The organism is Endobacter medicaginis (assembly GCF_014192375.1).
Taxonomy (GTDB): domain Bacteria; phylum Pseudomonadota; class Alphaproteobacteria; order Acetobacterales; family Acetobacteraceae; genus Endobacter; species Endobacter medicaginis.
Map to the genome: position 1 here is coordinate 54588 of NZ_JACHXV010000003.1, position 56199 is coordinate 110786.

Sequence of the window (56199 nt, forward strand, 5' to 3'; positions counted from 1 at the left end):
CCAGGGCTATGCGGCGGCGACGATGACCGCGATCGCTGCCGGGGCGGGCGCATCGATCGGCTCGCTGTACCAGTTCTTTCCCGGCAAGGAGGCGGTGGCGCGCGGCGTGCTGGAGCGGTGCTTCGGCCAGCTCTACGCCGAACTCGACGCCCTGGCGGGGCAGCCGGTGGATGCGGCCGGGCTGGCCGATGCGCTTTCGACGCTGATGCTGCGCCACGCGACGGCGCGTGCGGCGGGCATGGCGATGCTCGATGCCGGCTCCGCAGGTCAGTCCGGTGTCCGGGCCGAGATCCGCGCCGGGCTGCGCGAGCGGATCGCCCGTGCGCTCTGCCGGTCGGCGCCGGAGCTCGATCCGCACCGCGCGGCGCAGGTCGCGGTGATGATCCTGCAGATGTCGAAGACGGTGATCCTCGCCCCGGGCGCATCGGGCGAGGTCGAGGGTATCGAGGAGGGTTTTCGCGTCCTGCTGCGGGCGGCGCTGCCGGTCTGGCTGGCGGTCCCGCCCCCCCAGCCCGGGCCGGGCGAGGCCGGTTCGTCGCGCCAGCGATAGGTCGCGCCCTCCGCCACCACCCGGCCGGCCGACGGGCCAGGAAAATGGCTGCTGCAGACCAGCGCGTCGCTGCGTTCGGCCAGGGCGAGCATGGCATGGCGCGACGCCGTCGCCTGAAGGGGGTCGGCGCAGAACATCGACGAGTGGTCCGGGTGGGCGACCTGCACCGGCTGGTGCATGACGTCGCCGGCGAACAGCACGGTCGCGTCGGCGACGTCGAGGCGGACCGAGAAATGATCGACCGAATGGCCCGGGCTCGGCAGATAGGTGAAGCCGGGCGGCAGGGTGCCGCCATCCGGACGGCCGGACGCGTCGACGAACACCGCCTGCCCGGTGGCGACCACCGGCTCGATGCTGTCGGCGAGCAGCCCGGCGTTGCGGTGCGCCTGCCCGATCTCCGAGCGGAAGAACTCATAGCCCGCACGCGGCAGGAAGACGCGGGCACCGGGGAAGCTCGGCACCCACTGTCCGTCGACCCGGCGGGTCAGCCAGCCAACATGGTCGGGGTGCAGATGGGTGATGAGCACGTCCGTGATCGTGGACGGTGTCGCCCCCGCCGCCTCCAGCCGCGCGAGCCAGGGCGTGTCGAGCCGGTCGAAGGCCGGGCTCGGGCGGGTCTTGTGATTGCCGATGCCGGCATCGACCAGCACCTGCCGCGTGCCGGTCTCGTCCGGCCATGTGACCAGCCAGGCATGCACACTCAGGGTGGCGGTGCCGGAGGCGGCCGCATCCGGCGGCAGCGTGGGCAGCAGCGTGGCGAGCGGGACATCGAACCCGGTCTCGACGATGCGCGCGATCCGCGCCGGGCCGACCTGCCAGGTCTCGGGCGGGACAGTCAAGGCGGCGCCGGACAGGGCGGTCAGACCTTCTCGACCTGACCGAACTCGAGATCGACGGGAGTCGAGCGGCCGAAGATCGACACGCTGACCTTGAGGCGACCCTTCTCCTCGTCGACTTCCTCGACGACGCCGTTGAAGCTGGTGAACGGGCCGTCGGCGACGCGGATCTGCTCGCCGATGACGTAGATCACCGCCGGGCGGGCACGTTCGACGCCCTCGGTGCTCTGCTTCATGATGCGCTCGGCCTCGGCCTCGGTGATCGGCGAGGGGCGGGTCTTGCTGCCGAGGAAGCCGGTCACCTTGGGGGTGTCCTTGACCAGATGCCAGGCGTCGTCGGTGAGCTCCATCTTCACCAGCACGTAACCGGGGAAGAACTTGCGCTCGGAATTGACCTTCTGGCCGCGGCGGACCTCGATGACGTCCTCGGACGGCACCAGGACCTCCTCGAAATGGTCGTCGAGGCCTTTCAGAGCGGCCTGCTCCTTGATGGCGGCGGCGATCTTCTTCTCGAAGCCCGAATAGACGTGAACGACATACCAGCGCTTGGCCATGATCCGACCCTCAGCCCCCCAGGCCAAACAAAGAACGTACCGCGATGCCGATCAGCTGATCGACGATGAAGAAGAATGCCGCCGTCAGAGCTGCCATGGCCAGCACCAGCCCGGTGGTGATCAGCGTCTCGCGACGGGTCGGCCAGGTGACGCGCTGTGCTTCGGCACGCACGTCGGCCAGGAATTTCATCGGTGAGACGGCCAAGGTGACGACACCCTCATGACAGCAGACACAGCACAGAGCAGACCGGCGCGCCGGACGGCACGCCGCCCGACATATCGGTATTCAGACCGCTCCGGGCAGGAAAAGGGCAGGTCGGATCCGTGCGGCGCTCGCCGGTCCGGCCGGTGGCAGGGGTGGAGGGTCTCGAACCCCCAGCCTCCGGTTTTGGAGACCGGCGCTCTAGCCAATTGAGCTACACCCCTGCAGGACCGAACCCGGCGCCGCAGCGAGCCGTCCGCAGCCAAGCCTGTCCTGCCTGTCCGCACCCGGCGCGAGCGCCGTAAAAAGAACGCGCGGCCGCCAAAGTCAAGAGCGGTCGGTCGGTGACGCGCGCAACGGGTCTTGCGGGACGGTCCGAGACGCGGTTTAACGCAGGCGTCCGGCGCGGGCGTAGCATAGTGGTAATGCAGTAGCCTTCCAAGCTACCGAGGAGGGTTCGATTCCCTTCGCCCGCTCCAGCCTTCCCCCCCATCGCCCTGAGCTACAGACCCGAAGCTGACCCCAAGGTCAGGATTGGCGGCGACCCCGTGCGCTGCTAGCGTGGCGCCTGGACCGGCAAAGCCGGCCACACGACAAGAAAAAAACACCACGGGAAACGTCATCATGGATCGTCGTCTGTTCCTGGGCTCATGCGTCGGCATGGGCTCCCTGCTGCTGCCGCGTCCACTGCGCGCCGCCCCCGGAGCCGCCGGAGCCGGCCGGCCGAAGATCGGGCTGGTGATGAAATCGCTGGCCAACGAGTTCTTCAAGGACATGCAGGAAGGCGCGGTCGCCTACGCGGGCAAGCGCGGCGATTTCGATCTGCTGGCGGTCGGCATCCAGTCCGAGACCGATATCGACGGCCAGATCGCCGCCGTCGAGACGCTGGTGGCGCGCGGGATCAGCGGCCTGGTGATAGCGCCGGCCGACTCCCGCGCCCTGGTGCCCCCCGTCGCGCGGGCGATGCGGGCCGGCATCAAGGTGATCAATATCGACGTCGCCTTCGATCCGCAGGCGCTGGCGCGCCATCACGTCGACATCGCCTTCGTCGGTCCCGACAACCGCGCCGGCGCGCGCATGTCGGGCGAGGTGCTGGCGCACGCGCTCGGCCAGGGCGGCAAGGTGGCGATCGTGGAGGGCAACCCGGGGGCGGAGAACGGCGCGCAGCGCAAGCTCGGCTTCATGGACGCGATCGGCGCCGGCGGCCTCACCCTGCTCGACAGCCGCACCGCGCACTGGGAGACCGAGGAGGCCAATACGGTGTTCTCGAACATGCTCACCGCGCATCCCGACATCCAGGGCGTGATGGCGGCCAATGACTCGATGGCGCTCGGCGTGGTCAAGGCGATCGAGGCGAGCGGTGCGCGCGGCCGCATCAAGGTGGTGAGCTTCGACAACATCCCTGCCATCCGGCCGTTGCTCAAGGATGGCGAGGTGCTCGCCACCGTCGATCAGTTCGGCTCGCAGCTCGCCGCCGCGGGGCTCGACAACGTGCTCAAGGAGCTCGCCGGTCAGAACCTGACCGGCTGGATCCGCACCCCGCTCAAGCTGGTGACGGGTCGCGACGTCGCCTGAGCCGGCGATGCTCGAGCTGGACGGGCTGACCAAGCGTTTCCCCGGCGTGCTGGCGCTCGACGGCGTGTCGCTGTCGATCGCGGGCGGCGAGATGCATGCGCTCGCCGGCGAGAACGGGGCGGGCAAGTCGAGCCTGATCCGCCTGCTGGCCGGCATCCACCGGCCGGACGCGGGCACGATGCGCCTTGGCGGCGCGCCCTATGCGCCCTCGGTGCCGCTGGATGCGATCCGCGCCGGGCTGCGGGTCGTGCATCAGGAGCTCAACCTGCTGCCTGCGCTCAGCGTGGCCGAGAACCTGCTCTTCGAGCGCCTGCCGCGCCGCGCCGGGCTGCTCGACCGGCGACGGCTGGACGAGCGCGCCCGCGCCCTGCTCGCCTCGGTGGGGCTGGACGGTCTCGATCCGCGGCGCCGGGTCGAGACCCTGGGCATCGCGCAGTGCCAGCTCATCGAGATCGCCCGCGCCGTCGGCGGCGGCGAGACCGAAGGCCGTGTGCTGATCCTCGACGAGCCGACCGCGACGCTGACACCGCGCGAGAGCGCGCGCCTGTTCGAGCTGATCGAACGGCTGCGCGCGCGCGGCATGACGATGATCTATGTCTCGCACCACCTCGCCGAGATCTTCGCGCTGTGCGACCGGGTCAGCGTGCTGCGGAACGGCAGGCTGGTCGAGACACGGCCCACGGCGCAGACCGATGCGTCGGGCCTGATCCGCGCGATGCTCGGGCGCGCGCTTGCCGCGCAGGAGGCGGCGGCCGGGCACCTGCGTCCGCCGCCCGACGCGTCGCGACCGCCCGCGCTCGAATTGCGCGGGGTGAGGCCGCGGGCTGCGCCCTCCGCGCCCAGGCAGGTCGCCGGCGAGCGGCCGGGCGGCATCGACCTCGTGCTGCGTCATGGCGAGATCGTCGGCATCGCCGGGCTGGTGGGGGCGGGGCGGACCGAGCTGCTGCGTGCGATCTTCGGTGCCGACGGACGTGCGCCCGGCACGATGCTGCGCGACGGGCACGAAGTTCGCATCGCCGCGCCGTCGGACGCGACCCGTCAGGGGATCGGACTGCTGACCGAGGACCGCAAGCGGGAGGGGCTGGTGTTGCCGATGTCGGCCGCGATCAACACCTCGCTCGCCGCCCTGCGCCGCATCGCGCGGGCCGGCATCCTGCGCCCGGCCGCCGAGCGTGCGGCCTGCATGGAACAGGCGGGGCGGCTGTCGACACGGCTGAGCGGCCCGGGCCAGAAGGTGGTCGAGCTGTCGGGCGGCAACCAGCAGAAGGTGGTGCTGGCGAAATGGCTATTGGCCGGGACGCGCGTGCTGATGCTCGACGAGCCGACCCGCGGCATCGATGTCGGTGCGAAGGCGGAGATCCACGACCTGCTGGACCGCCTCGCCGCCTCCGGCCACGCGCTGCTGGTGGTCTCGTCGGAGCTGCCCGAGCTGATGCGGCTGTGCGACCGCATCGAGGTGATGTCGCGCGGCCGCATCGCCGGCAGTCTCGAACGCGCCGAGTTCAGCGAGGAGCGCATCCTCGAACTCGCCTATCGCGGCTTTGTCGATCCCCGCACCTCAGGAGCCGGACCTTGACCGATCCCCTCGCACGGCGCCTGCGCGCCGTGGTGCGCGAGGCCGGCATCGGTGTCGCGCTGCTGCTGGTGGTGGCGTTCTTCGCGCTGTTCGCACCGGGCTTCCTGGGCGAGACCAACCTGTCGAACATCCTCACCCAGGTCACCATCAACCTGATCCTGGCGACGGGGATGACGTTCGCGATCCTGATCGGGGGCATCGACCTGTCGGTCGGCGCAGTGATGGCGTTGTGTGCCGTGGTCGGTGGCACGGTGATGCAGGCGCCGTTCCTGCCGCCCTGGGCCGCGGTCTGCGCAGGCATCGCCGCCAGCCTCGCGGTGGGCATGGTGGCGGGGGCGCTCAACGGCGCGATCAGCGCGTTGTGGGGTATCCCCTCCTTCATCGTCACGCTCGGCATGCTCAACGTGGCGCGCGGCTCGGCACTGGAGGTGACCGATGCGCGCTCGATCTATGATTTTCCCGATGCCTTCCTCGCCTTCGGCAGTGCGCATCTGTTCGGTCTGCCGCTGATGTTCCTGCTCGCACTCGGCCTGCTCGCCTTCGGCTGGGTGGTGCTGACGCGTACCGTGTTCGGGCGGATGATCTATGCGATCGGCAACAACGAGGAGGCGGTGCGGCTGTCGGGGCATCGCACGCTGCGGGTCCGTGTCGCCGCCTTCACCATCACCGGGCTGTGCGTCGGCATCGCGGCGATGGTCTATGTCACGCGGCTGTCGATCGCCAATCCGATCCTCGGCGTGGGGTTCGAGCTCAACGCGATCGCTGCGGTGATCATCGGCGGCACCTCGCTGTCCGGCGGCCGAGGCTCGCTGTTCGGCACGCTGCTCGGCGCGATCGTCATCGGCGTGCTCGGCAACGGGCTGGTGCTGATGGGGATGAGCGATTTCAGCCGCCAGATCGTCACCGGCGCGGTGATCATCCTCGCCGTGGTGCTCGATTCCTACCGTGCGCGGCTGTCAGCGGCAGGCTGAGGGCGCAGACGTGCGGCGATCTCGCCGGCAAGTCGTTTGAGTTCGGGCGTGGGTGCGTTCGCGCAGGCAATCGCGGTGACCTGCGCCATCGCGGTAAGGATGTCCTCGGTCGCCTCGGGCAGGGCGGCCTGCCAGAGCCCCACGGCCTCCTGCCACTGGCCGCGCTCGGCGTGCCAGACGGCGAGGTTGTGGCGGCCGCGATAATCGCCGGCCTCCGCCGACCGGCGATACCACTGCAGCGCGATGGCAGGATCGCGCGGGCGGTCCCAGCCCTCGTCATGGAAGCGGGCGACGAGGTTCATCGACTTGGCGTGGCCGTCCCGTGCGGCCGCCTCGAACAGCGCATAGGCCGCGAGGCGGTCGCGCGGCACGCCACGGCCGCGCAGTTGCATGTTGGCGAGGTTGTAGCGCCCCCATGGGTCACCGAGCGCTGCGGCGGCCCGATAGGAGGCCGCCGCGGCAGCAAGGTCGCGGGTGGTTCCCCAGCCCTGTTCGAGGCAGCGGCCGCGCATGTTGAGGCCCGGCGCATGGCCGGCCCCGGCGGCGATGCAGAACCAGCTGAAGCCACGCGCCGGATCGCGTGGCTGTCCGGCCGCGCCGTCGAGCAGGGCCTGCGCATACAGCATCTGGGCCTCGACATGCCCGGCCTCCGCGGCGGCGCGCAGCGCGTCGGGCGGGGCGGGGGCAGGTTTTGCCCGGCGCAGGCGGGAAAGGATTGCCATAGGGAAATGTTTCACTTAAGTCGACGCGACTGAGAAGCGTTATCAACTGGAGACCGACCCGATGGCAAGCTCAACTCCCACGGTCGGACTGGCGCTGGCCGGCGCGTGGCTGTGGCTGCCGGCAGCACAGGCGGCGACACCGCCGGGCGATGCGGCCGCCGACGAGGGCGGCCATCGGCATGGCGGCGAGCATCACCGTCATGACCACGACCATGACCACGACCACGATCACCCGGGGACGGAGCATGCCGGCTATGACGGCAGGGTCGAGGAGGAGAGCTATCTGGTGCACGGGGTGCGCGGCTATCAGGAGAAAAGCGCGCATCTCAGCCGCATCGCCACCCGGCTGGTCGACACCCCGCAGAGCATCACCGTGATCCCGCAGGCGCTGCTCAAGGACCAGGGCACGGTCAACATGCTGCAGGCACTCAAGACCGTGCCCGGCATCTCGATCGCCGCCGGCGAGGGCGGCCAGCAGGGCGACAACCTGTCGATCCGCGGCTTCAACGCGCAGAACGATTTCTACCGCGACGGCATGCTCGATTTCGGCAGCTACTACCGCGACCCGTTCGATCTGGAGTCGATCGACGTGCTCAAGGGGCCGTCGGCGACGCTATTCGGGCGCGGCTCGACGGGTGGCGTGATCAACCAGACCACCAAGGCCGCCGGCGGCGCGCATACCGAGGCCACCGCCGCCTTCGGCACCGACGGCACCACGCGGGCAACGATCGATTACGGCCGCCAGTCGTCGATGCTCGGCGGCTCCGCCTTCCGTCTCAACGCGATGGTGCATGATGCCGGCATGGCGGGCATCGACCTCGCCCGCACGCGACGCTACGGCATCGCGCCCTCGCTGGCCTTCGGTCTGAACACCGACACGGTGTTCCGCATCGACTATTTCCGCCAGCAGTCGTTCGATCGCCAGTATTACGGCATCCCCTGGATCAACGGCAGCCCCGCGCCGGTGTCGCGGTCGAACTATTACGGCTATCGCGACGACTACCTGCGCTCGATCGTCAATGTCGGCACGCTGCGGCTGGACCACACGGTCAATTCGCATCTCCGCCTCCGCGACCAGCTCCGCTACTCGACCTACAATCTCGGCCAGCGCGCCACCGAGCCGCTGATCCTCGGCTATTCGCCTTACCAGAACATCGTCAATGCGAACGTGCCGCTGTCGTCGGTCAACATCTCGCGCAACGTGCTCGCACTGACCGGCCCGTCGACGCTGCTCGACAACCAGGCCGAGTTCGCCGCCGATTTCGCGACCTTCGGCATCCGCCACCAGATGACCGGCGGCGTCGAGGTGCAGCGCCAGAGCGCGGACATCACCCGCTGGACCTATCTGCCGCGCACTACCACGCCGCTGTTCGACCCCAATACCGGTGCTGCGCTGACCGTGCGGCCGACGCTGCGCTCGATCTCCGGGACGGTGTCGAACGATGTGGCGCCCTACATCAACGACACACTCAGCTTCGGCCGCCACTGGCAGGTGCTGCTCGGCTGGCGCTGGGACCAGTACACCACCGAATACAAGCAGATCGTCGCCCCCGCGGTGCATGTCACCCGCACCGACCAGAAGCCGTCCTGGCGCGGGGCGATCGTCTATCATCCGGTCGACAACGCCTCGGTCTATGTCAGCGGCGGCACCAGCTTCGATCCCTCGGGCGAGAACGTCTCGCTGACTGCGTCGACTGCGGCGGTGCCGCCCGAGACCTCGGCCACGGTCGAGCTCGGCGGCAAATGGGATATCGGCCGGCTGTCGCTGACCTCTGCGGTCTATCAGATCCAGATGTACAACGTCCGCGAAACCAACCCGGCCGATGCGACGCAGACCATCCTCGCCGGCAACTACCGCGCGCGCGGCTTCGAGCTCCAGGCGAGCGGCCACATCACGAGGCGCTGGGAGATTTTCGGCGGCTACAGCTACAACGACGTCGTTGTGGTCTCCTCGCCGAACCGGCTCGAGCTCGGCAACTCCCCGCCCAACGCGCCCAAGCATACCGTGGCATTGTGGACCGAATACCACCTGCCCTGGCTGCCGATGGAGCTGGGCGCGGGCGTGAACTACGTCTCCACCCGCACCGCCAGCTCGCTGCCGATCTCCGGCACCACGGTGATCGAGCGTGCGCCGGGCTACGCGACGATGCAGTTGATGGCGAAGTATCAGATCACCCCGCGCTTCTCCGGCCAGGTGAACCTCACCAACGTCACCGACACCACCTATTACGATGCGCTGCATCCCAGCCATATCGTGATGGGCCCCGCGCGGGCGGCGCTGTTCAGCTTCGACTACAAGCTCTGATGCTGGTCGTCCTCGACGACATCATCGAGGCCGACGCGCTCGGCGCGATGCGGGCAAGGCTGCGGCGCGACGCGCACTGGCTGGACGGGCGGATGACCGCCGGCCACCAGTCGGCGCGCGTCAAGCGCAACCGACAGCTCGCCGAGGACGATCCTGTCGCCCTCGAACTCTCGGCCGAGATCGGGGCTGCGCTGCATCGCAGCCCGCGCTTCGTCTCCGCCGCCCTGCCGCAGCGGATCTCGCCGCTGCTGTTCAACAGCTACGGGCCGGGCCAGACGTTCGGCGCCCATGTCGACAATGCCATCCGCATGACCGGGCGCGGCACGTTGCGCACCGATCTGTCGGCGACCCTGATGCTGGACGACGATTTCGAGGGCGGCGCGCTGGTGATCGAGGACGTGTTCGGCCCGCGTGAGATCAGGCTGCGGGCCGGCCAGATGGTGCTGTATCCGTCCTCGTCGCTGCACCGGGTCGAGCCGGTGCAGCGCGGCGAGCGGCTGGTGGCGGTGTTCTGGCTGCAAAGCCTGATCCGCGACGATGCGCAGCGCCGTATCCTGTTCGAGCTCGACCACTCGATCCAGGCGCTGGGGGGCGAGCTCGACCCGCTGCATGCGCAGGTCGTGGCGCTCACCGCGATCTACCACAACCTGGTACGGCGCTGGGCCGAGCCGTGAACGGGCCCCCTTGAAGCCGGAACAATGCCAGACCGCAACAACTCGGGTGTCTCGCGGAAATAAACGGAAAGTCATGACGTGACGTTCATGAGCCGTACACACGGTCATTCCCGGATTTCCTTTTGCAATGAACTGATACCTTCCTAAAATCTACCAGACACAAACGTGCTTCTTTCGCCACAGTCATGCGCCCCGGCGATGGCTGACAGGCGGTTTGCTCTTGCCGACGGGCGGATGGCGCCGGTTTCGTGGCGCAATTATTACGCGTCACAGGAGCAAGCCGCATGTCTGCATCGGTCTTCCGGCCGCGTCTCGCGCCGGGCCGTCGCGCCCTGATCGCCGCCACCGCCCTCGCCGCCGGTCTCATCGCGCCTCAGGTCGCGGGTGTGCCGCAGGCCGGCGCGCAGGACGCTCCCGCCACCAACGCGCCAAAGCCGGCGAAGAAGACTGCGCGTCATCATCCGGCCCATGCCCACCGTGCCCATACCGCCGCGGTCGCAGCGCCGGCGGTGGCTCCGGTGGCCGAGCCGCCAGCGACCACCGCCGTGGCGACATCGCAGTCGCAGACGGGCGGATCGGAAAGCATCGTCGTGCGCGCGCAGCGCCGGCTGGTGCGCGAGCGTAACGCGCCCAGCGCGGTGACCGAACTCGGCCAGGCCGACATCTCGCAGACCGGCATCCAGGGTTCGGTCGCGACCCTGCTGCGCAACGCACCGTCGGTCTATGTCTACCAGCAGGGCATCGGCAACAACGAGCCGGTGCTGTCGATCCGCGGCGTGCGTGGTCTCGAGGTCGCGCAGACACTCGACGGCGTGCCGATGCAGGATCTGCAATATGGCGGTTCGGGTTCCTATCTCAGCAACGCCATCTCCGGTCCGTTCAATCTCGACCAGATCAGCGGGGTTTCGATCCTGCCCGGCGTGGCCTATCCGAACCAGAACACCTTCGGCACCATCGGCGGCACCGTTGCCTACAGCTCGCTGCGCCCCGACGACAAGCGCTCGGCGACGCTGTCGGGCAGCGTGGGCTCGTTCGGCACCTGGCAGGAAGCCGTCGAACTGCAGAGCGGCAAGCTCGACAACATCCTCGGCGGTGCGCTGGGCACCGGCGTCGACGCACCGAGCATGATGGTCAAATACAGCAACATGCAGACCAAGGGGTTCGTCGACTACACCCCCGCGCGCTACAACAATCTCTATTTCGCTTTCGACAAGCCCTATAACCAGGGAACATCGAAGTTCCAGGCAACGGTGATCTACAACACCGGGTCCGGCCTGTTCACCCCCGAGCCGATTCCGGAGCCCTACACCCAGGCCTACGGCACCTATGCGAACTACTCGCCGGACGAGGAGTTCATGCGCCAGAACAACGACTATTTCACTCTGATGCTGAACAATGACAGTTACATCAACGACTGGCTGTCAGCGGGTGTGACGGCGTTCTACCGCTACTCCGACACCACCACGCAGACCTACGCCAACCCCGAGATCTTCGGGCCGAACGGCGAACCGGGCTCGGTGACTGTGGGTGGCGCAAGCCCGTTCAACCAGACGATCGCCGGTTTCGGCGAGCAGGGCCTCTATGGGCCCGGCAACATCTTCTACGATCCACAGGTCTATACCTATGACGGCAGCACCGCTGCCTGCCCCGCCGACGTGACGGCGCGCTGGGCTGCCGCCGGGCAGGTCAGTCCCTGCGGCTACAACGCGCAATATACGACGCAGCATACCGACACCTACGGTATCCGGCCGCGCCTGACGATCACCCCGCCCCGCGTCTGGGGGATCGACAACACCATCCAGATCGGTTCGCTGATCGCCAAGTCGACCTCGCCGGCCATGCGCACCTATGCGGGCAGCACGCCCGATGTCGGGGCAAATCCCGCCAATCTCGTCAGCGGCTATGACGGTGGCACGCAGCGTACCATCTATCAGGGCTTCGCTCAGGACCGCATCGATTTCCTGCACAACACCCTGCACGTCACGCCGGGCGTGACCCTGGAAGGGACGGACTCGTCCGATCTCGGCAGCAAGATCTTCGACGGCACCCCCTCCGCCTCGTTGCTGGCGACCGATTACTGCCAGGCCGGCAACCCCTGCCTCACCGGCGCCTACAAGGCGCATAAATGGGATCGCGAATGGCTGCCGTTCCTCAACGTCTCCTATGATTTCGACAAGCTCGTGCCCGCGCTGCGCGGTCTGTCGGTCTACGGCAGCATGGGCCAGTCCGCCCTGTTCGCACCGGTGTCGGACTTCGGCCCGAGCCTGATCGGCACGCCGCCAAGCGCCTCGATCGTGCACATGTACGAGGGCGGCATCAAATACGACACCTCGCGCGTCGCGCTCTCGCTCGATTATTTCTATCAGCATGTCGAGCGCGATTTCGGCTATTTCTCCTACCAGTCGGGTCCGCTGGCCGGCGAATCGTTCTACACCAACAACGGTCAGCGCGAGATGAAGGGCATCGAGGGCGCGGTGAAGTGGCAGGTGACGCCGGACTTCCAGCTCTCGGGCAATTTTTCCAAGACGCTGGCAAAGTACCTCGCCACCTCGCTCGGCTACGTCACCGTGCAGGAGGACCAGTTCGGCATCGTCCAGCGCGGCACCCCAGTGACCGGCGTGCCGGACTGGATCGCCTCGATGAGCGCGACCTATGCGCACAGGAACACCTTCCTGCGCGACGACAATGCGTCGATCCGCTTCACCGGCCAGTACACCGGTCGCCAGCACACCAGCTACGATCTCGACGGCTTCACCAATGTCGGTGCGCTGCCCGGCGTCGGGCCTTTCGGCAGCTACAACTATTACAACGTCACCAGCGGTGCGACGACCTATGATCCGAACGGCGGCATCGCGCCGTTCATGGTGTTCCTGCTGGATGCGAACTACACGCTGCCGGTCAAGGGCGTCGGCCCTCTGCATCAGCTCGGCTTCAACCTCAACATCTACAACCTGTTCAACCAGCACTTCCACCAGTACTATTACAAGCAGGTGTCGCCGTCCTCCTGCGGCACGTTCAGCTCGGGTCCGTTCGCCGGCCAGGCGATCAGCAACTACGGCTGCTCGCCACAGTTCGCCGACTCGCTGCCCGGCGAGCCCTTCGCGGTCACCTTCACGGTCAGCGCGAAGTTCTGAGCCTCAGGCGCTCAGCCAGGCGGTCAATGCTCGGCTGACCGCCTCGGGCTGTTCGAGTGTCGAGATATGGCCGCAGCGCTGTATCTCGACGAGTTTCGCGCCCGCGATCGCATCTGCCATCTCACGGGCGACGACCGGCGGCGTGAGCTGGTCCTCCGCTCCCACCAGCACCAGTGTGGGGCAGGCGATCGTCGACAGCGACGGGCGTGAATCGATCCGCTTCATGATCGCGCGCTGCTGGGCGACGAATGCGCGGGCGCCGACATCCTCGGCCATCGCCGCCATCAGCGCCTGCAGTTCGGTGTCGCCATGACGGTCGGAATGCACGAGCTGGGGAAAGGCGCGCGCGATCAGGTCGCCGAAGCGCCCCGATTCCGCCACCTCGATCTGACGCTCGCGCCCGGCAGCCGCCTCTGCCGTGTCGGGTCGGGCGGAGGTGTCGAGCAGGGCAAGGCGATCGACGCGCCCGGGCGCCTGTCGCATCACCTCCATCGCGACATAGCCGCCCATCGACAGCCCCGCCAGCGCGAAGCGCTCCGGCGCGTCGGCGAGCAGCCGCGCGGCCATGCCGGCGATGGTATCGGCATGCACGGTGTCGGCCACGCTCACCGCCCCCGAGCGCCACAGCGCCGGCATCACCGGAGCGTAGAGCCGCGGTGAGGCCAGCAGTCCCGGGATCAGCACCACCGGCAGGCTGGGCGGCAGCGAGGCGCGCAGCCCCTTCGCGAGCATGTCGATCGGCATCGGGTCAGTCTCCCAGCAGATGCAGCACCACCTGGCGGCGGTGCGGCGCGGCGCGATGTTCGAACAGATACAGCCCCTGCCACGTCCCGAGGACCGGCCTGCCACCGGCGAGGGGGATGGTGAGCCCGCTCTGGGTCAGCGCGGTGCGCAGATGCGCCGGCATGTCGTCGGGCCCCTCCATGCCGTGGACGTAGCGGGACGGGTCCTCCGGCGCGATGGTCTCGAAATACGCCTCGAGATCGGTGCGGACGTCCGGATCGGCGTTTTCCTGCACCAGCAGCGAGGCGGAGGTGTGCCGACACCACAGCGTCAGCAGGCCGGTCCCGATCTCCTGTTCGGCGACCCAGGACAAGACAGGGCGGTCGATGGGGACCAGACCCTTGCCGCGCGTGGAAATCGTGATGACGGTCTGTGCTTGCTTCATGAGGATGTTCTTTTTTGCAAAAAAGAACCAAAAAACCTTTATCCGTTGACGACGATGCCGCACGCGGCGACGTCGTCAGACGGACAGAAGTCTTTTTGCTTCTTTTTCTTCAGAAAAAGAAGAAATCAACGCAGGAACCCGACCAACCGCTCGGCTTCGCGCACGATCGGCTCGGCGACCGCGCCGGCCCGCCCGGCACCGTCGCGCAGCACGGCGTCGATCGCCGTCTCGTCGCGCAGGAGGCGCTGCGTCTCGGCGGCGATCGGGGCCAGATGCTCGACCAGCACTGCGGCCAGCGCCTCCTTGAACGGTCCGAAGCCGCCGCCGCCGAAACGGTCCAGCACGCCCTGACGGGTTTCGCCCGACAGGGCGGTGTAGATATCGATCAGATTGCGCGCCTCGGCGCGACCTTCAAGACCCGCGGGATCGGCGGGCAGCGGTTTGGGGTCGGTCTTGGCGCGGCGGATCTTGAGCGCGATCTGGTCGGCATCGTCGGTGAGGTTGATTCGGCTCTGATCGGAGGGATCGGATTTCGACATCTTCTTCGTGCCGTCGCGCAGGCTCATCACCCGCGCGGCGGTGGGCGGGATCAGGGCCGCGACCTCGGGGAAGAAATCGACGCCGTAATCGTGGTTGAACTTCTGCGCGATGTCGTTGGTCAGCTCGACATGCTGGCGCTGGTCGTCGCCGACCGGCACCTGGGTGGCATGATAGGCGAGGATGTCGGCGGCCATCAGGTTCGGATAGACATACAGCCCGGCCGACTGCGCCTCGCGGTCCTTTCCGGCCTTGTCCTTGAACTGGGTCATCCGGTTCAGCCAGCCGAGCCGGGCGACGCAGTTGAAGATCCAGGCCAGCCGTGCATGTGCCGACACCGCCGACTGGTTGAAGAAGATGTGGCCGGCAGGGTCGATGCCGCAGGCGAGCAGCACGGCGGCCTGCTCGCGGGTCTGTCGCGCCAGCGTGGCGGGGTCCTGGAACTGGGTGATGGCGTGCAGGTCGACGAGGCAGAAGATGCACTCGTGCTCCGCCTGCAGCGTGACCCAGTTGCGGATCGCGCCGAGATAGTTGCCCAGGGTGGGGATGCCGGTCGGCTGGATGCCGGAAAAGATGCGCGCCATGGGCTCGCTTGTGTCGGGCCGGCGGCGGTAAATCAACCCCCGCGGCGGATCCGGCGGTCGAGTGGCTGGTCCTGCCGCGAGCCAGGCGCTAGCAATGCGAATGCCCGCCATGCGAATCGCTGCTGCCATGCCCACGGAGCCCGCAGGTGCCACGCGCGGGCGGCTGACGGTGATCACCGGGCCGATGTTCGCCGGTAAGTCGGCACGCCTGATCGCGGAGGCGCGCAAGGCCGGACACGAGGGGATGGCGATCGCCGTTCTCAAACCCGCCTTCGACGATCGCGGCGCGCGCGGGCTGGTCAGCTCGCGCGACGGCAGCTCGATCGGCTGCGAGAGTGTCGGCGCCTGGCCCGACCTCGCCTGGCCGACGCGGCTGGTGTTCATCGACGAGGCCCAGTTCCTCACCGGCGCGAACTACCGTGGCGACCTGATCGCCGATATCGAACGCGCGCTCGATGCGGGCCTCGACGTGATGGTGTCGGGGCTCGACACCGATTATCACCGCACGCCGTTCGCGGTGATGGCGGAGTTGGCCGCGCGCGCCGACGCCCATCTGCATCTCGCGGCGCGCTGTCACCGTTGCGGCCAGCCGGCACGCTGGACGGCCAAGCGGGCCGAGACCGGGCGGCTGCTGGAAGTGGGTGACGACGAGCTCTACGAGGCGCGCTGCGACATGCACTGGACGGAACCGTCCGCGGCCTGCCACGGGCAATGACCATGTCGCGTCCACCGCTGCCGCCCTTCGACGAGCCGGAGGCGATGCTCAAGGTCAGGCTGGCCGAGGATGCCTGGAACAGCCGGGATCCGGAGCGGGTCGCCCTCGCCTACACGGTCGACACGGCCTGGCGGAACCGCGACGAATTCCTCACCGGCCGCGCCGAGATCACCGCGTTCCTGCATCGCAAATGGCAGCGCGAGCAGGAGTATCGCCTGATCAAGTCGCTCTGGGCATTCGGCGGCGACCGCATCGCGGTGCGCTTCGCCTATGAGTGGCACGACGCCGACGGCCAGTGGTTCCGCTCCTACGGCAACGAGAACTGGGCGTTCGATGCCGACGGGCTGATGCGTCGCCGGCTGGCCTCGATCAACGACCTGCCGATCGCGAGCGATGCGCGACTGTTCCACTGGCCCTGTGGCCGCCGCCCCGACGATCATCCTGGGCTGGAGGCGCTCGGCCTGTAGACGGCTGCCGGGGTCGCGGGCATCGCGCGCCCACCCTCGGGACGGAGCAGCTACATCGTCGCGGCGATGCGGGCGGCCAGCGTCTCGACGAGGTGTCGGGTGAGGGCCACGGTCTCGGCATCGGTCGCGGTCGGGCCGGAGAGGGTGATCGCGGCGCGACTGGTGACGACCGGGGCGTGACGGTCCTGGGGGATGGTCTGCCAGGTGGCGTCCAGCGCGCCGCTGCCGGCGCGGGTGAGATCGAGCCGGGTGATGGTCACCGCGAGACGGGTGGAGGCCCCGAGCGGCGCGTCGGCCTGTGTGGTGACCAGGGTGCCCGGCCTGGCCTCGGCGAGGCGGGCGCGCAGCAGGGCGGTGATCGCGCTCGACAGCCGTTCGGCCCAGCGCGCGGACGGGCTGCGCTCGATGCGTGCACCGTCGCGCAGGGTGATGTCGGTGGTGTCGAGATAGTCGGGCAGCACCACCCGGTCGAGGCGCAGCACCGTCGCCGTCGCCGGCAGCGCGTCCGCCCCGGTGGCGATCGCGGGTGCGCCAAGCGTGTAGGTCTGCAAGGACGGTGCGGCGCAGCCGGCGAGCAGCGCGAGGACGGCGACCACCATCGGGTGCGGGCGGATCATGGGCGGCGTCCCGTCAGCAGCAGTTGCGGATTGCGTTCGATCTCGGCAGCAAAGCCGCGCAGCGAGGCGGCAGCGGCGGCGATGTCGCGCAGCGAGGCGTCGAGATCGGCGCGCTGTGTCGAGCGCGCGGAGGTGATGTCGGCCAGCGCATCGAGGCTGCGGTTGGCGCGGGTCAACGCGGCGTCGGTCTTGCCCAGCACGCCGTCGATCTGGCGGCCGCGTGCGTCGAGCTGAGTGGTGCCGGCCTGGGTCAGCCGGTCGATGCCGCGCAGCGTGGTGGCGAGCTGTGCCTGGAGCGTGGCGATGGTGGTGTTGGTGTTGTCGATCAGCGTGCGGGAATGATCGGAGGTGGCGCGCAGGCTGTCGATCAGCCCGGGGAGCTGGCGGTCGAGCTGTTCGGACAGGGCGCGCAGGCTGGCCAGCGTCTGTTCGGTGTTGTCGGCGAGCTGGCGCAGCGGCAGCTCGGTCAGCGTCTGCGTCACCTGCTGGATGGTGGAGCGCCGTGTCGGGATCTCGTCGCCGGAAACCAGTTCGGGGTGCAGCACGGCCGGGATCTGCGGGGCGAAGTCGAGATTGATCTCCGACGAGCCGGTCACGAAGCTCTTGAGGTTCATCTCGCCGCGCAGCCCCTGGCCGACCAGCTCGGGGATCGAGGGCAGCCCGGCGCTGCGCCCGTTGGTGAGCTTGATGTTGTCGGGCTGCATGGTGATGGAGACCGGGATGTAGGCGCGCTGGGTGGTCGGGTCGTATTCGATCGATACCCGATCGACGGTGCCGACCTGCACGCCGCGGAACGTCACCGGCGAACCGACCGTCAGTCCGGAACTCGCGCCCTGGAACACCAGCGTCGCATGCAGCTTGTTCTGGAACGGATGGAAGCGGCCGAACAGCACGAAGGCCGCCAGCAGCAGCACGACACCGCCGAGGACGAAGGCACCGACGAGGGTTTCCTTCCTCATGGATTGTTGTCCCCCTGCTCGCGCTCGCGGGTCATGAACGCATGGACCTGTGGGTCGGTGCAATGATCGCGCAGCTGGGCCGGCGAGCCATGCGCGATCGGCGTCTTGCTGCGCGCATCGAGGAAGATGCCGGCGTCCGCGATGCGGAACAGGCTCGGCAGCTCGTGGCTGACGATGACGATGGTCGCGCCCAGCCCGTCGCGCAGGTTGAGGATCAGGTCGTCGAGCCGTGCGGACGTGATCGGATCGAGCCCGGCGGAGGGTTCATCGAAGAACAGGATGTCGGGATCGAGCGACAGCGCGCGCGCGAGGCCTGCGCGCTTGCGCATGCCGCCGCTGATTTCCGACGGCATCAGGTCGATCGCCTCCGACAGGCCGACGAAACCGAGCTTGAGCTCCACCATGCGCCGGATGGTGTCGGGGGCGAGCTGGGTCAGCATCTGCATCGGCAGGGCGACGTTCTCGCCCAGCGTCATCGAGCTCCACAGCGCCCCACTCTGGAACAGCACGCCGAATCGGTGGTTGATCACATCGCGCCTGGCCGGGGTCGCCGCCCAGTAATCCTCGCCCTGCACGCTGAACCGGCCTGTCGTGGGGCGCAGCAGCCCGATCATGCTCTTGAGCAGCGTGCTCTTGCCGCAGCCGGAGCCGCCCATGATGGCGAAGATGCTGCCGCGCCTGACCTCGAGGCTGATGTCGCGCTGGATCAGCTTGGGCCCGAAGGCGAGGGTGACACCATCCAGCGCCAGCATGGTCTCTTCGGTCATCCGCGTCAGATCCCGATCACGTCGGCGATGACCGCGAACAGCGCATCGATCGCGATCACCCCGACGATGCCGACCACCACCGCGCGCGTCGCCGCGACCCCCACATCGGCCGCGGAGCGCCCGGCCTTGAGCCCGATCCGACAGCTCGTCAGCCCGATGAAGGCGCCGAACACGATGCTCTTGGTCAGCCCGAAGATGAACTGGCCGATGCCGAAGGCGCTGACGGTGAAATGCAGATAGCCGCGCGCGGTGATGTCGAGCATCATGATCGCCACCGTGAAGCCGCCGAGCATGCCGATCAGGCATCCATAGAGATACAGGAACGGCATCGTCACCGTCAGCGCCAGCACCGACGGCAGCACCAGATAGGACGAGACCGGGATGCCGAACACGCCGAGCGCGTCGATCTCCTCGTTGCCGAGCATGGTGGCGATGCGCGCCGCATAGGCGCCGCCGGTGCGCCCGGCCATGATGATCGCGGTCATCACCGCCGCCATCTCGCGCACCATGGCGATGCCGACCAGGCTCGCGACATAGATGCCGGCGGCGAATTTCTCGAGCTGCACGGCGCCGACGAAGGCGAGGATGCCGCCGAGCAGGAAGTTCACCACGCCGACGATGAGCAGCGCGCGCGGCCCCGCATCGGTGGTGTTGGCGAGGATGTCCGCCCAGCGCATCCGTCCGCGCCCGGTCAGTGCGAGGACGCCGCCGCGCAGCGTCTGCGCGCCGAGGGTTGCGACGATGCCGGTCTCGGTGAGCGAGTCGATGGTGGCCGCACCGAGGCGGGCGAGCGGGTTCGGCTGCGGCTTCGGCCCGGCCGGCGGATCGGCACGCCGGTCCGGCAACAGTCCGAGCAGCCGGCTCGCCGAGGGGGGCAGGCCGGCGGTGTCGAGCGCGGTGTCGGCCGCCTCCGCGGCGCGCTTGATGTCCCACAGGAAGGCGACCAGCCCGCTGTCCCAGGTGCCGAGCCCGGTGCTGTCGAAGGTGAGGGGAGTGCCGGGCCGAAGGCTGTGAAACGCGCCCTCCTCCAGCACCGGCAGCGCGGGATCGCTGGCCCGCCAGTCACCGGCGAGCACGACCGACTGTCCCTCCAGGCGATACGACGCCGGATGTGAACTCAGGGGCGTTGCGGTCGGCGGCACACGCACCCTCCGGACGGGACGAGACGAGCGCGATGATGACAGCGCCGGCCGGTCTTGGCCAGAAGCCCCGTCAGGGGGTCGCGCCCATCCTCGCCAGATAGGCCGCTACCGGTGCCCCCCAGACCGCCGGGCCGCCGTCGCCGAAGAACAGATGGTGTCCGTCATCGCCGAACGGCGGCGGCTGGATGAACTGCGCGTTGCCGCCGGCGCGGGTGAAGGCGTCATGCATCGCGCTGGCCAGGGACGGGTCGAAGAAACTGTCGTTGAGCGCATAGATCCACAGCATCGGCAGGCGTGCGGTGGCGCCGAACCTGCCGGCGGCCTGCACCAGCCGCCCGGGTTGGCAGTTCTCGTTCGCCTCGCCATCGGCATGGCCGCCGCGCCCGCCCGCCATCACCACGAATGCCGCCACGTCCTTCGGTGCCTGGGATGCATAGGCGATCGTGCCCCAGCCGCCGGCGGACTGGCCGATCACCACCGCGCCGTCATGCCGCGCATAGGGCAGGGCGAGCGCGTAACGCACGATCGCGCCGATGTCGCGCGCGCTCGACAGCCCGGCACGCACGAAATCGGGGTCGCTGCAATGGCCATACCTCTCCGCCCAGTCGCCATCGCTGTCGCCATAGCCGCGGCGCAGCGCGTAGACCACCACATAACCCCGACGGGTGAACCATTGCGTCGCCTCGGCATCGCACTCGGTCAGCTCCATGCGCGGCCGCGCGCTGGCACTGACCGGCGAGCCGTGATTGATCACCACCACACGCGACGGCCCGTCGCCCGCCGGCCGGCAGACCCGCCCGGCGAGGTTCAGATGCTCGCCATCGCCGGCCACCATCGGGATCGAGACGTCGCTTGCGCGATCATCCGCCCGCGTGACGGCGATCGAGGCGATCAGGATCAGCGCGGACAGGGCGGCATGTCGCATCCGCCGACGCTAACGGCCGCCTCGGTGACGTTGCGTGTCGAAGCGCGACTGCGCATTGCGCCCTCAATGCACCACCAGCGAGGCCAGCAGGCAGAAGACCAGCCCGAACATCGCGATCAGCGTCTCCAGCACCGACCAGGTCTTCACCGTCTGCGTCACCGTCAGTCCGAGATATTCCTTGATCTGCCAGAACCCGGCATCGTTGAGCGGCCCGAACGCCACCGACCCTGCCCCCGTCACCAGCACCATCAATTCCGGCGCGGCGCCGCCGCCATGCAGCAGGATCGGTCCCATAATCGACGAGGCGGTCGCCATCGCCACCGTCGCCGATCCCGCCGCCACCCGAACGATCACCGCCAGCAGCCAGCCCAGCACCAGCAGCGGCATGTGGATGCCGAGTGCCGCATCGGTGATCGCCTTCGACACGCCGCTGTCGACCAGCACCCGGCCGAATCCGCCGCCAGCCCCCACCAGCAGCATGATCAGCGCGGTCGGTGCGAGACTTTCATTGGTGAATTTCAGCACCGTCTCGCGCGAGAAGCCCCGTGCGGTGCCCAGCAGCCAGAACGACAGCAAGGTCGCCACCAGCAGCGCGATATCGGTGTTGCCCAGGAACTCCAGCGCCGTGCGCAGCCGCCCCGGTGCGGCGATATGGTCCACCGACGAGCCCATCAGCATCAGCACCACCGGCAGCAGGATCGTCGCCACGGTGATCGCGAATCCCGGCATGTTTTCCGGTGGCTCGGAGCGGACGAACTGCTCGGCAAGCGGGTTGTGCTCGGTCAGCGGCACTCGCGCGGCGGCAAACCGCCCGAAGACCGGCCCGGCGAGGATCGCGATCGGCGTGCCGATGACGATGCCCAGCAGGATCGTGCGTCCGATATCGGCGTGATAGGCCGACACCGCCAGCAGGGCGGCCGGATGCGGCGGGATCAGCGCATGCGTCACCGACAGCGCCGCACCCATCGGCAGTGCGACCCGCAGCAGCGGCGTGTTGGTCCGCGCGGCCAGCACGAAGGCGATCGGGATCAGCAGCACGAAGCCGATCTCGAAGAACACCGGCAGCCCCACCAGCAGCCCGATCACCATCATCGCCCAGTCCACCCGGCCCGGTCCGGCCCGCTGGGCGATGGTGTGCGCGATCCGGTCCGCACCCCCCGATTCGGTCAGCATCTTGCCCAGCATGGTGCCGAGCGCGATCACCGTGCCGACATGTCCGAGCACATGTCCCGCCCCCGCCTCGAACGAGGCCACCACCTTGCCCGGCGGCATCCCCGCGATCAGCGCAACGAGGATCGAGATCGTCAGCAGGGCGATGAACGGATTGAGCTTCAGTCGCGAGATCAGCCCGACGATGGCAAGGATCGCGCCGACGAGCAGGCACAGGGCGAAGGTCGTGGTCATGGCGGAATGACGCGCGGGGCCGCGGCAAAGTCAATCCATGACGTATCCGTCACCTACAGCGAGATCGAGATTCCCCCATCCACCATCAGCATGTGCCCGTTGACGAAGCTCGACGCGTCGGAGGCGAGGAACACCGCCGCACCCACCAGTTCCTCCACCTGGCCCCAGCGCGCCGCCGGCGTGCGACGCTGCAGCCAGCCGGTGAACTCGGCATCGGCCACCAGTGCGGCGTTCATCTCGGTGGCGAAGTAGCCCGGTGCGAGCCCGTTGACCTGCAACCCGTGTTTCGCCCAGTCGGTCGCCATGCCCCGGGTGAGGTTGCGCACCGCCCCCTTGGTCGCCGTGTAGGGGGCGATGTTGGGGCGCGCCAGCTCGCTCTGCACCGAGCAGATGTTGATGATCTTGCCCGCGCCCCGTCGGATCATGTGCCGTGCGGCCGCCTGTGCCGTGAAGAACACCGCGCTGACATTGGTCTCGATCAGCGCGTCCCAGTCGGCGCGGGCGAAATCCTCCAGCGGTGCCCGGCGCTGGATGCCGGCATTGTTGATCAGGATGTCGATCGGGCCCATCTCTCGCTCGATCGCATCGATCCCCTCGATCACCGCCGCCTGATCGGTCACGTCGAAAGCCGCGATGCGCGCTTGCGGCAGGTCGCCTTGCGCTGCCTCCAGCGCGGACCGATGGCGGCCATTGAGGATCACCTCCGCGCCCGCTTCCGACAGGCCGCGCGCCAGGGTGAGCCCGATGCCGCGTGAGGCGCCGGTGATCAGCGCACGGCGGCCGCTGAGAGAGAACAGGTCAAGTGAAGGCATGGATCAATCCCTTCTTTTTCTGAAGAAAAAGAAGCAAAAAGACTTTCGTCCGTTTCTGGCAGGTTCGGTGTGGCAGGCGATATTGTGAACCACTCCAGCAGACGAAAGTTTTTTGGTTCTTTTTTACAAAAAAGAACATCTACGCCAACCGCCGTGCGAGCATCCCCGCCACCTGTGCGGCCAGCGACGCAAACGCCAGCCCGGCCACGCCATCGGGCGCGGCTGCGGCGATCGGCGTGCCGCCATCGGCACTCGCGCGCACGTCCGGCAGCAGCGGCACCTCGCCCAGGAACGGGATGCCGAGCCGTTCGGCCTCCGCGCGTGCCCCGCCATGGCCGAACGGCTCGCTGCGCGCCCCGCAGTTCGGGCAGCAGTAGAAGCTCATGTTCTCCACCAGGCCAAGCACCGGCACCTGCGTCTTGGCGAACATCGCCGCCGCCCGGCGCGCATCGGCGAGGGCGATGTCCTGCGGGGTGGACACGATCACCGCCCCGGTCAGCGACACGCGCTGGGCCAGCGTGAGCTGCGCGTCCCCGGTGCCGGGCGGCAGGTCGATCACCATGATGTCGAGTTCGGGCCAGGCGACGTCGCCCATGAGCTGTTGCAACGCCCCCATCACCATCGGCCCGCGCCAGATCAGCGCCTGGTCGGGCTCGACGAGGAAGCCGATCGACATCGCGTGCAGCCCCCAGACCTCGATCGGCAGCATCTTGCCGTCCAAGGTCTGCGGGCGGTGATCGGGACGCCCGAGCATCAGCGGCAGCGACGGGCCATAGATGTCGGCATCCAGCAGCCCGACCCTCAGGTCGCGCCGGGCGAGGGCGACGGCGAGGTTCACGGCGGTGGTGGACTTGCCCACCCCGCCCTTGCCGGAGGCCACGGCGATGACGGTCCGGGCACCGGTCAGCAGGCGCGGCGGCGGCGTGCGGGCAGGCGGTGGCTCGGGCCGATGCGCGGTCAACGCGCCGCGGACCCGCTCGACCCCGGCCTGCGCGGCCAGGATCGCCTCCGCCTCGGCGAGGATGCGGGTCATCGGGCCTTCCTCGCCGGGCGGCACGCGCAGCACCAGCGAGACGGTGGTGTCCTCACGGGAGAGGGTCTCGACCAGTCCGGCGGCGACGATGTCACCCGCGCCGGAGGGGGTGAGGACCGCGCTCAGGGCACGGAGCAGGGCAGGGTCGGCGGGGACGGACATGGGTGTCACTTCCGGTTACGCGTCGCAATCAGCCCGCGTAGCCCTAGGCGCATGCAGCGGCTATGACCAGATGCCAGGATGGCGGACGGGTTGGAGCAGGCGTTGCAGACACAGGAGCAGGCACCGGAGCCGGTCGGGCGCGAGGGGCAGGCAAAACCGAAATCGCGCCGCGACCACCGCGTCGACGCGCTGCGCGGCATCGCGCTGACGATGATGTTCGTCGATCACATGCCACAGAACCTGCTCAATCGCTTCACCCTGCGCAATGTCGGCTTCGCGGATGCGGCCGAGATCTTCGTGCTGCTGGCCGGCTTCGCCTCGATGCTGGCCTATGGCGGCGCGATCCGCCGCGAGGGGCTGTGGATCGGCTTCGAGCGCATCGTGCGCCGCTGCATCAAGCTCTATCTGTTCCAGTGCGGGCTGCTGGTGGCGATGGTGTTCCTGATCCGCTCGTGGAACCGCCACGTCTCGCCCGCCCCGGTGGATTATCTCGAACCGGAGCTGGTGCACGGGCCCTCCAACCTGTGGCGGGTGCTGACGCTCGATGCGCTGCCGGCGAGCCTCAACATCCTGCCGCTCTACATCGTGCTGCTGCTGTGCTTCCCGCTGATCTTCAAGCTGGTGGACTTCAACCGCTTCCTCGCCCTCGGCGTCAGTGCCGCACTCTGGGGGATGGTCAATCTCGACCCCCAGATCAACCTGCCGAACTGGCTCGACCCCGATGGCTGGTTCTTCGACCCGTTCGCCTGGCAGTTCCTCTTTACCCTCGGCATCGTCGCCGCCGCCGAGACGCGGCGTTACGGCGGGCATTTTCCGCGCAGATGGTGGCTGATCGCCCCGTGTTACGCCTATCTCGGCTTCAGCGCGCTGCAATCCTTCCCCTGGGCGCAATGGGGCCTGCCCGATCTCGCCCCGCTGGCCCTGCGCTCGCCCGACAAGACCCTGCTGTCGCCGCTGCGCCTGCTGGACGTGCTGGCGATCTTCTATCTGGTCGAATGCTCCGCCACCGCGGCGTGGCTGTCGGAAACACGGGTCGGGCAGGTGCTGGCGGTGTATGGCCGGCATTCGCTGGAGGTGTTCTCCCTGGGCACCTTCTTCGACCTGCTCGGCAAGCTCGCCTTCACCCGCTTCGGCAATGGCTGGGCGATGCAGATCGTGGTCAACGTGGTCGGTCTCGGCGCGCTCTACGGGCTCGCGGTGTGGCTGGACAATCGAAAACAGGTGCAGAAGCGTGCCGGCGGCGGCATCACCGTGATCACCTCGCGCGCAGCTCCCGATGGTGCCTCGCCATGAGCGCGCTCGCCCATGCGTCGGCGGTGATCGCCCAAGGCCGCCCCCTGCGCCTCGTCTGCTACGGCTCGTCCACCACCGAGGGCTATGGCGCCTCCGACCCTGCCGTGACCTCCTACCCGGCGGTGCTGACGCGGCTGCTGCGCGCCTGCGCGCCCGGCGGCGTGATGCTGTTCAACCATGGCGTCAGCGGCGAGAACGCGACCGGCATGGAAGCACGGCTGCCCGCGGTGCTCGCCGATCGCCCCGATCTGGTGATCTGGCAGACCGGCAGCAACGACGCCACCGCCCCTGACGCCGCCGACCCGGCCGCGCTTGAACGGTTCCGCACCCTGACCGAAGCCGGGCTCGATGCGTTCGCGCGGATCGGCGCCGATGTCGCGCTGATGGACATCCAGTACAGCCGCAACCTCGAAGCCGCCCCCGCCATGCCGGCCTATCTCGCCGCCCTGCACGCGATCGCCGCCGAACGCGCCCTCCCGCTCTACCCGCGCCACGCCATCATGCGCGGCTGGGTGGAGCAGGGGCGCGCCACCATCGACGCGATGTCGCCCGACGGCACCCATATGACCGACGAGGGCTATGCCTGGCTGGCCCGCTCGGTCGCCGACTGGCTGGCCCCGCAACTCGGTCTCGTCCCGGGCGCGCCGGACGTCTCGGCATGACGCCGCCGGTGTGGCAGGCTGGCGTCATGCGTGCATCGTTCCTTCGCCTGCCTCTCTCCTGCGCCCTGCTGCTGGCGTCCGCACCCGCAATGGCGCCCGCCCGGGCTGCGGCCCCCGCAGCCCTGCTGCCCGCGACCGGCTTCGCCGATCTCGCCGCCCGCCTGCTGCCGGCGGTGGTCAACATCGCCGTCTCCGAGACCGTGAAGCCCGGCGAACCCGACGCCGACGACCCTGATGACGGCCCGAACGGCGACGGCCCCGATGCCGGCCCCAACGGCCAGTCGCCGTTTCCCCCCGGCTCGCCGTTCGAGAAGTTCTTCCACGATTTCATGAACCGCCAGCATCCCGGTCTCGACCCGAACGGCCCGCACCCGAAGGGCCGGCGGATGCACGCGCTCGGCTCGGGCTTCATCATCGACCCGTCCGGCATCATCGTGACCAACAACCACGTCATCAAGGACGCCGACGAGATCACCGTCACGCTCCAGGACAACACCGAGCTCAAGGCCACGATCGTCGGCCACGACCCCAACACCGACCTCGCCGTGCTGCGCGTCAAACCCGCCAGGCCGCTGCCCAGCGTGCCGTTCGGCGACAGCGACCACATGCGCGTGGGCGATCTGGTGATGGCGATCGGCAACCCGTTCGGCCTGTCCGGCACGGTGACCACCGGCATCGTCTCGTCGCGCGGCCGCGACATCCATCAGGGCCAGTACGACGATTTCATCCAGACCGACGCCGCCATCAACCGCGGCAATTCCGGCGGCCCGCTGCTCAACATGGCCGGCGAGGTGATCGGCGTGAACACCGCCATCTACTCTCCCGGCGGCGGCTCGATCGGCATCGGCTTCGCCATCCCCTCCAACGAGGTGAAGCTGGTGACCGACCAGCTCCTCAAATATGGCCACACGAAGCGCGGCTGGATCGGCGTGCGCGTCCAGGACCTCACCCACGACCTCGCCGACACGATGAAGGTCAGTGCCACGCAAGGTGCACTGATCGCCGGCGTCGAGGCGAACGGCCCCGCGCAGAAGGGCGGCCTCAAGCGTGGCGACATCGTGCTGACCTACGGCGGCAAACCCGTCGATGGCCACTCGCTCCCCCGCCTGGTCGCCGAAACCCCCTCCGGCCAGACCGGCGAGTTCGGCATCCTGCGCGATGGCAAGCCGCAGACCGTGAAACTCACCATCGGCGAATTCCCCCAGCCCCCCGAGCCCGCCAAGACCGGCGCCAAGGACAAACCCGCCTCCAAATCCCCGGCCCCATCGAAGACGCCGCCCGCTCCCAAGACCCCGGCCACCACGCTGGGCGACACCGGCCTCAAATACGGCCCCCTCGACCCCGCCACCCGCGCGGCCGCCCATCTCGACGCGACCACCACCGGCATCGCTGTCCTCGACGTGACCCCAGACAGCCCCGCCGACGACCACGGTCTGTCGAAAGGCGACGTCATCACCCAGATCGACCAAGCCCCCATCGCCTCCCCCGAAGCCTTCGCCGCCGCCATCGCCACCGCCCGCAAGTCCGGCCGGCAGTCGGTCCTGCTGCTCGTCCAGAACGCCGACGGCCAGCAGTTCATTCCATTGCCGCTGGGAGGCTCCTGACCCGCGCCGCAAGTGCCATCAGGGGCGGCGCGAGCATTGTGCTGTGTCTGGCTCGCGTGCTATATGACCACTGTAGTCACGGGAGAGTGTCATGCAGCGGGTCCAGCTTCGGGACGCCAAGGCCACCCTGTCGTCCCTTGTCGATCAGGCCGTGCGGGGTGAGCCTTCGGTGATCACCCGTCACGGCCGGCCGGAAGCCGTCGTGTTGGGGTTCGCCGAGTGGGAGCGCCTCTCGCACATCCCTTCGTTCGGCCGGTTGCTGATGGAGGCACCGCTGGAGGATGGGGACCTGCCGGAACGGACCGGCGGTTTCCGGACGACCGATTTCTGACGTCGTGTATCTGGTCGATACCAATATCCTCTCGGCATCTGCACCGACGAAGGCCGTCACACAGTCGGATCTGTGCAACTGGATGGACACAAACAGCCGGCATCTCTTCGTGTCGGTGATCACCGTGGCCGAGATCGAGGACGGCATCAGCCGTAGCCGGCGCGCCGGAGCTCATGCCAAGGCCGGGCGACTGGCGGATTGGCTCGAGACAGTGCTGCATCTCTATGCCGACCGCGTCCTGCCCATCGATCTGCCGGTTGCGCGACATATCGGCACACTGATGGATCGTGCGCGCGGACAGGGGCACGATCCCGGACTGGCCGATGTGGCGATCGCGGCGACGGCGACGTTACGGGGCTACACCGTACTGACGCGCAATCTGCGACATTTCGCAGCATTGGGCGTCAAGCTCATCGACCCCTGGGTCGGTCTGCCGCCCGACGCCGCAACAGACATCAGCTCGCGAACCTGATCCGCTCCGCGCCTGCCTCGCTTGGCACGACCTTGACCGGGATCGCCTTCGCGGCCGGTGTGCCGCTGATTTTGTCGTGGAATTCAAGCGGTAGCAGCGGGTTGAGCTCGGGGTAGTAGCCGGCGATGGCGCCGCGCGGCATGTCGTACTGGACCACGGTCAGACCGTCGACGGTGCGGCGGTGGCCGTCGGTGCTGCAGGTTTCAAGCCCGATCACCGAGCCATTGGCGAGGCCGCGGTCGGTCATGTCGTCGGCGTTCATGAACACCACCAGGCGGTCGTTGTAGACACCACGATAGCGATCGGAATTGCTGTAGATGGTGGTGTTGTACTGGTCGTGCGAGCGCACGGTCGCCAGGCGCAGCATCTGCGGATCGTCGACGATGTCGTTCACCTGCAGGCCGGGGAAGACGAGGAAATTGGCCTTGCCGGATGGCGTCTTCCACACCCGCCGGCGCGGCGGGACGTCGAGGTGGAAGCCTCGCGGGTCCTGCATCTTGGCGTTGAAACCCGCGTAGATCTGCGGGTAGACGTCCGCGATGCGGTCACGGATCAGCGCATAGTCGTCGATATAGCTGGCCCAGGGAATTTTCGATCCCGGCAGGGTCGCCATCGCGACACGGCAGATGATTTCCGTCTCCGGGCGCACATCCGGGCCGACCGGCTCGAACACGCCGCGCGAGGGCGTGACGTTGGCCATCGCGTCCTCGATGGTGACGAACTGCTCGCCCTTGGCGGTGCGGATGATCTCCGAGCGCGCCACCACCGGCAGGATCAGCGAATCCTTGCCATGGATCAGATGGCCGCGATTGAGCTTGGTGGCGACGTTGACGGTGAGGGCGAGCTTCGCCATCGCCGCATAGCTGCGCTCGGTATCGGGGACCGCGCGGATGAAATTGCCGCCCAGGCCGAAGAAGACCTTCGCCGTGCCGTTCTCCATCGCGTCGACCGCCTCGACGGCGTGATGGCCGTGCGTACGCGGCGGCTCGAACCCGAACACATCGCGCACCCGGTCGAGATAGGCGTCGGTCGGTTTCTCGTCGATGCCGACCGTGCGGTCGCCCTGCACGTTGGAATGGCCGCGGATCGGCACGATGGCAGCACCCGGCTTGCCGTAATTGCCGCGCAGCAGCAGCAGGTTCGACAGTTGCTGAAGCAGCTTCGACCCGTTCTGGTGCTGGGTCAGACCCATGCCATAGCAGATCATCGTCGCGTTGGACTTGCGGTAGATTTCGGCGATGCGCCGGATCTGTTCCTCCGAGATGCCCGAGATGCGCGTGATGTCGGCCCACGACACCGACATCACATCCGCGCGCAGGGCCTCCAGGCCGAGCGTGTGCTCCGCGATGAAGGCGTGGTCGAGTGCCGGCTCGCCGCGATCGTCGGCCTCGAACAGATGGCGCATCATCCCCTTGAAGATCGCGAGATCCCCGCCGATGCGCACATGGACGAACTCGCTGTTGATCCGCGTCGAGCCGAACGTCGCCATCTGCACGATATCCTGCGGCTCGGTGAAGCGTACCAGCGCGCGCTCGGGCATCGGGTTGATCAGCACGATCGGGATGCCGCGCTTCCTCGCCTCGACGAGGTTGGTCATCATGCGCGGCGAATTGGTGCCGGTGTTCTGGCCGATGATGAACAGCGCCTCCGTATGTTCGAAATCGGCCATCACCGCCGTGCCCTTGCCGATGCCGATCGACGGCGGCAGGCCGCGCGAGGTCGGCTCGTGGCACATGTTGGAGCAGTCGGGAAAATTGTTGGTGCCGAATTCGCGCACCATGATCGAGTAAAGGAAAGCGGTCTCGTTGGCGGTGCGCCCGGAGGTGTAGAACTCCGCCTCGTCGGGGCTCGACAGCGCGCGCAGATGCGCCCCGATCAGCGCATAGGCGTCGTCCCAGGCAATCGGGACATATTTGTCGCTGGCCGGGTCGTAGCGCATCGGCTCGGTCAGCCGCCCCTGCATTTCCAGCCAGTAATCGCTCTGCTGCAGCAACTCGGTGACGGTGTACTGTGCGAAGAACTCCCGCGTGACGCGCGCCTTGGTGGTCTCGTGTGCGAGCGCTTTCGCGCCGTTCTCGCAGAATTCCAGCGTCTTGCGGTGGTCGGGATCGGGGAAGGCGCAGCTCGGGCACTTGAACCCGCCCGGCTGGTTCATCGCGAGCAGGCCCCGCGAGCCTTTTACCAGCACGCTCTGCTCCATGAGCACCTTGGCCGTCGCCCCGGCCGCCCCCCAGCCGCCGGCCGGATGGTGATAGGGTTTGACCTCCGGTTTGCCGTCCCGGACTTTGACGATCTTCACCCTGTCGTTCATGACCCGATCTCCCTGGGTGCGTCCCGGCGCACGATGTCACCGGCCCGTCGCCGGCTGCAAGCGGAAGGGTGCCACCTGGCCATCAGCGGTCACGCGGCAGTGTGGCGCGGATCGACTCGATCGCGTCGTCGATCGTGTTGCCGCGCAGCCACTCGGCAAGATCGGTGTCGATGTCCTCGCGCGGCACGCCGGCGCGTTCGAGGGTGAGTTTCTGCAGCTCGATCAGCCGGCCGATCTTGCGCTCTGCGAGGATCGCGACATGCAGCGCGAGGTAGCCACGTTCGCGGTCGCTGCGCGCGATGTCGGCCGTGCGCATCAGCAGCAGCGCGGTGGTGATCGCGCCGATCGCCGCGAAGCTGTTGCCGAGAAACGGAAATGGCGGCGGATCGGGGCGCCAGCCTGGCGGGGCGAGGCTGTTGTAGATCACCCAGCCTGCGATCAGGCCGAAGAGTGTGGCGAGGTAGCCGCCATGGCCAAGAGCTGAGACCAACCGGGCGGCAAGACGCTTGTCGCGCCGACGCTCACGCGCATAGCGCGCCTCCAGCGCGGCCAGCGCCTCGATGCTCTCGCGGGCGGGCTGACCGAGCGGGGAGGGCGGGTCGGACGTGGTCATCGACGGCCAACGGATGGCGCGACCGACAGTTCACCCGATCCCGACCGCCCTCTCAGCCGGCGTGACGGGCCAGCCAGACCAGCGCGCCGCGCAGGTCGAAGCCATGCCGCTCGCCGAACGGCACCACCTCTTCCGGCGTCATCCGCCCCGACAGCACCTCATGCAGCACGTAAAGCGTCAGCGAGCGGGTGCCGCCCTTGCAATGGGCGAGCACCGGGCCGGGGGCGGTCTCGATCGCGGTGCCGAAGGCGTGGATCGCGTCCGCGGTGATGGTCGGGCCGGTGACGGGGATGTGGCGATAGGCGAGCCCCGCCGCCTCGGCCGCCTTCGCTTCGGCCGCCGTGCCGGGCTGAGCGGCATCCTCGCCGTCGGGGCGGTTGTTGATCAGCGTGGTGAACCCCGCCTTCGGCAGCGATCCGATCTCGCCCAGAGAGGGCTGCGTGCTGACGGACAGGCGGTCGGTGATGCGGACGGGCGTGCTCATGGCGGCGAGGCTAACCCAGCGGGCGGGCGGGGGCGAGATGGCTGATCGTCTGGCCGGTACGGGCGGCGATTCGCTCGGCGACCGGCAGCCGGTGACAGCCCTCGGGGGTATGCTCGAAGCAGAGCAGGCAGACCGGCCGGTCGCCGCCGGCGAGCGCGATGGCGCGTTCGAGCCCGTCAGCGGCTTCGGGCGTGTGCATGTGTGCGTCGAAGATGCGGTGCAGCTCCGCGATGTCGCCGCGCCTGGCGGCGTCGCGGCCCGGCTTGGGCGTGCCGAGGCTGCGCAGATGTGCGTAACCGATCCCACGCTCGGCCAGCGAGCTCGACAGGACGGTCTTGGAAAACCCCGCCCGTCGCGAGGCGGCGATGGCGCGCACATCGATCACCAGCCCGACCCCCGCCGCTTCGACCGCGTCGAGCACGTTGGGCTGGGTTGCGCCTTCGTAGCCGATCGTGAAGATCTCGGACATGACCGGTGCGCCTCGCGTTGCGTTTCGATACCAACGCCGGGCAGTCCGGCGGGTTGGGACGTGACAGGCTGCGCGCCTCGTCGACGATGGAGACAGGATCAGCGATGACCAGTGCTTTCGCCAATCTGCGCGCCGCCCCGATGGTGGAGCTGCCGCGCAGCGCCCGCCCGGCTCCCGAGGGTGCGACCTCGCTCGGCGCCCCGACACCGGACACGCAGATCCATCTGACCATCGTGCTGAAGCCCTCGACGCCGCTCGACCCCGCCGCCGGCATCCTGACCCGCGAGGAATATGCCCGCGCCCATGCCTGCGACCCGGCGATGATCGAGGGACTGACCAGCTACGTGAAGGCGCATGGGCTGAAGGTGGTCGATGCCGATCCGGTCACGCATATCGTTCGGCTGCAAGGCACCGTCGCCCAGGCAGAGGCCGCATTCCGGCCCGGGGCGCTCGGCCGCTATGCGCGGGATGGCCGTGAATTCATCGCCCGCAGCGGCAGCCTGAGCGTGCCGGCGCCGCTCGCCGACCATGTCACCGCCGTGATGGGGTTCGACCAGCGTCCGGTGGCCAAGCCGTTCTTCATCGTCCGTCCCGGCGAGGCAGGCGGCAAGTCGGGTGCGGTCAGCGCCCATGCCGGCGGCACCTCCTACACGCCGATCCAGATCGCGCAGCATTACGGTTTTCCGACCAATGTCACCGGCACGGGCCAGACGATCGCGCTGATCGAGCTCGGCGGCGGTTACAACGCGACGCAGATGGCCACCTATTTCTCCGGCCTCGGCGTCAAGCGCACGGGCAAGCTGGTTTCGGTGACGGTGGATGGAGCGACCAACACCCCTTCCGATCCGAACGGGGCGGATGGCGAGGTGCAGCTCGATATCGAGGTTGCGGGCGCGGTCGCGCCGGGTGCCAATGTGGCGGTGTATTTCGGCCCCAACCAGGGCAACGGCTTCCTCGACGCGATCAGCGCCGCCGTGCACGATACGACCAACAACCCCACGGTGATCTCGATTTCCTGGGGCGGCCCGGAAAGCTCCTGGGCGACGCAGGACATGGATGCGATGGACCAGGTGTTCGCTGCTGCCGCGACCCTCGGTATCGTGGTGACGGCCGCCTCGGGCGATTCCGGCTCGAAGGACGGCACCTCGAAGAACGTCGCCGACTATCCGGCCTCCAGCCCGAACGTGCTGGGCTGCGGCGGCACCTCGCTGCCGAAATCCGGTGCCGAGGTGGCCTGGAATGACGGCTCGCAAGGCGGCGCCACCGGCGGCGGCTTCAGCGGCCATTTCAAGCGCCCGGCCTGGCAGACCATCACAGCGAAGCAGACCGGCCGCGGCGTTCCGGACGTGTCGGGCAACGCCGATCCGGAAACCGGCTATGTGGTCAGCATCGACGGCCAGTCGACGGTGATCGGCGGCACGTCCGCCGTAGCACCGCTCTATGCCGGGCTGTTCGCGCTGATCGGCCAGGCCAGCGGCAGGAAACTCGGCCTCGTCGCCAAGACGCTCTACGCCCCTTCCGCCGCATTCAACGACATCACCTCCGGCAACAACACCGGCTACAAGGCCGCCAAGGGCTGGGACCCGGTCACCGGCCTCGGCTCGCCGAAGGGCGCGGCCATCGCCGCCCTGTTCACGGCCCCGCCCACCGTCTGAGCGCAGGTGCAGGAGGCCGAGCCTCCTGCCGGGGCGCGGGGGCAGCGCTCCCGCAAAGATGGACGCAGGGCATCGGGGTCGGCTAATGCCTGCCACCATGCCCTTTCCCCCGACCCATCCCGCGCTGACGCGCACCCTCGCCGCGCGCGGCTACGACAACCCCACCCCTGTCCAGGAAGCGGTGCTCACCGCCGAGGCGGAGGGCCGCGACCTGCTGGTTTCCGCCCAAACTGGCTCGGGCAAGACAGTGGCCTTCGGTCTCGCCATCGCCCCCGACCTGATCGGAGAGGCGACGACACTGCCGATCCCGGCCGCTCCGCTCGCCCTCGTGGTCGCGCCCACGCGCGAGCTCGCGCTCCAGGTGCATGCCGAGCTGTCGTGGCTCTATGCGGAAGCCGGCGGTCCGGCCGGCGCGCGCGTGGTGGCCTGTGTCGGCGGCATGGACCCCAGGCGCGAGCAGCGTCTGCTGTCGGCGGGCGCGCATATCGTCGTCGGCACGCCGGGGCGCCTGCGCGACCATATCGAGCGTGGCCAGCTCAACCCGACCGCGATCCGCGTCGTCGTGCTCGACGAGGCCGACGAGATGCTCGATCTCGGCTTCCGCGAGGAGCTCGAGTTCATCCTCGGCGCCTGCGAGAACCGCGAACGCACGCTGTTGTTCTCGGCGACGATCGCGAAGGAGATCGCCCAGCTCGCCAGGCGCTTCCAGAACAACGCGCTGCGCATCGACACCGTCGATCGCAGCCAGCCGCACAACGACATCACCTACCAGGCGCTGCGCATCGCGCCGTCGGAGACGGTGCCGTCGGTGATCAACACCCTGCGCTATCACGATGCGCGCCTCGCGATCGTGTTCTGCGCCACCCGCGAGGGGGTGCGCTCGCTGTGGACCGCGCTGACCGAGCGCGGCTTCGGCGCGGTGTCGCTGTCGGGCGAGATGAGCCAGTCGGACCGCAACCAGGCGCTGCTCGCGCTGCGCGCCGGCCGCGCGCGGGTGTGCGTGGCGACCGATGTTGCGGCGCGCGGGCTCGACCTGCCGGAGCTCGGCCTGGTGATCCATGCCGACCTGCCGATGACGCCGCAGACCATGCTGCACCGTTCGGGCCGCACTGGCCGCGCCGGGCGCAAGGGGCTGTCGGTGCTGCTTGTGCCGCCCAGCCGCAGGCGCCGGGCGGAGACCCTGATCGCCCAGGCCGGGGTCAAGGCGGAGTGGCTGTCGGTGGCGAGTGCGGAAGCGATCCGGGCGCGCGATGCCGAACGCCTGCTGGCCGATCCGGTGCTGTCGGCGCCGGCCGAGGACGAGGAGGCCGATGACCGCGCGGCCATCGCCACCCTGATCGACGCGCACCCGCCCGAAGCCATCGCGCGTGCGCTGCTGCGCTTCTACCAGCGCAGCCTGCCGGAAGAGGAAGTCGTCACCGAGATGCCAGCCGAGCCGGTGCGCGCAGCCCGCGCACCGGCGACGCCGCGTCATCTGAGCGGCCCGACGGATTCGGTGTGGCTGAGTGCCAGCGTCGGGCGTCGCGACAATGCCGATCCGAAATGGCTGCTGCCGCTGCTGTGCCGCACCGCCGGGATCCACCGCGACCAGATCGGACTGATCCGCATCCTGCCGGCCGAGACCCGTTTCGAGGTGTCGCGCGAGGCGGCGGAGCGGTTCCTGTCGGTTGGCGAGGCGGGCGAGATGCGGTTCTCGCCATCGAGCGCGCCGCAGCAGGACCCGCGCGGCGCGCCGCCGCGGCGTGATTTCAACAAGGGTGGCGCACAGAAGGATGGTCCGCGGCCGCCCTATCGCAAGAACGGGCCGCCGAAGCGCCCGTCCGGCCCGGGCGGTGCGGCGTCGCGCAAGCGTCCGAAGCACACGTGATCGCGCCGATCACGCTGTCGGGGCGCCACGCTACGCTGGTGCCGCTGTCGCAGGACCATGCGCCTGCCTTGGCCGAGGCGGTGCGCGACGGCGAGCTCTGGCGGCTGTGGTATACCGCGGTGCCGCGTCCGGAGGATGTCGCCGGCGAGATCGACCGCCGTCTCGGCCTGCAGGCCGCGGGCAGCATGCTGCCGTTCACCGTGCTGGACGCCGCCGGTGTGCCCGTCGGCATGACCACCTACATGAATGTAGATCTGACGGTGCCGGTGGTCGAGATCGGCTCGACCTGGTATGCGCGCCGCGTGCAGCGGACGGGGCTGAACACCGAAGCCAAGCTGCTGCTGCTCGGTCACGCCTTCGAGGCGCTGGACTGCGCCTGCGTGCAGTTGGTCACGCATTTCCACAACGTGCAGAGCCGCCGCGCGATCGAGCGGCTGGGCGCGAGGCTCGACGGCGTATTGCGCGCCCACCGCCGCATGCCCGACGGCACCCTGCGCGATTCCGCCTGTTACAGCATCCTCGCGGCCGAATGGCCTGCCGTCAGAAGCCACTTGGCCTTCCAACTCGACCGACCGAACCGCGCCACCAGATGAACCTGTTCGATTCTGTGCCGTGCTGAGTCAGAGGCGCCCGTAGGACGCCGCCCAGCGGTGAAAGGCGAGCACCGAAGCGGAGCGGCCTGGATGGCCGTGAGCATCGGAGCGCAGCCTTTCGCCGCTGGATGACCAGCACGGCGCAGAAGCGGGCAGGTTCAGGCGACGACGAGGGTCCAGGCGCCATCGACCTTCTTGAAGCGCAGCGTCGCGGTATTGGTCTCGGTGCCGTTCACCGCGGTGACCGCACAGCGCCAGATGCCGTTGCTTTCCGACGAGCAGTCGGAATTCGTCACCTTGAAGCTGGCGACGTCATAGGGGCCGTGGAACAGTCCAAAGCTCTTGTTCTGCGTCTCCTGGTTGGCGGCCTGCATGCGCTGCACCACCACCTGCTGGATGTCGGACGACGAGGGCGCGCCGGACCCGCAGGCGGCCAGCAGCAGCGGGGCGGCCAGCACGGTGGCGGGCGCCAGGCGGCGGAGGATGGAGCGTGACGACATGGCGTTGTTGTTACCTTTGGTTGCGATGGGCACGTAACGGTCGCGCCGGCCTCGGGTTCTGCCTCGGCCTGTGCATGGCCCTCCTGCTGTCGGCGACGGTGCGGGCGGCCGTACCGGCAACGACCGATTTCGAGGATTACCGGGGCCGCCTCGGCACCCTGCCGATCGGCATGACGCTGGCGATCCGCGACGGCCACGTCCTGCCGGGCAGCCATTATTTCTACGACAGCCATCTCGCCGACATCCCGCTCGCCGGGCGTGCGGGCCCGGATCTGACGATGACCGAGCCGGGCGGCGGCGTCTTCGACCTGCGGTTCGTGGATGCCCGGCAGAGCCCGGTCGCCGATCCGCACCAGGCGACCGGGCTGCAGGGGGTCTGGCGGCAGGGCACACGCAGCCTGCCGGTCGTCCTGCGCGACGAGGGTGGCGGCAGCTTCGTGCCCGGACATCGATATGCCGACGTCACCGACGAGAGCGACGCGGCATTCGAGGCCCGAGTGCGAGGCTTCACCACCGCAGCCCTGGCCGGGCGTCGCGCGGAGGCGATGCGGTTCGTCGCGTTTCCGCTGCGCGTCAATCGGGCCGCCGGGCGCGCGCAGACGATCCCCGACGCGGCCACCCTGCTCGCCCGCTGGGACCGGGTGTTCACCCCCGCCTGGCTCAAGGCGCTGTCGGCGGACGTGCCGCACGACCTGTTCGTCCATGACGGGCAGGCGATGATGGCGAACGGGCTGGCGTGGTTCGGCCCGGACGGCCTCGCCGCCGTCAATCCCGCGCGCTAATCCTCTGCGAACGCGCTCGACGCCAGCCCCTGCGCGAACAGCAGCGCACGCAGATCGGCATGGTCGATGCGATTGGCGATCTGGGCGGCGACGATCGGCTTGGCGTGGAAGGCGATGCCCAGCCCGGCAGCACCCAGCATGGCGAGGTCGTTCGCACCATCGCCCACCGCCAGCGTCGCCGCGGGCTTGAGCCGGCGCTGCGCGGTCAGCTCCTCCAGGGTGCGCAGCTTGGCGTCGCGGTCGAGGATCGGCTCGCCGACGGTGCCGGTGAGCACCGCCCCGTCATCGTGCAGGACATTGGCGCGGTGCAGGTCGAACCCGCACAGCTCGGCCACCCGCGCGGTGAATGCCGTGAACCCGCCCGAGACCAGCGCGGTCAGCGCATTGTGGGCGCGCATGGTGGCGACCAGCGTCTTGGCACCCTGCGTGAGCCTGGTGTGCGCCCACACCCGGTCGAGCGCGGCGAGTTCCAGCCCGCGCAGCAGCCCGACCCGTTCGCGCAGAGCGCCGGCGAAGTCGATCTCGCCGTTCATGCTCCGCTTCGTGATCGCCGCCACCTGCTCGAACAGCCCGGCCTCGGCGGCGAGGTCGTCGAGCGTCTCGGAGGTGACGATGGTGCTGTCCATGTCGGCCACCAGCAGCCCCTTGCGCCGGCCGCGCGCTTTCGTCAGCACCATATCGAGCGGGGTGGCTCCGGCCAGCTCGCGCAGTGTGGTGCGCAGTCGGTCGAGTTCGCCGGCGTCGAGCGCCCGGCAGGGGATGTCGGCGGCCTCGCCGGGGGAGAGGACCTGCGGCGCGCCGGCGCGCAGCAGGTCGCAGGCGGCGTCCAGCAGCGGTTGGGTCAGGCTGCCGCCCTCGCGGGCGACGACCAGGGTGAGCACATGGGTGAGGGAGGTTTCACGGCGCGACATGATCGAGGGACATGGCAAAGATCAGGGTCTCGCGGAAGCCGTGATCGTCGCGGGGCCGACGTGCAGCGGCAAGTCCGCCCTTGCGCTGGCGCTGGCCGAACGGCTCGGCGGGGCGGTGATCAATGCCGATTCCATGCAGGTCTATCGCGAGTTGCGCGTGCTCACGGCACGGCCGACCCCGGAGGATGAAGCCCGGGTGCCGCATCTGCTCTACGGCGTGCGCCCTGCGGCGGAGGCGGGGTCGGCGGCATGGTGGCGCGCCGCCGCGCTGGATGCGATGGAGCGGTGCCGGGCGCGCGGCCTGCTGCCGATCCTGTGCGGCGGCACGGGCCTGTATTTCCGCGCGCTCACCGACGGTCTGGCCGAGATCCCCGATCCGGGCGAGGCCGCGCGGGCCGAGGGCCGCGCCCTGCTGGCCGAGCTCGGCGCGCCGGGGCTGCATGCGCGGCTGGCCGAGGTCGATCCCCGCACGGCCGCCGGGCTGCGGCCTTCCGACAGCCAGCGCCTCGCCCGCGCCTGGGAGGTCTGGCGCGGTACCGGGCAGGGGCTTTCGGACTGGCAACGGGCCGGGACCGCTTCCGGGCCGGTGGCGCGGTTCAGCGCCGTCCGGCTCGATCCGCCCCGCCCGGCCCTGCGCGAGGCGATCACCGGGCGATTCACACGGATGCTGGCCGAGGGCGCGATCGACGAGGTGCGCGCCCTGCTGGCCCTCGGACTCGATCCCGCCCTACCGGCGATGCGCGCGCATGGCGTGCCGGAACTGGCCCAGCTCCTGCGCGGCGGGATCACGCTGATCGAGGCGCAGGCAAAAGCGGTGTCGGCCACGACCCGCTATACGAAGCGGCAACATACCTGGTTTGCACACCACGCATTGGCTGAACAGGACCGTACGGTAATTTTAGATCACAGAACTGGGGATTCCGAGCAAGTTATGCAAAAAATTCTGCCCGATCTCGTAGAGTTTATTCGCGACCGGGGTTGACGGCGGCACTTCCAGGCGACTAAGCCCGGCTGACACGAAAGGATGTGTCGCGAGCCCGGCTCGCACAGGAGAGATCATGACCGCCCACACCGCCGAGGCGCCGCGCGCGCAGATCGACGACAGCCCGATCACCCCGACCCGCAATGGCGCCGAGGTGCTGATCGACGTGCTCGTCGAGCAGGGGGTCGAGGTCATCTTCGGCTATCCGGGTGGCGCGGTGCTGCCGATCTACGACGCGCTGTTCAAGCAGGACCGCATCCGTCACATCCTGGTGCGCCACGAGCAGGCCGCGGTGCATGCCGCCGAGGGCTATGCGCGCTCCACCGGCAAGCCCGGCGTGGTGCTCGTCACTTCCGGCCCCGGCGCGACCAACGCGGTCACCGGCCTGCTGGATGCGCTGATGGATTCGATCCCGCTGGTGTGCCTGACCGGCCAGGTGCCGACCCATGTGATCGGCTCCGACGCCTTCCAGGAGGCCGACACCACCGGCATCACCCGGCCCTGCACCAAGCACAACTACCTGGTCAAATCCGGCAACGATCTCGCCCGCGTGGTGCATGAGGCCTTCCATGTCGCCACCTCCGGCCGCCCCGGCCCGGTGGTGGTGGATCTGCCCAAGGACGTCGTCGTCGCTCCCGCCCCCTACCTGTCGCGTCCGACCCGCCCGCATCGCTCCTACCAGCCCCAGCGCACCCCCGATCCGGCGGCGATCGCCGAGGCGGTGGCCCTGCTGCGCACGGCGGAGCGGCCGCTGATCTATGTCGGCGGCGGCGTGATCAATGCCGGGCCGGAGGCGTCGGCCGCTCTGCGGCGTTTCGTCGCACTCACTGGCTTTCCCGTCACCTCGACCCTGATGGGCCTGGGTGCGATCGACGCTGATGACGCCAGCTTCATCGGCATGCTCGGCATGCACGGCGCCTACGAGGCCAATCTCGCCACCCATGGCTGTGACGTGCTGCTCAATATCGGCGCGCGCTTCGACGATCGCGTCACCGGCCGGCTGGATGCGTTCTCGCCCGACAGCCGCAAGATCCACATCGACATCGACCCCTCCTCGATCAACAAGATCGTCCGTGTCGCGGTGCCGGTCGTGGCCGATGCGCGCCTCGCCATCGAGGCGCTGATCGACGCCTGGGGCGAGGCCACGCCGAAGCCCGACATCGCGCCGTGGTGGCGGCAGATCGACGCCTGGCGCGCGATCGACTCCCTGGCGATCAGCCAGCCCGAGGGCGAGGATGCGGTGATCAAGCCGCAATATGCGATCAGGCGTCTCTACGAGATGACCCGTGCCTCGGGGCGCGACACCTTCATCTCCACCGAGGTCGGCCAGCACCAGATGTGGGCCGCGCAGCATTTCGGCTTCGATCGTCCCAATCGCTGGCTGACCAGCGGCGGGCTGGGCACGATGGGCTACGGGCTGCCGGCCGCGGCCGGCGCGCAGATCGCCCATCCCGAGGCACTCTGCATCGACATCGCCGGCGAGGCCTCGATCCTGATGAACATCCAGGAACTCGGCACGCTGGCCCAGTACCGCCTGCCGGTGAAGATCTTCATCCTCAACAACCGCTACATGGGCATGGTGCGCCAGTGGCAGGAGCTGCTGCACGGCAGCCGCTACTCGGAAAGCTACTCCGATGCGCTGCCGGATTTCGTGAAACTGGCCGAGAGCTTCCATGCCAAGGGGCTGCGCGCGACGAAGCTCGGCGAGCTCGACGGCGTGATTGCCGAGATGCTGGCCCATGACGGGCCGGTCGTCGCCGAGATCAGCGTCGACGAGTTCGAGAACGTCTTCCCGATGATCCCGTCCGGCGCGGCGCATAACGAGATGATCCTGGGTGCCGCACAGTCTTCTCAGGCCGCCGGCATCACCGAAGAAGGCATGATGCTCGTCTGACCCCATTCCCGGCTGCGCCGGGGCGGTCATCCGACGGCGATCCTCTGCGCGCCGGTGCTCACGGCCATCAAGGCCGCTCCGCTCCGGTGCTCGACGATCACCGCCGGGCGGCGCCCGCGGGGCGCCTCTGACTCACCCCGACACAGCCGAGAACGGGGCCCTTCGGGTTTTCCGTTGTTTTTTGAAAGACTTTTTTCCTATGCCGCCTGTCGAACAGCCTGTGGTCAATGCGGTCATCTCCGTGCTGGTGGAGAACGAGACCGGGGCGCTGGGGCGGGTGATCGGCCTGTTCTCGGGGCGGGGCTACAATATCGACAGCCTCACCGTCGCCCCCGTCGAGGACGGGCGCAACCGCTCGCGCATCAACATCGCCACCTCCGGCACGCCGATGATCATCGAGCAGATCAAGGCGCAGCTCGACCGGCTGGTGCCGGTGCACCGCGTCTCCGACCTCACCCAGGAAGGCCCGCATGTCGCGCGCGAGATGGCGCTGGTGAAGGTCGTCAGCTCCGGCGAGGCCCGTTCCGAGGCGCTGCGCATCGCCAACGCCTTCCGCGCCCGCCCCATCGACACCTCGGTCGAGAGCTTCGTCTTCGAACTCACCGGGGCGACCGACAAGCTCGACGCCTTCATCGAACTGCTGCGTCCGCTGGGCCTCGTCGAGGTCTCGCGCACCGGCATCGCCGCGATCGCCCGCGGCAGCCGGGTTCTGTAGAACACCAAGATTACATCAAGAGGGAAAACCACCACCATGCGCGTCTATTACGATCGCGATGCCGATATCGGCCTCATCAAGGCCAAGAAGGTCGCGATCATCGGCTACGGCAGCCAGGGCCACGCCCATGCCAACAACCTCAAGGACAGCGGCGTGACCGATCTCGTCATCGGCCTGCGCCCCGGCTCGTCGGCCATCGCCAAGGCCGAAGGCTCGGGCTTCAAGGTCCTGCCGCCGGCCGAGGCCGCCGCCTGGGCGGACGTGGTGATGGTGCTGACCCCCGACGAGGGTCAGGGCGACCTCTACAGGGAATCGCTCGAAGGCCACATGAAGCAAGGCGCCGCACTCGCCTTCGCGCACGGTCTGAACGTGCATTTCGACCTGATCGTGCCGCGTCCCGATCTCGACGTGTTCATGATCGCGCCCAAGGGCCCCGGCCACACCGTACGCTCCGAGTATCAGCGCGGCGGCGGCGTGCCCTGTCTGGTCGCGGTGGCGCAGAACGCGTCGGGCAACGCGCTCGAGATCGCGCTGTCCTATGCCTCCGCCGTCGGTGGCGGCCGCGCCGGCATCATCGAGACCACCTTCAAGGAAGAGTGCGAGACCGACCTGTTCGGCGAGCAGGCGGTGCTGTGCGGCGGCCTGGTCGAGCTCATCAAGGCCGGGTTCGAAACACTGGTGGAAGCCGGCTATGCGCCCGAGATGGCCTATTTCGAGTGCCTGCACGAGGTGAAGCTGATCGTCGACCTCATCTACGAGGGCGGCATCGCCAACATGAACTACTCGATCTCCAACACCGCCGAATACGGCGAGTATGTCACCGGCCCGCGCATCATCACGCCCGCCACCAAGGCCGAGATGAAGCGCGTGCTCGACGACATCCAGACCGGCACCTTCACCCGCAACTGGATGTTGGAGAACAAGGTCAGCCAGACCGGCTTCAAGGCCACCCGCCGCAAGCTCGCCGAGCATCCGATCGAGCAGGTCGGCGAGAAGCTGCGCGCGATGATGCCCTGGATCAGCAAGAACAAGCTGGTCGACAAGGCGCGGAACTGAGGACGCCGGGCGTTGCCCGGAACCCAGCGGGGGACGGTCGTCCCCTGCACCCCTCTCAGTTTTCGGTCAAACTCACGATCAGGTGCGTCAGCGCGTCGAGGACGGCGTCGCTGATCCGTGCCCCTTTGTCGGCGGACGCAAAGCTGGGTCGGCCGACGACGCCGCTGCCGCCGGATTGCGCCTTCATCGAGCGATACAGCGATGCCCGTCCGCCGCGCAGCATGTCGGCCGCCGCCCACTCATAGGTCTGCGGCAGCTCCGGATCGGCGATCAGCGCCCCGCGGACCTGCTTCGGCGACATATGCTGGATCAGCGAGGTCTCGAACTCGCACGCATGTCCCACCCCGCCCGCACCTGATTGGGTGATCCGCATTAGCGCCTCATGCGCCAGCGTCCACCAGGTGGCGAGCACGATCTGCGCTCCCGGCCAACGCGGCCCCAGCATCTCCACGATCACCTGCCCGATCGCCTGGTTGCCGCCATGCGAGTTGAACAGCACGATGTTGCGAAACCCCTGCCGCAGCACGCTGTCGATGATGTCGCTGACATAGGCGGCGAGTGTCGCGTGCGACACGCTCAGCGTGCCGCCGAAATCCATGTGATGCGCCGAGCAGCAGACGGAAACGCCCGGCAGGATCAGCACCCGTTTGTCCAGCGCCGCATCGAGGCGATCGAGGACATGCGCGCCGATCATCGCGTCGGTACCGACCGGCAGATGTGCCCCGTGCTGCTCGACTGCGCTGATGTTCATCACCAGCGGGACATCGCGCGGGAGTGCCGAGATCTCGGGCGAAGTCAGGTCGACCCAATTCATCGCTTCGCCGCCCACATCTCGATCTCGACCTGGAAGCCCGGCAGAAGTCCGGCCTGGACGGCGGTGCGCGCCGGGTAGGGCGGTGCGAAGACCTCCCGATAGACCGTGTTGAACCGCTCCCAGTCGGCCAGATCGGTGAGATACACCGTCACCTTGAACACATCCGACAGCGCCGCACCTGCCGCTTCGAGCTGAGCGCGGCAATTGGCCAGCGTGACGTGGGCCTGCGCCTCGATCGTCTCGCCGATCACCCGGCCGTCGGCATCGACCGGCGCCTGGCCGGAAATCACGAACAACCTTGCTCCCGCCGGCGTCTCCACCACCGGGGTATAGGGGCCGGCGGTGCGATGCTGGACCGTCGCCGCGGTTCGGAACGGCGCCTGCCCGGCCGAATGATGCGCCATGTAGCCGACGAACCCGGCGATCTTCCAGCCTCCCGCCTCGCGGCGGCAGACATATTGCGTGCGCCAGTTCAGATAGGCTGCGCCGCCGTCGCGTTGCGGCAGGAAGCCGTGGAATTTCTTCTGCGCGATGGCGAGGTCGCCGTCGATGTCGATCCGTTCCAGCCGGGTCGCGGCATGCAGCGCGGCCTGGGCGGTATCGGGCTGCGCCGTGCGTGCCGTGTCTTCGGCCTGCCGGGTCCACTCGTCCCGATAGGCATCGAGGGTGCCGAACCTGGGCTGCCACTGGTCCGGGTCGTCGGACAGGCGCGCATCGATGCCGAAGAAGCCGCTGTCGGAGAAATCATCCGCCACCATCGACCAGTCGCCGGCGAGGAAGGCCGCGATGTCGCGCGTCACCAGCATCTCCCAGATCGCGGCGCGATCGGGATCGTCGAACGGACAGGGCAGGGCGTCGGGCATTCTGGATCTCACGCAACGGGTGATGAAAGTCTTTGCCACTCAAACCGTCATTCCTGCAAGCAAGTTTCATTTTGCTTGCCTTGTATGCACGGGCGGTGCCTGACTGGTGGCTCACGCCCGTTTGCTGGAGCCTGCCACCGATGACGCCGCCCGATTCCCTGAGCTGTCTGGTGACCGGTGCCGGCGGCGATATCGGCCGTGCGATCACGGCAAGGCTGCTGGCCGGCGGCCATCGCGTGGCGGCGCTGGACATCTCGGTGCCCGCACTCGCGCGGCTCGCAGCCGCCCATCCCGAGCAGCCGCGCCTGCTGACGGCGCATGCCGATATCCGCGATCTGGCCTCGATCCGCGCCGCGTTGGAGGCCTCCGAGGCCGCGCTCGGGCCGCCCGACGTGCTGATCAACAATGCCGGCGGCGTCACAGCGCCCACGTTGCGTGCCACCAGCGAGGCGGATTGGCTGGCCGATATCGAGCTCAACCTCAACGGCCCGTTCCGCTGCATCCATGCGGTGGCGGAGGGGTTCGTCGCCCGCGGCCGCGGCACCATCCTCAACGTCGCCTCGGTCAACGGGCTCGGCGTGTTCGGCCACCCCGGCTACAGCGTCGCCAAGGCCGGGCTGATCCATCTGACGCGCTTCTGCGCCACTGAATACGGCCGCCACGGCATCCGCAGCGTCGCGCTCTGCCCCGGCACCGTCCGCACCCAGGCCTGGGAGGCCCGCCGCGCCGCCCAGCCCGGGATTCTGGAGGAGGCGATGCAATGGTATCCCTCGCGGGACATCAGCACCCCCGACGACGTCGCCGCCGCGATCGAAGCGCTGCTGAACCCATCGCTGCGCCTGATGAACGGTGCGGTGATCACCCTCGACGGCGGCCTGACCGCCGGCAGTGACCTCCTCGCCTCCGCCTTCACCGGCACGCCGCTATAGAATCCACCCCGCGTCCCCGAGAGGGGAATGTGTCTGGAATGGTGAGCTGGCGTGAGGCTTTCGAGCATCGCAGCGGAGCGGCCTTGCTGGCCGTGAGCAGCGAAGCGCAGAAAACGTGCGCCAGATCGCCGTTCCAGGCGCATTCCCTCAGAATTAGTCGCCGATGGGCTGGTGCGGGATCACCCCATGCAGGGCGGCGACCGAGGCGCGGGCGCGGGCGAGCGATTGATCGGCCTGTCTCTCCAGCAGGCTGGCGACGCGGAACGCGATCGCATCCAGCACGAACAGCTGCGCATAGCGCAGCGGGCTGGGCTGGAAGCGGTCGATCTCGCGGGCGGCCTCGGCGCCGATGCTGATGCGGGTGTCGAGCACCCGGCCGAGCGGGCTGTCGGTCGGGCAGATGCCCACGCAGCTCGCGCCGTAATGGCGGGCGAGCTCGGCGCTGTCGAGCAGCGAGCGCGGCCAGCCGGTTGACGAGATGAAGAACGCGACGTCGCCGCGGCCGAGGGTCGCGGCCGCCATGCGCTGCATGTAGCTGTCATTATAGGCGTTGCAGGCGATGTTGAGCCGGAATAGCCGGTTATGCGCCTCCTGGGCGATGATCGCCGAGCTGCCGCCGATGCCGAGGATCACCACGCGGCGCGCCTGCGCGATCGCTTGCGCGATCGTCTCGGCGGCGCGGTCGTTGGTGCCGCCGAAGGCGACGTCGAGCGCGTCGACCGCCGAAAGCCGCAGCAGCTCGCGGATCTCGGTCATCGACAGCCGGCCGGCTTCGCGCTCGCCATTGAGCAGCGCCTGGCGAACCTCCTCGCCCTCGCGCGTGGGCTCGCCGTTCTGGCGATGCTCGAGCTCGCGGATGGCGTGCTGGCGGAACTCCCGATAGCCGCTGTAGCCGAGCCGGACGCAGAACCGGACGATCGACGGCTCGCTTGCATCGGTCGCGGCCGAGATGTCGCCGAGCATGCCGTTGGCGAAGCGGGCGGGGTCTTCGAGATAGGCCTCGGCGAGACGCCGCTGCAGCCGGGACAGGCCCGGCATCGCCACCTGAATGCGTTGCGTGATCGTCTCCGGCGCCGCGCTCATGCCGCCGTGACCATGGCTGTGTGATCGATTCTGCTCATTGCCGCCGCAGGCTAGCACGGGCCGGTTTCGCCCGCGAAAGGGCACCGACTCGCCGGTGGACGGCGGATTGACCTGCCGGATGCGAGCCTTTTTACCGGCCCCGTCCGCGGAAATGGCGCTTCGCACGCCGCGTAGCAAACAGAAAAAATCTTTCATACGATTAGAAATGTAATTCCTTTATTGACTGACTTTCGTTCGTTCTGCGAAAAGTCGGCTATGTCACCGACGCAACGCAGCCCTGAGCCGCTGGTCATCACCGGTCTCGAGTTCACCTCTGTCGCGGTGCCGGCACATCCCGGCGTGATCAATTCCGATTCGCTCGCCAAGCCGCTGCACATGCTGCCGGTCGGCGGCAAATCGTCCTGGTCGGTGCAATTCGACACCCTGCCCAAATTCATCCTGCGCCTGCGCCTGTCGAACGGCGTCGAGGGGATCGGCGAGTTCTATCGCGATTGCGCGTGGCCGGTGATCACCTCGATCGCCGAGGGCCTGCTCGGCCTCGACCTGCGCGAGGTGCCGCTGCAGAAACTGCCGCTGCCGCTGTCGCGCGAATATGACGGCTTCGAGTGCGCGATCTGGGACGCGTTCGCCAAATCGGTGGGGCTGCCGCTGCATGCGCTGCTCGGCGGCAAGCTGCGCGATCGCGTCAAGGTCGCGTCCTGGTCCAGTCACCGTACAGACAACGAGGTCGGCGCCTGGGTCGCGCAGTATCAGCGCCAGGGCTACGACTGCATCAAATTCAAGGCCGATCTCGACGACGATGTCGTGCGCTGGTGCGAGGAGATCGCGCAGCACGCGCCGGGGATGAAAGTGATCTTCGATCCCAATCAGCGCTGGGAGAACGCGGCCTCCGTCAAGCCGATCATCCGAGGCCTCGAGCGGGTCGGCAACACGCTGCTGCTCGAGGACCCGATCCCGAAATGGATGCTGCAGGACTATGCCGACCTGCGCTGGTTCTCCTCGATCCCGATCACCCAGCATGTCTCGCTGCCCTACGTCTATCAGGGCCAGCGCGTGCATGACGTGCCGAACCTGATCGCGCATCGCGCCGTCGACGGCTTCAACTTCAACGGCGGGCTGGCGAAGTTCCAGCAGATGACGGCGACGGCCTCGTCGGCCAACCTGTTCTGCTTCCACGGCTCCGAGGTCGATCTCGGCATCCTCGAAGCCATGTATCTGCATCAGGCCGCGGCGGCGGAATGTTGCGTGTGGCCATCCGATATCTTCGGCCGGATGATCCGCGAACACGACCTGCTCGCCACACCGCTGCGCTTCGAGCCGCCCTATGCCGTGGTTCCCGAAGGCCCGGGCCTCGGCATCGTGCTCGATCACGATGCGATCGATCGCTATGCGCTCGAGCGCCACGAGATCGGCGAATTCTGAGCCAGCGTCACCGTCATCCGCCCGGCGGAGGACAATCTGCCAACGCGTATCCAGCATGGAAATCTGCCATGTCCCTGCGCCTGACCTTCGCTCCTGCCTGTCGCTCGGCCCTGTTCATGCTCGGCACGAGCAGCCTCTCCCATGTCGCGTTCGCACAGACCGCCACGCTTCCCGCCGTACCCGCCAAGGTCGCGAAGTCCGCTGCCGCTGCGACGCGGAATACCGACGAGAGCATCGTCGTGCGCGCCGTCACCATCCATTCCGCCAATGGCGTGACGGGAACCACGCCAGGCGGCGGCCTGCTGGCTCCGGAGACCGCGCCGAAGGCGCAGCAGACCATCACCCGCGATTTCATCGCCAAGCAATCCCCGGCCTCGGCGCCGATCTCGCTGATCCAGTATGTGCCTGGGGTGACGCTGTCGAACGGCGATGCCTTCGGCCAGTCCGACACCTCGTCGAATTTCTACATGCGCGGACTGAGCCAGACCTCGGTGGGATATACGTTCGAAGGCATTCCCGCCGCCGATCCGTCCGCCTACACGCCGTTCACCTCGCAGGCCTCGGATACCGAGAATATCGGCCGCCTGACGGTGCAGCCCGGCGTGGTCGATATCGACAACCCGGTCTACAATTCCGTCGCCGGCGGCATCCAGCAATACATGACCGATCCGGCGCGGACGTTCGGAGGTCAGATCGATCTCTCCTACGGCAATCACCAGTTCGCGCGCGAGTTCCTGCGCCTCGACAGCGGCGAGCTCGGCCGCAGCGGCATCACGGCCTTCGCCTCCTACTCCTACGGCACCAATGCGATGTGGCTGGGCCCGGGGCGGGAGCGGCGCTCGCATGTGGATGCGCTGGCGAAGAAGGAATGGGGCGACGGCAACGCAGCGCGCATCTTCCTGACCTACACACAGCAGAGCTTTCCGTTCCTGCAGAGCATCAGCCTCGCCCAGTGGCAGACGCAGGGGCGCTCGGCCGCCTATTACGAGCCGACCTACATTCCCGGCGACGGCGCCTACTGGAAGCTGAATGCCGAGGAACGCCATTCGGTGATCATCGGCGCGCCGCTCGACTTCACGCTCGGCTCCGGCCTGCATCTGCACACCGAGCCCTATTACGTACACCAGCACGGCGCAGGCAATGACGGGCAGCCACAGGCGGAGGAGGGCTATAACGGCACCCGCCCCACGGGCGACCTCAACATCCCGAACCCGGCCGATGACGGAACGGCTCTCGTGCTCGCCGTGGACAATTTCAACCAGCACACGACCGGCATCAACAACGTGCTGACCTGGGAGCGCGGCCACAACACCTTCAAGGCCGGCTGGTGGTACAACTACTACGACCAGTCCGAACGCGCGCCGTTCGCGGTGGTGGGCGATAACGGCGAAGGCTCGAACTACTGGGGAAAATACCCGATCCTCGACCAGTATGGCGATCCGCTGATGGTGTTTAACATCCATCTGATCCAGCAGGTCAACGCGCTGTTCGTTTCCGATACCTACCGCTTCCTGCACGACCGGCTGAAAGTCACCGCCGGGTTCAAATACGCGATGCTGACCTACCATTCGACCAATGCGATCCCGGGCGATCCCTACAATTACGGCCGCTCCGACGCGCAGCCGCTGCCGCAGCTGCTGGCCTCGTACCAACTCGCAACCCATGACCAGCTCTTCTTCAATGTCGGTACCGCGTTTCGTGAGCCGTCGGGGATCCTGACCTACGGCCAGCTCTGGGACGGCAACGCGCCGGTCGTCGACCAGCAGGCCTCGACCAACCTCAAGTCGGAGTATTCGATCTCCGAGGAGCTCGGCTGGCGGCACAGCGGGCTGGTCAACATCAACGCCTCGCTGTTCAACTACGACATGACCAACCGGCAGAGCTCGTATTCGACCTATGTCCAGGGCCGTCTGGTGCCGGTCGGTATCAATGCCGGCGGCCAGACCTCGCGCGGCGTGTCGATCGCGGCCGGGCTGCGGCCCTGGCATGGCTTCAGCCCCTACGCATCGTTCCAGTACCTGCATGCGACGTTGGGCAACAACCTTCCGCGCGGCACCGACTATGTGCCGACCAAGGGGAAATTTGCCATCAACACGCCGAAAATCACCGCCAATGTCGGCCTTTCCTACGATGACGGGCATTTCTTCGCCAACGCCTATATGAGCTATGTCGGACGGCAATACGCCACCTTCGTCAACGACCAGAGCATTCCGGGCTATGCGATCGGCAATGTCGGCGTCGGCTACCGTCTCGGCGATATCGGGCCGGCGCGCGCGCCGCAGATCCAGCTCAACATCCTCAACGTCACCGACAACAAATACCTCGCCGCCGGCGGCGGCGCCTACAACGCCAAACCGGTCAAGGGCCTGTTCGGCTCGACGATCAATCCGGGCACGCCGCTCTACACGGTCGGCGGCGGGTTCGGCCTGGTGGTTTCCATCGCCTCGGGATTCTGACATGCAGCGACACCATCCTCTCGCCCTGCTGCTGCTCGCCGGCCTCGCCGCCGCCCCCGCGCATGCCGACGAGAGCAGCGTCCTCGCGGCCGGGCCGGCGGCGGCCGGGCTCGACGCGGCCGCCGGCCATATCGGCGATGCCGCGCTGCGCCTGTCCTGGACGGTTCAGGATGGACATCTGGTCAGGCCGGTGTTCACCGATCTCGCCCATGGACGCGACGTCGAGCTGCTGCGTCTGTTCAGCATCGATCTTCCCGACGGGCGCCGTCTCGACACCGAGGCGCTGCGGCTGACCGCGCCGCCGAAGCTGTCGCAGATCGCACCGGACCCGCAGGCGGCGCGCGCCGCCGAGCGCCGCCACGGTCTCGCGGTGGATGCGGAGTTCGCAAGTCCAGACAACAGCTTTACCGTGCACTGGCGAGTCGAGCAGCGCGACGGCTCGCCCTATCTGCGCGAGATCGTGGCCCTGACGCCGCACAGGGCCGCACTGGCCATCCGCGACATCGCGCTGCTCGAGGCGCGCACCCAGACCGGCGAGGTGATCGGCGACACGCAGGGCTCGCCGATCCGGATCGACGACAGCTATTTCGGCGTCGAGGATCCGCTGTCGAGCACGCTCGCCTTCAACGGCAGCACGCGCATGACGCTGTCCCAGGCACTCCCGGTGCAGGCCGAGCATACGCTGAGCGTGTCGGCGGTCGCCGGCGTGGTGCGTGACGGGCAGTTGCGGCGCGACTTCCAGCTCTATGTCGAGGCGGAACGCGCCCATCCCTACCGTCCGTTCCTCGGCTACAATTCGTGGTATGATATCGGCTATTTCACGCCCTACACGCAGTCGGATGCCGAAAGCCGTATCCGCGCGATCGGTGATGCGCTCGTGCGCAGCCGTGGCGTGGAGTTGAACTCGTTCCTGTTCGACGACGGCTGGGACGACCGCAGCGGGCTGTGGCGCTTCAGTCATGATTTCCCGCAGGGATTCAAGCCGCTCTGCCATCTGGCTGCGTCCTACGGCGCCGCGCCGGGCGTGTGGCTGTCCCCCTGGGGCGGCTACGGCAAGCCGAAGGAGATCCGTGTCGCCAATGGCGCCAGACAGGGGCTCGAGGTTCGTGACGGCGGCTTCGACCTCTCCGCGCCGCATTACTACGACGTATTCCACCATGCGGTGATGGGCCTGCTCAACGACGACTGCATCAACCAGTTCAAGTTCGACGGTACCGGCAATGCCGACCATGTCGCGCCGGGCAGCGTGTTCAACAGCGATTTCGACGCGGCGATTCACCTCATCGCCGACATCTACGCCGACAGGCCCGACACCTTCATCAACCTCACCACCGGTACCTATCCGTCGCCGTTCTGGCTGCGCACGGCGGATTCCATCTGGCGCGGCGGCGAGGACGACATGTTGCGCGGCGTGGGCAGCAAGCGCCAGCGCTGGATCACCTATCGCGATTCAGACACCTATCGCGAGATCGTGGTCAAGGCGCCGTTGTTTCCGCTGAACTCGCTGATGCTGCACGGCATCATCTACGCGCAGAAGAACCAGCGCCTGAACACCGACCCCGACGGCGACTTTGCAGACGAAGTGCATTCCTTCTTCGCCACCGGCACCGACGAGCAGGAGCTCTACATCACCCCGGACCTGCTCAAGCCTGCCGACTGGGACGTGATCGCACAGAGCGCGAAATGGGCCCGGGCCAATGCCGATGTGCTGAGGGACAGTCATTGGGTCGGCGGCGATCCGGGGCGTCTGGAGCCCTATGGCTGGGCGGCGTGGACACCGGCCAAGGCGTTCCTCACCCTGCGCAACCCCGACCGAGCTCCGCGCGGGATCCTGATCGACCCAGGTCGGGTGCTGGAACTTCCCCGCGATGCGCCGCAAAGCTACGCCGTGCGGGCGCTGTGGTCGAAATCAAAGCCGCCGGCCATCCTGCAGGCCGATCACCCGGTGATCATCCAGCTCGCACCGTTCGAAGTGATGACCCTGCAGCTCACACCGCGATGAGGCGCCTGACGCGGCGCGGCGTGCTGGCGCTTGCAGCGCTTGCACCTGTCGCGGCAAGGGCAGCCGAGCCCACGCCCGACGGCGCGTCGCATCGTCTCGAGCTCGCGCCCGGCGGCTTCCGTCTCGACGGGGCGCCCTTCCGCATCCTCGCCGGCGAGATGCACCCCGCGCGCATCCCGCGCAGCGAATGGCCGGCGCGCATCGCCATGGCGCGCGCGATGGGGCTCAACACGATCTCGATCTACCTGATGTGGAACGCGATCGAGCCGCAACCGGGCGTGTTCGACAGCTCCGGCCGCCAGGACATCGCCGCCTTCCTGCGCCTGTGCGCGCAGGCGGGACTGTGGGTCTATCTGCGCCCCGGCCCCTATGTCTGTGCCGAATGGGATCTGGGCGGCCTGCCGGGCTGGTTGCTGTTCGATCACGATATCGCGCTGCGCACCCGCGACCCGCGCTTTCTCGCCGCCTGCGAGCGCTACATCGCCCATGTTGCGGCTGTGGTGCGCCCGTTCCTCGCCAAGACCGGCGGCCCGATCCTGATGACGCAGGTCGAGAACGAATATGCGAGTTTCGGCACCGATACCGCCTATCTCGCCTGGATCCGCGCCTGCTGGCAGCGTCACGGCATCACCGGCCTGTTCTCGATCGCCGATGGCCTGACGCAGTTGCAGCACGCCCGCACCGTGCTGCCGGATTGCGCGATCGGTCTCGACGGCGACGATGACGCAGCCGGCGTGGCCACCCTCGCTCCAGGTGCGACGGGATGGATCAGCGAGGCCTATCCGGGCTGGCTGACGCACTGGGGCGATGCCCGTTTCGCCTCGGCCGAATTCGATGCCGATCTGCGCCGGATCCTGGCCGCCCGCACCTCGTTCAGCCTCTACGTCGTGCATGGCGGCACCAATTTCGGCCTCACCGCGGGCGCCAATGCGAAGGCCGACGGCTCGGCCTTCCAGCCCGTCATCACCAGCTACGACTATGGCGCCCCGATCGACGAGACCGGCGCACCCACCGCGGCTTTCCACCGCTTTCGCGCGATGATCGCGCAATCGACCGGCCGCACCCCACCGCCGGTCCCTGATGCGCCGCCGATGACCGGCTTCGCGCCCGTGCCGGCCAGGCGCGCCGGCTCGATCCGGCGGGCCTGGCGCGACTGGCACCACAGCGACGATCCGATGAGCCTCGAGCGCGGCCAGCGCCAGAGCCTCGGCATGGCCCTCTACCGCACCACCATTCCCGCCGGCGCCGGCGGGGAGCTGCACCTGCCGATGGTGCGTGACCATGCGCGGTTCTTCCTCGACGGCGCCGATCTCGGCAGCCGCTCCCGCCTCGATCCGTCGGCCGCCCCGCTGACGGTCGCGCCGGCCGATCGCCCCCGCCGGCTCGACATCCTCATCGATACGTTCGGTCATGTCGGCTACGGGCACGCGCTCGGCGAGCACAAGGGCATCGAGGGCGCCGTGCATCTCGGCGCCCTGCGGCTGCGCGGCTGGGCGATGTCTGGCCTGCCCCTCGATGCAGCCTGCGTGGCTCGCCTGCACGCCCTGCCGCCGGAGGACGATGCGGCCGGCTGCCTGTTCGCCGCGCGCTTCACCCCCGATCGCCCGGGGGCCGGCACCTATGTCGACATGTCGGACTGGGAAAAAGGATATGTCTGGGTCAACGCGAATGCGCTGGGCCGATTCGACCGGCGCGGTCCGCAGCAGCGCCTGTTCTGCCCGGCCGAGTTCCTCCGGCCCGGCGGCAACGAGGTGCTGGTCCTCGACCTTCACCGGCCGGCGCCGGCGACCCTGCGCGGCAGGACACGCCTCGCCGGCTGAGTGAGGGTGTGTTGGAAAGTCCAGCACCGGCCCGCACCCCCGCCCGGCCACCCACGACAGTATGCTGAAATGGGTGGCCGGGCGGGGGTGCGGGCCGGTGCTGGACACGCAAACGGCCACCGACAACGAACACGAATAGGGAGACGACCGGGGTGGACGACACGCAGGCAACGACCGCGACGCAGGCCTCCCGCCTCGCGCCAATCCTGACCATCGGCGCGATCTTCTTCGTGCTCGGCTTCGTCACCTGGCTCAACGGCCCGCTGATCACCTTCGTCCGGCTCGCCTTCCAGCTCGGCGATGTCGGCGCCTTCGCGGTGCCCCTGGTGTTCTACATCTCGTATTTCGTCTTCGCGCTGCCCTCGGCTGCGGTGCTGCGGCTGACCGGGCTCAAGGGCGGCATCTCGCTCGGGCTGCTGGTGATCGCGGCCGGGGTGGCGATGTTCGGCGAATGCGCGACCTGGCGCGACTATCCGGGCGCGCTCGCCGGGCTGTTCGTCACCGGCGGCGGCCTCGCGCTGCTGCAGACGGCGGTCAATCCCTACGTCTCGATCCTCGGGCCGATCGAGGGCGCGGCACGGCGCATCGCGCTGATGGGCATCTGCAACAAGACCGCCGGCATCCTCGCGCCGATCGCGCTCAACCTGCTGGCGCTGCGCGATATCGGCGCGCTGGCCCGGCGCGTCGCCGCCGCTCCCGATGAGGGCGCGCGCGATGCGATCCTGTCGGCCTTCGCCGCCGGGGTGAGCCATTTCTACCAGCTGATGGCGGCGCTGCTGGTGGTTGCGGCTGTGCTGATCCCGCGCTCGCCTCTGCCGGCGCTCGACCCCGGGCAAGTCAACGCGGGGCGCGCCGACACCGGCGGTGCGGGCGGTCTTGCCGTGCCGCGGTTCTGGTTCGGCGTGGCGGCGCTGTTCGTCTATGTGGGTGCGGAGGTGATGGCCGGCGACGCGATCGGCACCTACGGCCAGGCCTTCGGCCTGCCGCTCGACCAGACCAAGTTCTTCACCTCGTTCACCCTGGCGGCGATGCTGCTCGGCTATCTGTGCGGTCTCGCCCTGGTGCCGCGCGTGCTGTCGCAGGCGGCCTATCTCGCCGCCTCCGCGGGGCTCGGCGTGGTGCTCACGCTGGCCGCCTGGGCGAGCACGGGCACCTTGTCGGTGCTGTTCGTCGCGGCGCTCGGCTTCGCCAATGCGATGATGTGGCCGGCGATCTTCCCGCTCGC

Annotated in this window: 51 protein-coding genes, 2 tRNA genes and 1 pseudogene (2 of these 54 running past the window's edge); 29 read left to right on the top strand and 25 right to left on the bottom strand. The window is 68.4% G+C overall.

Features of this window, described 5'->3' with window-relative positions; translation table 11 throughout:
• Positions 1 to 88: pseudogene (locus FHR90_RS17775) on the top strand (TetR family transcriptional regulator); its annotated part reaches 41 nt to the left of the window's first position; the annotation flags it as partial.
• 179 nt (positions 89 to 267) lie between these two features.
• On the opposite strand, the gene FHR90_RS04170 reads toward FHR90_RS17775, so the two are convergent.
• From FHR90_RS04170 to FHR90_RS04185, 4 genes are all read right to left on the bottom strand, one after another.
• Entirely contained in the window at positions 268 to 1389 is a 1122-nt protein-coding gene (locus FHR90_RS04170; protein WP_183274812.1) for an MBL fold metallo-hydrolase, read from the bottom strand.
• Between the two features lie 20 nt (positions 1390 to 1409).
• On the bottom strand, positions 1410 to 1940 hold the full coding sequence (nusG, locus tag FHR90_RS04175) for a transcription termination/antitermination protein NusG (protein WP_176625327.1): 531 nt from the start codon (positions 1938 to 1940) through the stop codon (positions 1410 to 1412).
• Between the two features lie 10 nt (positions 1941 to 1950).
• Entirely contained in the window at positions 1951 to 2145 is a 195-nt protein-coding gene (gene secE, locus FHR90_RS04180; RefSeq protein WP_176625329.1) for a preprotein translocase subunit SecE, read from the bottom strand.
• Positions 2146 to 2289: 144 nt separating this feature from the next.
• Positions 2290 to 2366 (bottom strand) — tRNA-Trp (locus FHR90_RS04185).
• 181 nt (positions 2367 to 2547) lie between these two features.
• Here FHR90_RS04185 and FHR90_RS04190 point away from each other — a divergent pair.
• The 4 genes from FHR90_RS04190 (at position 2548) to FHR90_RS04205 (ending at position 6264) form a co-directional block, all read left to right on the top strand.
• A tRNA-Gly gene (locus FHR90_RS04190) sits at positions 2548 to 2621 on the top strand.
• 145 nt (positions 2622 to 2766) lie between these two features.
• Complete coding sequence (locus FHR90_RS04195; RefSeq protein ID WP_218062114.1) at positions 2767 to 3717, top strand: sugar ABC transporter substrate-binding protein; 951 nt, start codon at positions 2767 to 2769, stop codon at positions 3715 to 3717.
• Positions 3718 to 3724: 7 nt separating this feature from the next.
• Complete coding sequence (locus FHR90_RS04200) at positions 3725 to 5293, top strand: sugar ABC transporter ATP-binding protein (RefSeq protein WP_183274813.1); 1569 nt, start codon at positions 3725 to 3727, stop codon at positions 5291 to 5293.
• Complete coding sequence (locus FHR90_RS04205) at positions 5290 to 6264, top strand: ABC transporter permease (RefSeq protein ID WP_176626295.1); 975 nt, start codon at positions 5290 to 5292, stop codon at positions 6262 to 6264. The genes FHR90_RS04200 and FHR90_RS04205 overlap by 4 nt, the downstream gene beginning before the upstream one ends.
• Here the strand turns inward: FHR90_RS04205 and FHR90_RS04210 are convergent.
• Positions 6234 to 6986 carry a tetratricopeptide repeat protein gene (locus tag FHR90_RS04210; protein WP_183274814.1) on the bottom strand — a complete coding sequence of 251 codons (753 nt, stop codon included), beginning with the start codon at positions 6984 to 6986 and terminating at the stop codon, positions 6234 to 6236. The two genes, FHR90_RS04205 and FHR90_RS04210, sit on opposite strands and share 31 nt — an antisense overlap.
• Positions 6987 to 7047: 61 nt before the next feature.
• Here FHR90_RS04210 and FHR90_RS04215 point away from each other — a divergent pair, with 61 nt between their 5' ends.
• The 3 genes from FHR90_RS04215 to FHR90_RS04225 all read left to right on the top strand — a co-directional run bounded on the left by FHR90_RS04215 (position 7048) and on the right by FHR90_RS04225 (position 13099).
• Entirely contained in the window at positions 7048 to 9291 is a 2244-nt protein-coding gene (locus tag FHR90_RS04215; RefSeq protein ID WP_176625156.1) for a TonB-dependent receptor, read from the top strand.
• A complete protein-coding gene (locus tag FHR90_RS04220; RefSeq protein WP_176625154.1) occupies positions 9291 to 9965 on the top strand; it encodes a Fe2+-dependent dioxygenase in 675 nt (224 codons plus the stop codon). The genes FHR90_RS04215 and FHR90_RS04220 overlap by 1 nt, the downstream gene beginning before the upstream one ends.
• Before the next feature lie 284 nt (positions 9966 to 10249).
• Entirely contained in the window at positions 10250 to 13099 is a 2850-nt protein-coding gene (locus tag FHR90_RS04225) for a TonB-dependent receptor (protein WP_183274815.1), read from the top strand.
• A gap of 3 nt (positions 13100 to 13102) precedes the next feature.
• On the opposite strand, the gene FHR90_RS04230 is transcribed toward FHR90_RS04225, so the two are convergent.
• From FHR90_RS04230 to trpS, 3 genes are all read right to left on the bottom strand, one after another.
• Entirely contained in the window at positions 13103 to 13843 is a 741-nt protein-coding gene (locus tag FHR90_RS04230) for an alpha/beta fold hydrolase (RefSeq protein ID WP_246330034.1), read from the bottom strand.
• 4 nt (positions 13844 to 13847) lie between these two features.
• Positions 13848 to 14267, bottom strand: coding sequence for a secondary thiamine-phosphate synthase enzyme YjbQ (locus FHR90_RS04235; protein WP_176623828.1), 420 nt, complete (start codon positions 14265 to 14267; stop codon positions 13848 to 13850).
• A 125-nt stretch (positions 14268 to 14392) separates the two neighbouring features.
• Complete coding sequence (gene trpS / locus FHR90_RS04240) at positions 14393 to 15388, bottom strand: tryptophan--tRNA ligase (RefSeq protein ID WP_183274816.1); 996 nt, start codon at positions 15386 to 15388, stop codon at positions 14393 to 14395.
• Between the two features lie 127 nt (positions 15389 to 15515).
• On the opposite strand from trpS, the gene FHR90_RS04245 reads away from it, so the two are divergent.
• Positions 15516 to 16103, top strand: coding sequence for a thymidine kinase (locus FHR90_RS04245; protein ID WP_176623832.1), 588 nt, complete (start codon positions 15516 to 15518; stop codon positions 16101 to 16103).
• 2 nt (positions 16104 to 16105) lie between these two features.
• Positions 16106 to 16570 carry a nuclear transport factor 2 family protein gene (locus FHR90_RS04250; protein ID WP_176623834.1) on the top strand — a complete coding sequence of 155 codons (465 nt, stop codon included), beginning with the start codon at positions 16106 to 16108 and terminating at the stop codon, positions 16568 to 16570.
• 50 nt (positions 16571 to 16620) lie between these two features.
• On the opposite strand, the gene FHR90_RS04255 is transcribed toward FHR90_RS04250, so the two are convergent.
• From FHR90_RS04255 to FHR90_RS04290, 8 genes are all read right to left on the bottom strand, one after another.
• On the bottom strand, positions 16621 to 17187 hold the full coding sequence (locus tag FHR90_RS04255) for a PqiC family protein (RefSeq protein ID WP_183274817.1): 567 nt from the start codon (positions 17185 to 17187) through the stop codon (positions 16621 to 16623).
• Positions 17184 to 18146 (bottom strand): MlaD family protein, encoded by a 963-nt coding sequence (locus FHR90_RS04260; protein ID WP_176625666.1) that lies wholly within the window; start codon positions 18144 to 18146, stop codon positions 17184 to 17186. Before FHR90_RS04260 ends, FHR90_RS04255 begins: the two co-directional genes overlap by 4 nt.
• Positions 18143 to 18913, bottom strand: a complete 771-nt coding sequence (locus FHR90_RS04265) for an ABC transporter ATP-binding protein (protein WP_176625668.1) — start codon at positions 18911 to 18913, stop codon at positions 18143 to 18145. Before FHR90_RS04265 ends, FHR90_RS04260 begins: the two co-directional genes overlap by 4 nt.
• 5 nt (positions 18914 to 18918) lie before the next feature.
• Positions 18919 to 20007 (bottom strand): MlaE family ABC transporter permease, encoded by a 1089-nt coding sequence (locus tag FHR90_RS04270; RefSeq protein WP_408871426.1) that lies wholly within the window; start codon positions 20005 to 20007, stop codon positions 18919 to 18921.
• Positions 20008 to 20125: 118 nt separating this feature from the next.
• Positions 20126 to 20980 carry an alpha/beta hydrolase family protein gene (locus FHR90_RS04275; protein WP_218062104.1) on the bottom strand — a complete coding sequence of 285 codons (855 nt, stop codon included), beginning with the start codon at positions 20978 to 20980 and terminating at the stop codon, positions 20126 to 20128.
• A gap of 63 nt (positions 20981 to 21043) precedes the next feature.
• Positions 21044 to 22384 (bottom strand): GntT/GntP/DsdX family permease, encoded by a 1341-nt coding sequence (locus tag FHR90_RS04280; RefSeq protein ID WP_176625164.1) that lies wholly within the window; start codon positions 22382 to 22384, stop codon positions 21044 to 21046.
• A gap of 53 nt (positions 22385 to 22437) precedes the next feature.
• Positions 22438 to 23196, bottom strand: a complete 759-nt coding sequence (locus tag FHR90_RS04285) for an SDR family oxidoreductase (RefSeq protein ID WP_176625166.1) — start codon at positions 23194 to 23196, stop codon at positions 22438 to 22440.
• Between the two features lie 139 nt (positions 23197 to 23335).
• Entirely contained in the window at positions 23336 to 24391 is a 1056-nt protein-coding gene (locus tag FHR90_RS04290; protein ID WP_183274819.1) for an Mrp/NBP35 family ATP-binding protein, read from the bottom strand.
• A gap of 78 nt (positions 24392 to 24469) precedes the next feature.
• On the opposite strand from FHR90_RS04290, the gene FHR90_RS04295 reads away from it, so the two are divergent.
• From FHR90_RS04295 to FHR90_RS04315, 5 genes are all read left to right on the top strand, one after another.
• Positions 24470 to 25684, top strand: a complete 1215-nt coding sequence (locus FHR90_RS04295; RefSeq protein ID WP_176622466.1) for an OpgC family protein — start codon at positions 24470 to 24472, stop codon at positions 25682 to 25684.
• Entirely contained in the window at positions 25681 to 26346 is a 666-nt protein-coding gene (locus FHR90_RS04300; RefSeq protein ID WP_176622468.1) for an SGNH/GDSL hydrolase family protein, read from the top strand. Before FHR90_RS04295 ends, FHR90_RS04300 begins: the two co-directional genes overlap by 4 nt.
• A 26-nt stretch (positions 26347 to 26372) precedes the next feature.
• A complete protein-coding gene (locus FHR90_RS04305; RefSeq protein WP_176622470.1) occupies positions 26373 to 27950 on the top strand; it encodes a Do family serine endopeptidase in 1578 nt (525 codons plus the stop codon).
• A gap of 91 nt (positions 27951 to 28041) precedes the next feature.
• A complete protein-coding gene (locus tag FHR90_RS04310; protein WP_176622472.1) occupies positions 28042 to 28281 on the top strand; it encodes a type II toxin-antitoxin system Phd/YefM family antitoxin in 240 nt (79 codons plus the stop codon).
• Positions 28232 to 28753, top strand: coding sequence for a type II toxin-antitoxin system VapC family toxin (locus tag FHR90_RS04315; protein ID WP_218061949.1), 522 nt, complete (start codon positions 28232 to 28234; stop codon positions 28751 to 28753). Before FHR90_RS04310 ends, FHR90_RS04315 begins: the two co-directional genes overlap by 50 nt.
• On the opposite strand, the gene FHR90_RS04320 is transcribed toward FHR90_RS04315, so the two are convergent.
• The 4 genes from FHR90_RS04320 to FHR90_RS04335 form a co-directional block, all read right to left on the bottom strand.
• Positions 28737 to 31064: an FdhF/YdeP family oxidoreductase gene (locus FHR90_RS04320; protein WP_176622476.1), complete on the bottom strand. Its 2328-nt coding sequence runs from the start codon at positions 31062 to 31064 to the stop codon at positions 28737 to 28739. The genes FHR90_RS04315 and FHR90_RS04320 overlap by 17 nt on opposite strands.
• A gap of 82 nt (positions 31065 to 31146) precedes the next feature.
• Entirely contained in the window at positions 31147 to 31677 is a 531-nt protein-coding gene (locus FHR90_RS04325; protein WP_176622478.1) for a DUF1003 domain-containing protein, read from the bottom strand.
• 52 nt (positions 31678 to 31729) lie between these two features.
• Entirely contained in the window at positions 31730 to 32161 is a 432-nt protein-coding gene (locus FHR90_RS04330) for a TIGR01244 family sulfur transferase (RefSeq protein WP_176622480.1), read from the bottom strand.
• 10 nt (positions 32162 to 32171) lie between these two features.
• A complete protein-coding gene (locus tag FHR90_RS04335) occupies positions 32172 to 32630 on the bottom strand; it encodes a DUF488 domain-containing protein (protein ID WP_176622481.1) in 459 nt (152 codons plus the stop codon).
• Between the two features lie 5 nt (positions 32631 to 32635).
• On the opposite strand from FHR90_RS04335, the gene FHR90_RS04340 reads away from it, so the two are divergent.
• The 3 genes from FHR90_RS04340 (at position 32636) to FHR90_RS04350 (ending at position 36745) form a co-directional block, all read left to right on the top strand.
• Positions 32636 to 34285 carry a S53 family peptidase gene (locus FHR90_RS04340; protein ID WP_218061950.1) on the top strand — a complete coding sequence of 550 codons (1650 nt, stop codon included), beginning with the start codon at positions 32636 to 32638 and terminating at the stop codon, positions 34283 to 34285.
• Positions 34286 to 34382: 97 nt separating this feature from the next.
• Positions 34383 to 36152: a DEAD/DEAH box helicase gene (locus tag FHR90_RS04345; protein WP_183274820.1), complete on the top strand. Its 1770-nt coding sequence runs from the start codon at positions 34383 to 34385 to the stop codon at positions 36150 to 36152.
• Positions 36149 to 36745 (top strand): GNAT family N-acetyltransferase, encoded by a 597-nt coding sequence (locus FHR90_RS04350; RefSeq protein WP_176625105.1) that lies wholly within the window; start codon positions 36149 to 36151, stop codon positions 36743 to 36745. The genes FHR90_RS04345 and FHR90_RS04350 overlap by 4 nt, the downstream gene beginning before the upstream one ends.
• Positions 36746 to 36903: 158 nt before the next feature.
• Here FHR90_RS04350 and FHR90_RS04355 read toward each other — a convergent pair whose 3' ends face one another.
• Positions 36904 to 37245 (bottom strand): hypothetical protein, encoded by a 342-nt coding sequence (locus FHR90_RS04355; protein ID WP_176625103.1) that lies wholly within the window; start codon positions 37243 to 37245, stop codon positions 36904 to 36906.
• A gap of 74 nt (positions 37246 to 37319) precedes the next feature.
• On the opposite strand from FHR90_RS04355, the gene FHR90_RS04360 reads away from it, so the two are divergent.
• Positions 37320 to 38027: a hypothetical protein gene (locus FHR90_RS04360; protein ID WP_176625101.1), complete on the top strand. Its 708-nt coding sequence runs from the start codon at positions 37320 to 37322 to the stop codon at positions 38025 to 38027.
• Here the strand turns inward: FHR90_RS04360 and serB are convergent.
• Positions 38024 to 38938, bottom strand: a complete 915-nt coding sequence (gene serB / locus FHR90_RS04365) for a phosphoserine phosphatase SerB (protein WP_176625099.1) — start codon at positions 38936 to 38938, stop codon at positions 38024 to 38026. The two genes, FHR90_RS04360 and serB, sit on opposite strands and share 4 nt — an antisense overlap.
• Between serB and miaA the strand changes: the two genes are divergently transcribed.
• From miaA to ilvC, 4 genes are all read left to right on the top strand, one after another.
• Entirely contained in the window at positions 38937 to 39920 is a 984-nt protein-coding gene (gene miaA / locus FHR90_RS04370; protein WP_183274821.1) for a tRNA (adenosine(37)-N6)-dimethylallyltransferase MiaA, read from the top strand. The two genes, serB and miaA, sit on opposite strands and share 2 nt — an antisense overlap.
• 76 nt (positions 39921 to 39996) lie before the next feature.
• Entirely contained in the window at positions 39997 to 41814 is a 1818-nt protein-coding gene (gene ilvB, locus FHR90_RS04375; RefSeq protein ID WP_176624001.1) for a biosynthetic-type acetolactate synthase large subunit, read from the top strand.
• Between the two features lie 199 nt (positions 41815 to 42013).
• Positions 42014 to 42529: an acetolactate synthase small subunit gene (gene ilvN, locus FHR90_RS04380; protein WP_176624003.1), complete on the top strand. Its 516-nt coding sequence runs from the start codon at positions 42014 to 42016 to the stop codon at positions 42527 to 42529.
• 36 nt (positions 42530 to 42565) lie between these two features.
• The gene (ilvC, locus tag FHR90_RS04385; protein WP_176624005.1) at positions 42566 to 43585 is read left to right on the top strand and encodes a ketol-acid reductoisomerase; all 1020 of its coding nucleotides are present in this window, start codon (positions 42566 to 42568) and stop codon (positions 43583 to 43585) included.
• Between the two features lie 55 nt (positions 43586 to 43640).
• Here ilvC and FHR90_RS04390 read toward each other — a convergent pair whose 3' ends face one another.
• Both FHR90_RS04390 and FHR90_RS17355 read right to left on the bottom strand, forming a co-directional pair.
• Positions 43641 to 44399: a creatininase family protein gene (locus FHR90_RS04390; protein WP_176624007.1), complete on the bottom strand. Its 759-nt coding sequence runs from the start codon at positions 44397 to 44399 to the stop codon at positions 43641 to 43643.
• Complete coding sequence (locus FHR90_RS17355; RefSeq protein ID WP_176624009.1) at positions 44396 to 45262, bottom strand: RidA family protein; 867 nt, start codon at positions 45260 to 45262, stop codon at positions 44396 to 44398. Before FHR90_RS17355 ends, FHR90_RS04390 begins: the two co-directional genes overlap by 4 nt.
• A gap of 140 nt (positions 45263 to 45402) precedes the next feature.
• Here FHR90_RS17355 and FHR90_RS04400 point away from each other — a divergent pair, with 140 nt between their 5' ends.
• On the top strand, positions 45403 to 46191 hold the full coding sequence (locus tag FHR90_RS04400) for an SDR family oxidoreductase (protein ID WP_183274822.1): 789 nt from the start codon (positions 45403 to 45405) through the stop codon (positions 46189 to 46191).
• Between the two features lie 153 nt (positions 46192 to 46344).
• Here FHR90_RS04400 and FHR90_RS04405 read toward each other — a convergent pair whose 3' ends face one another.
• The gene (locus FHR90_RS04405; protein ID WP_176624139.1) at positions 46345 to 47274 is read right to left on the bottom strand and encodes a MurR/RpiR family transcriptional regulator; all 930 of its coding nucleotides are present in this window, start codon (positions 47272 to 47274) and stop codon (positions 46345 to 46347) included.
• Between the two features lie 255 nt (positions 47275 to 47529).
• On the opposite strand from FHR90_RS04405, the gene FHR90_RS04410 reads away from it, so the two are divergent.
• From FHR90_RS04410 to gluP, 5 genes are all read left to right on the top strand, one after another.
• Positions 47530 to 48696 carry a mandelate racemase/muconate lactonizing enzyme family protein gene (locus tag FHR90_RS04410; RefSeq protein ID WP_176624137.1) on the top strand — a complete coding sequence of 389 codons (1167 nt, stop codon included), beginning with the start codon at positions 47530 to 47532 and terminating at the stop codon, positions 48694 to 48696.
• A 68-nt stretch (positions 48697 to 48764) separates the two neighbouring features.
• Positions 48765 to 51152 (top strand): TonB-dependent receptor, encoded by a 2388-nt coding sequence (locus tag FHR90_RS04415; protein WP_176624135.1) that lies wholly within the window; start codon positions 48765 to 48767, stop codon positions 51150 to 51152.
• A 1-nt stretch (position 51153) separates the two neighbouring features.
• Positions 51154 to 53154: an alpha-galactosidase gene (locus tag FHR90_RS04420; RefSeq protein ID WP_183274823.1), complete on the top strand. Its 2001-nt coding sequence runs from the start codon at positions 51154 to 51156 to the stop codon at positions 53152 to 53154.
• Entirely contained in the window at positions 53151 to 54974 is a 1824-nt protein-coding gene (locus FHR90_RS04425) for a beta-galactosidase (RefSeq protein WP_221188207.1), read from the top strand. The genes FHR90_RS04420 and FHR90_RS04425 overlap by 4 nt, the downstream gene beginning before the upstream one ends.
• A 152-nt stretch (positions 54975 to 55126) precedes the next feature.
• On the top strand, positions 55127 to 56199 hold the 5' portion of the coding sequence (gene gluP / locus FHR90_RS04430) for a glucose/galactose MFS transporter (protein ID WP_183274824.1). Its footprint extends 208 nt past the window's final position; the window shows 1073 of its 1281 coding nt (coding positions 1-1073); the start codon lies at positions 55127 to 55129; its stop codon lies beyond the right edge, outside the window.

Coding starts and splice junctions, on each gene's coding strand:
- nusG (WP_176625327.1), bottom strand. CDS start 1,940: ATGGCCAAGCGCTGGTATGTCGTTCACGTCTATTCGGGCTTCGAGAAG.
- FHR90_RS04195 (WP_218062114.1), top strand. CDS start 2,767: ATGGATCGTCGTCTGTTCCTGGGCTCATGCGTCGGCATGGGCTCCCTG.
- FHR90_RS04200 (WP_183274813.1), top strand. CDS start 3,725: ATGCTCGAGCTGGACGGGCTGACCAAGCGTTTCCCCGGCGTGCTGGCG.
- FHR90_RS04210 (WP_183274814.1), bottom strand. CDS start 6,986: ATGGCAATCCTTTCCCGCCTGCGCCGGGCAAAACCTGCCCCCGCCCCG.
- FHR90_RS04215 (WP_176625156.1), top strand. CDS start 7,048: ATGGCAAGCTCAACTCCCACGGTCGGACTGGCGCTGGCCGGCGCGTGG.
- FHR90_RS04220 (WP_176625154.1), top strand. CDS start 9,291: ATGCTGGTCGTCCTCGACGACATCATCGAGGCCGACGCGCTCGGCGCG.
- FHR90_RS04225 (WP_183274815.1), top strand. CDS start 10,250: ATGTCTGCATCGGTCTTCCGGCCGCGTCTCGCGCCGGGCCGTCGCGCC.
- FHR90_RS04230 (WP_246330034.1), bottom strand. CDS start 13,843: ATGCCGATCGACATGCTCGCGAAGGGGCTGCGCGCCTCGCTGCCGCCC.
- FHR90_RS04235 (WP_176623828.1), bottom strand. CDS start 14,267: ATGAAGCAAGCACAGACCGTCATCACGATTTCCACGCGCGGCAAGGGT.
- trpS (WP_183274816.1), bottom strand. CDS start 15,388: ATGGCGCGCATCTTTTCCGGCATCCAGCCGACCGGCATCCCCACCCTG.
- FHR90_RS04245 (WP_176623832.1), top strand. CDS start 15,516: ATGCCCACGGAGCCCGCAGGTGCCACGCGCGGGCGGCTGACGGTGATC.
- FHR90_RS04250 (WP_176623834.1), top strand. CDS start 16,106: ATGTCGCGTCCACCGCTGCCGCCCTTCGACGAGCCGGAGGCGATGCTC.
- FHR90_RS04255 (WP_183274817.1), bottom strand. CDS start 17,187: ATGATCCGCCCGCACCCGATGGTGGTCGCCGTCCTCGCGCTGCTCGCC.
- FHR90_RS04260 (WP_176625666.1), bottom strand. CDS start 18,146: ATGAGGAAGGAAACCCTCGTCGGTGCCTTCGTCCTCGGCGGTGTCGTG.
- FHR90_RS04265 (WP_176625668.1), bottom strand. CDS start 18,913: ATGACCGAAGAGACCATGCTGGCGCTGGATGGTGTCACCCTCGCCTTC.
- FHR90_RS04275 (WP_218062104.1), bottom strand. CDS start 20,980: ATGCGACATGCCGCCCTGTCCGCGCTGATCCTGATCGCCTCGATCGCC.
- FHR90_RS04280 (WP_176625164.1), bottom strand. CDS start 22,384: ATGACCACGACCTTCGCCCTGTGCCTGCTCGTCGGCGCGATCCTTGCC.
- FHR90_RS04285 (WP_176625166.1), bottom strand. CDS start 23,196: ATGCCTTCACTTGACCTGTTCTCTCTCAGCGGCCGCCGTGCGCTGATC.
- FHR90_RS04290 (WP_183274819.1), bottom strand. CDS start 24,391: ATGTCCGTCCCCGCCGACCCTGCCCTGCTCCGTGCCCTGAGCGCGGTC.
- FHR90_RS04295 (WP_176622466.1), top strand. CDS start 24,470: ATGGCGGACGGGTTGGAGCAGGCGTTGCAGACACAGGAGCAGGCACCG.
- FHR90_RS04300 (WP_176622468.1), top strand. CDS start 25,681: ATGAGCGCGCTCGCCCATGCGTCGGCGGTGATCGCCCAAGGCCGCCCC.
- FHR90_RS04305 (WP_176622470.1), top strand. CDS start 26,373: ATGCGTGCATCGTTCCTTCGCCTGCCTCTCTCCTGCGCCCTGCTGCTG.
- FHR90_RS04310 (WP_176622472.1), top strand. CDS start 28,042: ATGCAGCGGGTCCAGCTTCGGGACGCCAAGGCCACCCTGTCGTCCCTT.
- FHR90_RS04315 (WP_218061949.1), top strand. CDS start 28,232: ATGGGGACCTGCCGGAACGGACCGGCGGTTTCCGGACGACCGATTTCT.
- FHR90_RS04320 (WP_176622476.1), bottom strand. CDS start 31,064: ATGAACGACAGGGTGAAGATCGTCAAAGTCCGGGACGGCAAACCGGAG.
- FHR90_RS04325 (WP_176622478.1), bottom strand. CDS start 31,677: ATGACCACGTCCGACCCGCCCTCCCCGCTCGGTCAGCCCGCCCGCGAG.
- FHR90_RS04330 (WP_176622480.1), bottom strand. CDS start 32,161: ATGAGCACGCCCGTCCGCATCACCGACCGCCTGTCCGTCAGCACGCAG.
- FHR90_RS04335 (WP_176622481.1), bottom strand. CDS start 32,630: ATGTCCGAGATCTTCACGATCGGCTACGAAGGCGCAACCCAGCCCAAC.
- FHR90_RS04345 (WP_183274820.1), top strand. CDS start 34,383: ATGCCCTTTCCCCCGACCCATCCCGCGCTGACGCGCACCCTCGCCGCG.
- FHR90_RS04355 (WP_176625103.1), bottom strand. CDS start 37,245: ATGTCGTCACGCTCCATCCTCCGCCGCCTGGCGCCCGCCACCGTGCTG.
- FHR90_RS04360 (WP_176625101.1), top strand. CDS start 37,320: ATGGCCCTCCTGCTGTCGGCGACGGTGCGGGCGGCCGTACCGGCAACG.
- miaA (WP_183274821.1), top strand. CDS start 38,937: ATGATCGAGGGACATGGCAAAGATCAGGGTCTCGCGGAAGCCGTGATC.
- serB (WP_176625099.1), bottom strand. CDS start 38,938: ATGTCGCGCCGTGAAACCTCCCTCACCCATGTGCTCACCCTGGTCGTC.
- ilvB (WP_176624001.1), top strand. CDS start 39,997: ATGACCGCCCACACCGCCGAGGCGCCGCGCGCGCAGATCGACGACAGC.
- ilvN (WP_176624003.1), top strand. CDS start 42,014: ATGCCGCCTGTCGAACAGCCTGTGGTCAATGCGGTCATCTCCGTGCTG.
- ilvC (WP_176624005.1), top strand. CDS start 42,566: ATGCGCGTCTATTACGATCGCGATGCCGATATCGGCCTCATCAAGGCC.
- FHR90_RS04390 (WP_176624007.1), bottom strand. CDS start 44,399: ATGAATTGGGTCGACCTGACTTCGCCCGAGATCTCGGCACTCCCGCGC.
- FHR90_RS17355 (WP_176624009.1), bottom strand. CDS start 45,262: ATGCCCGACGCCCTGCCCTGTCCGTTCGACGATCCCGATCGCGCCGCG.
- FHR90_RS04400 (WP_183274822.1), top strand. CDS start 45,403: ATGACGCCGCCCGATTCCCTGAGCTGTCTGGTGACCGGTGCCGGCGGC.
- FHR90_RS04405 (WP_176624139.1), bottom strand. CDS start 47,274: ATGAGCGCGGCGCCGGAGACGATCACGCAACGCATTCAGGTGGCGATG.
- FHR90_RS04410 (WP_176624137.1), top strand. CDS start 47,530: ATGTCACCGACGCAACGCAGCCCTGAGCCGCTGGTCATCACCGGTCTC.
- FHR90_RS04415 (WP_176624135.1), top strand. CDS start 48,765: ATGTCCCTGCGCCTGACCTTCGCTCCTGCCTGTCGCTCGGCCCTGTTC.
- FHR90_RS04420 (WP_183274823.1), top strand. CDS start 51,154: ATGCAGCGACACCATCCTCTCGCCCTGCTGCTGCTCGCCGGCCTCGCC.
- FHR90_RS04425 (WP_221188207.1), top strand. CDS start 53,151: ATGAGGCGCCTGACGCGGCGCGGCGTGCTGGCGCTTGCAGCGCTTGCA.